The organism is Burkholderia sp. Bp8984, assembly GCF_003853755.1.
Classification (GTDB): domain Bacteria; phylum Pseudomonadota; class Gammaproteobacteria; order Burkholderiales; family Burkholderiaceae; genus Burkholderia.
The window spans coordinates 114524-158584 of sequence record NZ_QTQN01000016.1; the positions used below are offsets into that span (position 1 = coordinate 114524).

The 44061-nt window shown below is 69.4% G+C and carries 39 protein-coding genes and 1 pseudogene (1 of these 40 running past the window's edge); 17 read left to right on the forward strand and 23 right to left on the reverse strand.

Annotation, left to right across the window (positions count from 1 at the left end):
* Together DID98_RS18145 and DID98_RS18150 are read left to right on the forward strand one after the other, a co-directional pair.
* Positions 1-751, forward strand: the 3' portion of a protein-coding gene (locus tag DID98_RS18145; RefSeq protein ID WP_185640867.1) for a hypothetical protein. Its footprint begins 8 nt before the window's first position; only the last 751 of its 759 coding nucleotides appear in the window; the start codon falls outside the window, past its left edge; it ends in the stop codon at positions 749-751.
* 9 nt (positions 752-760) lie between these two features.
* Positions 761-997 carry a hypothetical protein gene (locus DID98_RS18150; protein ID WP_124487663.1) on the forward strand — a complete coding sequence of 79 codons (237 nt, stop codon included), beginning with the start codon at positions 761-763 and terminating at the stop codon, positions 995-997.
* 58 nt (positions 998-1055) lie between these two features.
* Here the strand turns inward: DID98_RS18150 and DID98_RS18155 are convergent, their stop codons facing one another.
* Entirely contained in the window at positions 1056-2036 is a 981-nt protein-coding gene (locus tag DID98_RS18155) for a PDR/VanB family oxidoreductase (protein ID WP_124571144.1), read from the reverse strand.
* A 288-nt stretch (positions 2037-2324) separates the two neighbouring features.
* Complete coding sequence (locus DID98_RS18160; protein WP_124520365.1) at positions 2325-3728, reverse strand: MFS transporter; 1404 nt, start codon at positions 3726-3728, stop codon at positions 2325-2327.
* Between the two features lie 410 nt (positions 3729-4138).
* Here DID98_RS18160 and DID98_RS18165 point away from each other — a divergent pair, with 410 nt between their 5' ends.
* Positions 4139-5269, forward strand: a complete 1131-nt coding sequence (locus DID98_RS18165) for a porin (RefSeq protein WP_124571145.1) — start codon at positions 4139-4141, stop codon at positions 5267-5269.
* 32 nt (positions 5270-5301) lie between these two features.
* On the opposite strand, the gene DID98_RS18170 is transcribed toward DID98_RS18165, so the two are convergent.
* On the reverse strand, positions 5302-6333 hold the full coding sequence (locus DID98_RS18170) for a LysR family transcriptional regulator (protein ID WP_044845355.1): 1032 nt from the start codon (positions 6331-6333) through the stop codon (positions 5302-5304).
* The gene (locus tag DID98_RS18175) at positions 6330-7304 is read right to left on the reverse strand and encodes an AraC family transcriptional regulator (RefSeq protein ID WP_124571146.1); all 975 of its coding nucleotides are present in this window, start codon (positions 7302-7304) and stop codon (positions 6330-6332) included. The genes DID98_RS18170 and DID98_RS18175 overlap by 4 nt, the downstream gene beginning before the upstream one ends.
* A gap of 149 nt (positions 7305-7453) precedes the next feature.
* Between DID98_RS18175 and DID98_RS18180 the strand changes: the two genes are divergently transcribed.
* Both DID98_RS18180 and DID98_RS18185 read left to right on the forward strand, forming a co-directional pair.
* The gene (locus DID98_RS18180) at positions 7454-8560 is read left to right on the forward strand and encodes an NAD/NADP-dependent octopine/nopaline dehydrogenase family protein (protein ID WP_124571147.1); all 1107 of its coding nucleotides are present in this window, start codon (positions 7454-7456) and stop codon (positions 8558-8560) included.
* Positions 8557-9567 (forward strand): 3-hydroxybutyryl-CoA dehydrogenase, encoded by a 1011-nt coding sequence (locus tag DID98_RS18185; protein ID WP_124571148.1) that lies wholly within the window; start codon positions 8557-8559, stop codon positions 9565-9567. Before DID98_RS18180 ends, DID98_RS18185 begins: the two co-directional genes overlap by 4 nt.
* 110 nt (positions 9568-9677) lie before the next feature.
* On the opposite strand, the gene DID98_RS18190 is transcribed toward DID98_RS18185, so the two are convergent.
* The 8 genes from DID98_RS18190 to DID98_RS18225 form a co-directional block, all read right to left on the reverse strand.
* Positions 9678-11015 carry an MFS transporter gene (locus DID98_RS18190; protein ID WP_124571149.1) on the reverse strand — a complete coding sequence of 446 codons (1338 nt, stop codon included), beginning with the start codon at positions 11013-11015 and terminating at the stop codon, positions 9678-9680.
* A gap of 172 nt (positions 11016-11187) precedes the next feature.
* Positions 11188-12234: an ABC transporter substrate-binding protein gene (locus DID98_RS18195; protein WP_124522034.1), complete on the reverse strand. Its 1047-nt coding sequence runs from the start codon at positions 12232-12234 to the stop codon at positions 11188-11190.
* Positions 12231-13382 (reverse strand): FAD-binding oxidoreductase, encoded by a 1152-nt coding sequence (locus tag DID98_RS18200; protein WP_044845349.1) that lies wholly within the window; start codon positions 13380-13382, stop codon positions 12231-12233. Before DID98_RS18200 ends, DID98_RS18195 begins: the two co-directional genes overlap by 4 nt.
* On the reverse strand, positions 13375-14820 hold the full coding sequence (locus DID98_RS18205; RefSeq protein ID WP_124571150.1) for an NAD(P)/FAD-dependent oxidoreductase: 1446 nt from the start codon (positions 14818-14820) through the stop codon (positions 13375-13377). The genes DID98_RS18200 and DID98_RS18205 overlap by 8 nt, the downstream gene beginning before the upstream one ends.
* Complete coding sequence (locus DID98_RS18210; RefSeq protein ID WP_124522041.1) at positions 14817-15164, reverse strand: (2Fe-2S)-binding protein; 348 nt, start codon at positions 15162-15164, stop codon at positions 14817-14819. Before DID98_RS18210 ends, DID98_RS18205 begins: the two co-directional genes overlap by 4 nt.
* The gene (locus DID98_RS18215) at positions 15164-15958 is read right to left on the reverse strand and encodes an ABC transporter permease (protein ID WP_124571151.1); all 795 of its coding nucleotides are present in this window, start codon (positions 15956-15958) and stop codon (positions 15164-15166) included. Before DID98_RS18215 ends, DID98_RS18210 begins: the two co-directional genes overlap by 1 nt.
* Complete coding sequence (locus DID98_RS18220; protein WP_124522045.1) at positions 15955-16953, reverse strand: ABC transporter permease; 999 nt, start codon at positions 16951-16953, stop codon at positions 15955-15957. The genes DID98_RS18215 and DID98_RS18220 overlap by 4 nt, the downstream gene beginning before the upstream one ends.
* Positions 16954-18036 (reverse strand): ABC transporter ATP-binding protein, encoded by a 1083-nt coding sequence (locus tag DID98_RS18225; RefSeq protein ID WP_044845344.1) that lies wholly within the window; start codon positions 18034-18036, stop codon positions 16954-16956.
* Positions 18037-18330: 294 nt separating this feature from the next.
* Here DID98_RS18225 and DID98_RS18235 point away from each other — a divergent pair, with 294 nt between their 5' ends.
* The 6 genes from DID98_RS18235 to DID98_RS18260 all read left to right on the forward strand — a co-directional run bounded on the left by DID98_RS18235 (position 18331) and on the right by DID98_RS18260 (position 24482).
* On the forward strand, positions 18331-19221 hold the full coding sequence (locus DID98_RS18235; protein ID WP_044845343.1) for an IclR family transcriptional regulator: 891 nt from the start codon (positions 18331-18333) through the stop codon (positions 19219-19221).
* A gap of 315 nt (positions 19222-19536) precedes the next feature.
* A complete protein-coding gene (locus DID98_RS18240; RefSeq protein WP_409333447.1) occupies positions 19537-20652 on the forward strand; it encodes a porin in 1116 nt (371 codons plus the stop codon).
* 39 nt (positions 20653-20691) lie between these two features.
* The gene (locus tag DID98_RS18245; protein WP_124528938.1) at positions 20692-20904 is read left to right on the forward strand and encodes a DUF3311 domain-containing protein; all 213 of its coding nucleotides are present in this window, start codon (positions 20692-20694) and stop codon (positions 20902-20904) included.
* Entirely contained in the window at positions 20901-22379 is a 1479-nt protein-coding gene (locus DID98_RS18250; RefSeq protein WP_044845341.1) for a sodium:solute symporter, read from the forward strand. The genes DID98_RS18245 and DID98_RS18250 overlap by 4 nt, the downstream gene beginning before the upstream one ends.
* Before the next feature lie 103 nt (positions 22380-22482).
* On the forward strand, positions 22483-23967 hold the full coding sequence (locus DID98_RS18255; RefSeq protein ID WP_124571152.1) for an amidohydrolase family protein: 1485 nt from the start codon (positions 22483-22485) through the stop codon (positions 23965-23967).
* 131 nt (positions 23968-24098) lie between these two features.
* Positions 24099-24482 carry a hypothetical protein gene (locus DID98_RS18260; protein ID WP_124522053.1) on the forward strand — a complete coding sequence of 128 codons (384 nt, stop codon included), beginning with the start codon at positions 24099-24101 and terminating at the stop codon, positions 24480-24482.
* 112 nt (positions 24483-24594) lie between these two features.
* Here the strand turns inward: DID98_RS18260 and DID98_RS18265 are convergent, their stop codons facing one another.
* The 6 genes from DID98_RS18265 to DID98_RS18290 form a co-directional block, all read right to left on the reverse strand.
* Positions 24595-26157, reverse strand: coding sequence for a methyl-accepting chemotaxis protein (locus DID98_RS18265; protein ID WP_124522055.1), 1563 nt, complete (start codon positions 26155-26157; stop codon positions 24595-24597).
* 289 nt (positions 26158-26446) lie between these two features.
* Positions 26447-27217 (reverse strand): ABC transporter substrate-binding protein, encoded by a 771-nt coding sequence (locus tag DID98_RS18270; RefSeq protein WP_124571153.1) that lies wholly within the window; start codon positions 27215-27217, stop codon positions 26447-26449.
* 150 nt (positions 27218-27367) lie between these two features.
* Entirely contained in the window at positions 27368-28597 is a 1230-nt protein-coding gene (locus DID98_RS18275) for a cyanate transporter (protein ID WP_124571154.1), read from the reverse strand.
* Positions 28598-28799: 202 nt separating this feature from the next.
* A complete protein-coding gene (locus DID98_RS18280) occupies positions 28800-30176 on the reverse strand; it encodes an FAD-containing oxidoreductase (protein WP_124571155.1) in 1377 nt (458 codons plus the stop codon).
* A gap of 226 nt (positions 30177-30402) precedes the next feature.
* A complete protein-coding gene (locus DID98_RS18285) occupies positions 30403-30978 on the reverse strand; it encodes a hypothetical protein (RefSeq protein WP_124487641.1) in 576 nt (191 codons plus the stop codon).
* Positions 30978-31442: a GNAT family N-acetyltransferase gene (locus tag DID98_RS18290; RefSeq protein ID WP_044845332.1), complete on the reverse strand. Its 465-nt coding sequence runs from the start codon at positions 31440-31442 to the stop codon at positions 30978-30980. Before DID98_RS18290 ends, DID98_RS18285 begins: the two co-directional genes overlap by 1 nt.
* Before the next feature lie 178 nt (positions 31443-31620).
* On the opposite strand from DID98_RS18290, the gene DID98_RS18295 reads away from it, so the two are divergent.
* Positions 31621-32259: a LysE family translocator gene (locus DID98_RS18295; RefSeq protein ID WP_044845331.1), complete on the forward strand. Its 639-nt coding sequence runs from the start codon at positions 31621-31623 to the stop codon at positions 32257-32259.
* A gap of 174 nt (positions 32260-32433) precedes the next feature.
* Here DID98_RS18295 and DID98_RS18300 read toward each other — a convergent pair whose 3' ends face one another.
* Complete coding sequence (locus DID98_RS18300) at positions 32434-33645, reverse strand: hypothetical protein (RefSeq protein ID WP_124522063.1); 1212 nt, start codon at positions 33643-33645, stop codon at positions 32434-32436.
* A 488-nt stretch (positions 33646-34133) separates the two neighbouring features.
* On the opposite strand from DID98_RS18300, the gene DID98_RS18305 reads away from it, so the two are divergent.
* The 4 genes from DID98_RS18305 to DID98_RS18320 are packed head-to-tail and all read left to right on the forward strand — an operon-like array spanning position 34134 to position 39221.
* Entirely contained in the window at positions 34134-34883 is a 750-nt protein-coding gene (locus DID98_RS18305; protein ID WP_044845329.1) for a DUF3348 domain-containing protein, read from the forward strand.
* Between the two features lie 10 nt (positions 34884-34893).
* A complete protein-coding gene (locus DID98_RS18310) occupies positions 34894-37941 on the forward strand; it encodes a DUF802 domain-containing protein (RefSeq protein ID WP_124571156.1) in 3048 nt (1015 codons plus the stop codon).
* Between the two features lie 3 nt (positions 37942-37944).
* Positions 37945-38589, forward strand: coding sequence for an OmpA family protein (locus DID98_RS18315; protein WP_124487637.1), 645 nt, complete (start codon positions 37945-37947; stop codon positions 38587-38589).
* Positions 38586-39221, forward strand: coding sequence for a DUF2894 domain-containing protein (locus DID98_RS18320; RefSeq protein WP_124520351.1), 636 nt, complete (start codon positions 38586-38588; stop codon positions 39219-39221). The genes DID98_RS18315 and DID98_RS18320 overlap by 4 nt, the downstream gene beginning before the upstream one ends.
* Before the next feature lie 30 nt (positions 39222-39251).
* On the opposite strand, the gene DID98_RS18325 is transcribed toward DID98_RS18320, so the two are convergent.
* The 4 genes from DID98_RS18325 to DID98_RS18340 all read right to left on the reverse strand — a co-directional run bounded on the left by DID98_RS18325 (position 39252) and on the right by DID98_RS18340 (position 43829).
* Positions 39252-39824 carry an NADPH-dependent FMN reductase gene (locus tag DID98_RS18325; protein WP_124571157.1) on the reverse strand — a complete coding sequence of 191 codons (573 nt, stop codon included), beginning with the start codon at positions 39822-39824 and terminating at the stop codon, positions 39252-39254.
* A gap of 54 nt (positions 39825-39878) precedes the next feature.
* Positions 39879-40556 carry a histone acetyltransferase gene (locus DID98_RS18330; RefSeq protein ID WP_185640868.1) on the reverse strand — a complete coding sequence of 226 codons (678 nt, stop codon included), beginning with the start codon at positions 40554-40556 and terminating at the stop codon, positions 39879-39881.
* Positions 40557-41142: 586 nt separating this feature from the next.
* Positions 41143-42426, reverse strand: a complete 1284-nt coding sequence (locus tag DID98_RS18335; RefSeq protein ID WP_124571159.1) for an isoprenylcysteine carboxylmethyltransferase family protein — start codon at positions 42424-42426, stop codon at positions 41143-41145.
* A gap of 119 nt (positions 42427-42545) precedes the next feature.
* Complete coding sequence (locus DID98_RS18340) at positions 42546-43829, reverse strand: collagen-like triple helix repeat-containing protein (protein WP_124571163.1); 1284 nt, start codon at positions 43827-43829, stop codon at positions 42546-42548.
* Between DID98_RS18340 and DID98_RS36075 the strand changes: the two are divergent.
* Positions 43732-44061, forward strand: a pseudogene (locus DID98_RS36075) (highly repetitive protein); the annotation flags it as partial. The gene DID98_RS18340 and the pseudogene DID98_RS36075 sit on opposite strands and share 98 nt — an antisense overlap.

Consider the following 44061-nt stretch of genomic DNA (forward strand, 5'->3'; position numbering starts at 1 on the left):
AGTGACGATTGATCTGGGTGCCGGAAAGCGCGCTACGCTCACGCGTGCGTCACGTTCAAGCGGTACCAGCTTGTCCGCCAGTCAACGCAGCGACGTGTCCGAATTAATGTTGCACTGGCCGAAATACAGTGGTCTGACCACGAACGTGCTGACATACCTTCGCCAACTTGGCCTAGACGCACTCCAAGGCACTCCGCTTGATGCGCTCAAGGCTGCCATCGAAAATGGACGCGTGGCGGTACAGATCGAACGACAAGCGGTTGGTGGTGGGGGTTCGGCTGGAGGTTCTCCCACAACTCCGCCATTCCCAAAAGCCAATAGGTTCGCCAGTGTGCCGAGAATGGCCCCGCTACCGGTAGACAAGCCCTTGCCTGGTTGGGCGACACCCAGCGATGTGTCTGCGGGCGAGCTCATGAGCTATCTGCAGAGTGTTGTCTCGGGCGGTGCAGGTGGTGCGGCCGCGATGGCGGGCGGCGCGGGCTTCGCTGATTCGACTTCGCTCAGTGAGGCATCGCCATTCGATTTTTCGCCAGATGCGTTGGGAGACGCGGTTCAAGTCGCGGGTGTCGACCGAGGCGATATGATGGCCTGCGACATCATCAAGGCTGAGTGCAAAGGCTCAGTGTTGCGCGAGTTCCCAGGGCAATATCTGAATTCGACGCTCAACGAGATTCAAGGTGATGCGAGCGATGGCATCAAAGAGGCGCGTAAGGCGCTCAAGTTGCTCAACGATAACCGTTTCAAGAAATAGGTGCCCGACATGACCCCCAACACACTGTTCGATCTGCTCGATCAGCTCGAATCTGCGAAGATCCACTACACCCTGAGCCGCAACCGACCGGATACGGTGCTGGTTTCGATCACGGTGGTCGGGATGCGGGTAGAGGTTGACGTGTTCCGAGACGGGCACACCGAGGTTTGCATCTTTCGCGGCACGGAGGAACCCACGGACGATGCGAATGAGCTCGAACGTATCATCGAAGCAAATCGGGATTGATTGCTGAGCGCCGCGCGCCCGCATCTTCCGACGCATTGCACCGATGATACGGGGCGCATCACAGATCGAGAACGAGCACCGCCGAGCGAGCCCGCGACACGCAGCAGCAGATCACCGTGTTGCTCGCGCGCTCGGCCTTGCTGAGGCAGTGGTCGCGATGATCCGGCTCGCCGTCGAGCACCGGCACCATGCAGGTGCCGCACACGCCTTCGCCGCATGACGTATCGACCTCGACGCCGATGCGCGCGAGCGCGTCGACGATCGACGTGCCGGGCGCGACGCGCACCGCTTGGCCGCTGCGCTGCAGGCGCACTTCGAAGCCTTCCGCCGGGGCGGCGTCGACAGCGGCGTCGGCCGCGACGGGTTCCGCCGCGAAGCGTTCGAGGTGAATCGCGTCTTCCGGAAGCCGCGTGGCTGCCGCCGCGACGACGGCATCCATGAACGGCCTGGGCCCGCACGTATAGACGTGCGCTTTCGCGTCGATCGACTCGACGCAGCGGCTCAGTTCGGCCGCGAGCGCATCGGGTGCGATCCCGTAATGGAAGGTCACGCGCGACGCGAACGGTTCGGCCGACAGTTCGTCGACGAAGGCCGCGTGTTCACGGCTGCGCGCGAAGTAGTGCAACCGGTAACGCGCGCCGCGCTGCGCGAGCGCGTACGCCATCGACAGCAGCGGCGTGATGCCGATCCCGGCCGCGACCAGCACATGCTCGCTCGCGTCGTCGGCCAGACGAAACAGGTTGCGCGGCGCGCCGATCGACAGCTCGGCACCGACGCGCACGTCGTCGTGCAGCGAGCGCGAGCCGCCGCGCGACTGCGCTTCCCTCTTCACCGCGAACAGGTAGCTGCCGCGCTCGTCGGGGCGGCCGCACAGCGAGTATTGCCGTGTGACGCCGGACGGCGCGGTGACGTCGATATGGGCACCCGGCTCGTACGCGTCGAACGGCTGGCCGTCGACGCGCGAGACCCGGAAACAGCGGATGTCCTGCGCCGCGTCGATCAGCGCGTCGATCCGGACCTGGTGGCGGTTCGCTTGCATGGGGTGTTCCGTGGGGTAGAAGAAACCGGCGCGGCGGATACCGCGCCGTCATGCAACCGAGAATAAGGACGGGCATCGCATAAATCAAATCGATAAAAAAGCGATGCCAGAATCAGTGGGGTGGATGATGGTCGGCGACCAGCATGACGGCCGCGGCGTCGACGATCGCGCAGGCGGTGCGCCGAACACGCGATCGCTGAACAGCGCGACTTCAGCGTGCGGCCGCGGCGCGGCCACCGTCGACGGCCGCCTCAGCCGAAGCCGAAGCCGACGCTGACCACCGCGACTTCAGCGTGCGGCAACGGCGCTGCCGCCGTCGACAGTCGCATCGGCCGAAGCCGAAGCCGACGCATGGCCGCGTTCGCGCTCGAGGCTGCGTCGATACTGCCGGCAGCCGACGGCCAGCAACATCGCGGCGAGCGTGGCCGCCGCGATGTTCACGATCGACATCGAATGGCCGACCGCCGCCGGCGCGCCGAACACGCGATCGGTGAACAGTGCGACGACGGTCGTGCCGATCCCGAGCGCGATCAGGTTCGACACGAGCAGGAACAGCGCGGAGATCTGCGCGCGCATCTGGTTCGGCGCGAGCGTCTGCATCGCGGCGGTCGACGTCGGCATCGGGAACGACGCGAAGAACATCGCGACGACGAGCATCGCGAGCGATGCCGGCAGGCTGTCGAGCTGCGTGAACAGCGTCGCGGGGATCACCATGCACGCGGCGCCGATCGCACCGGCGCGCATCGGCGCATCGGTGCGGCCGCGGCGCAGCAGCCAGTCGTTGAGCCAGCCGCCGCAGAACACGCCGGCGGTATTCGCGACGAGCAGCACGATGCCGAGCGTGTAGCCGGCTTCGACGGCCGTCATCCCGAAGCGGCGGATATAGAACGCGGGCGTCCAGCTCAGCAGGCAGTACAGTGTCATCGCGTAGAACGAGAAGCCGAGATAGTGGCACGCGAAGGTCGCGCGATGCGTGCCGACGAAGCGCAGCGAATCGCGCATCGACACGCGCCGCACGGCGCCCGAGCGGTCCTGCGCGAGCCCCTTGCGCTGCGGGTCGCGCACGGTCGCGGCGAACAGCAGCGCGACGAGGATCCCCGGCAGCCCGACGATCAGGAACGTGACCTGCCACGCATGCACCTGCCCGACGACCGGCAGCGTGAACGCGCTCGCATGCTTGAGCAGCGCGATTACGTAGCCCCCGATCAGGAACGCGACGCCGCCGCCGATGAACGAGCCGAGCGAATACACGGCGATCGCGCGGCCGAGCTTCTCCTTCGGGAAGTAGTCGGCGAGCATCGAATACGCGCCGGGCGACAGCGCGGCCTCGCCGATGCCGACTCCCATCCGCGCGACGAACATCTGCACGAATTGCTGGCTGAGCCCGCATGCGGCGGTCGCGACGCTCCACAGCGCGATGCCGAGCGCGATGATGCGCGGGCGCGCGTAGCGATCGGCGAGATACGCGACGGGCAGGCCCATCACCGCGTAGAACAGCGAGAACGCGAAGCCGTTGAGCAGGCTGAACTGCGTGTCGGTCAGGTGCAGGTCGCGCTTGATCGGTTCGATCATCAGGACGAGCACCTGGCGATCGACGAACGAAAAGACATACGCGAGCATGCAGATGACGACGACATACCATTCGTACGTATAGCGCTTGCCGTCGGCAGCGCGGGCCGTGGGTGCGGACATGCGGATTCTCCAGGAGCGGGCGATGGAAAAGCGCGGCGCGGGCCTCGCGGGCCGGGTGCCGTCGCGGTGCGAAAGCGTGCGGGTGACACGATCGGAGACGCAGCGTAGTCGGCCAAATTCGGCCGCCATAGCCGGAGTGACAGCCGCGCCACACGGACATTTACCGACGCGGATAAAGAAAACACCGAGGCCGTGCGCGCGGGCCGCCGCGCGGCGCACGTGCGGCGGCGCGTGCGCGCATCATGCGGCGCGTCTATAAGCGTTATAGAGCGCATTGCGTCGACGTCCGAAATTGTCGTTCCTAGACTCGGCCCGTTTTTGATCGGCAGCGTTCGCATCCGAATGCGAACGCGCTTCATGTCAAACGGCGCGATGCCGACAAGCGCCGGCATTTCCACGGGACGACCAAGATGAACCATTCGAACGGGCGGGCCGACCGGCTTGCCGTACCGCTTGCCACGCTGGCGGCCGCGCTCCTTGCGTGCGCATCGCTGCCGGCTGTCGCGCAATCGAGCGTGACGCTCTACGGCCGCATCGACACCGCGATCGAATATGCGAACGCCGGGCCGAGCCACGTGATGCGCGTGGGCAGCGGCAACCTGTGGGCGTCGCAGTGGGGGCTGAAGGGTGTCGAGGATCTCGGCGGCGGCTACGCGACGATCTTCAAGCTCGAGGACGGCTTCAACGCGGCGAGCGGCGCGCTGTCGAACGGCAGCGCGCTGTTCGGCCGCGAGGCGTGGGTCGGCATCACCGGGCCGTTCGGCGGCGTGCAGTTCGGCGAGCTCTACACGATCGTGCACACGACGCTCGTCACGTACAGCCTGCCCGGGCTCGGCGCGGGCCTCGCATGGGGCAACGCGACGAACAACTTCGTCGGCCCCGCGTTCCTGCGCGTGCGCAACTCGCTGCGCTACACGTCGCCGCGTTACGCGGGCTTCATGCTGCGCGCGATGGCCGCGCGCGGCACCAACGGCGCGGCCGGCCAGCCGGCGACGCTCGGCGACACGTACGGCGCGGGCCTCAACTACGTGCGCGGCGGGTTGTCGGTCGACGTCGACTACATGCAGCAGAAGTTCAGCCCGGTGGCGGCATCCGCGCTCGGCGTCACCAGTTCGGCCGCGAACGGCAACTACACGGTCGGCGCGATCTCGTACGACTTCAACGTCGTGAAGGTCGCCGCGCTGTACATGCGGCATCGCGGCGGCCCCGACGTCGCGGCCGCGATCGACAGCCAGAGCGCGTATCCGCACAGCGACACGATGGAACTCAGCGCGACGGTGCCGATCGGGCGCGCGTCGCTGCTGCTGAGCATCGGCCACTACCGGAAGGTCGCCGACAGCGACGGCAACGCCGATTCGTACGGCATCCGCTTCGACTATCCGCTGTCGAAGCGCACGGTGCTGTACACGGGGGCCGCGATGGTGCGCAACGGCGCGCACGCGCGCTTCGTCGTCAATGGCGCGGCGGGCGGCGGCGTCGCGGTCGCGAAACCCGGCGCGACCGCCAGCTCGATCGTCGCGGGCATCCTCACGGCGTTCTGACCGCCGAGGCCGGCCTGCGCCCGCCCGCGCCGCTATGCGCAGGCGGGCGGTTGCGGCGCGAGCCATGCGTCGAACGGTGCCTGCCGGCCGATGTCGAACAGCTCCAGCAGCAGCGCGCGCAGCCACCGATGGCCCGGGTCCGCATCGAAGCGCCGGTGCCAGTACGCGTTGACGGCCCATTCGCCCGCGCCCGCGATCTCGTAGAGCGTGCACGGCTGGCGCGCCGCGAACGTGAGCGCGACGGTCTCCGGCAGGATCAGCGCGTAATCGCCGTGTTCGAGCAGCGCCGGCACCACCAGGAAGTCCGGCAGCGCCGCCCGCACTCGCGGCATCAGGCCGTGTCGTTCCAGCAGCTGCATCGATTGCGGATGCGCGGTCACCGCGACGAAGCGCAGCGCGTCCGGCGCGTCGCCATCGAGCACGAAACCGCCGGGCAGCGCGAGGCGCTGCGCGGTGCGGCGCGGCATCAGCAGCACGCAGCGTTCGTGCAGCAGCGCGGTCCGCTGGAAATGGCTCGAGGCATCCGCGAAATGACCGAGCGCGAAGTCGATGCGGCCCGATTCGAGCGCGACGTTGAGCTGGCATTCGTCGACGTGCAGCGTCTCGATCACCGCGCCCGGCGCGCGCCGGTCGAATGCCGCGAGCAGCGTCGGCAGGAACGCGCTCGCCGCGAAGTCGCTCATGTGCAGCCGGAACACGCGCTGGGTGCTGTCCGGCGCGAAGCGCGAGCCTTCGTCGAGCACGTCCTGCAGGATCGCGAGCGCCTTGTCGACCGATAGTGCGAGCCGTTGCGCGCGCGGCGTCGGCTCGACGCCGGTGCCGGTGCGCACGAACAGCGCGTCGCGAAACATCAGGCGCAGCCGGCCGAGCGCGTAGCTCACCGACGGCTGCGTGACGCCGAGCCGCAACCCTGCGCGGCCGACGTGCCGTTCTTCGTACACCGCGCGAAACGTCTTCAACAGGTTCAGGTCGAGGTCCTGCACGCGCAGGCCGTCGGGCGCGTCCGCGTCGTGCGCCGCGGGTTCGGGGCGGGCCGGCGGCCGGCCGGTGGCGGAGTGCGTCATGGTGCTTGCCTCGCGGTGACGGAAGGCAGGTGGCCGTAACGCCGCGCATACGCCTTCGCGAAATGGCCGAAGCCGTGAATGCCGTGCGCGATCAGCACGTCCGTCACGCTGCGCGCGTCGCCGCGCTGCAGCGCGGCGTGCACCGCGGCCAGCCGGCGCTCGCGCACGTAGGTGGCCGGCGTGGTGTTCAGGAACGCGCGGAACGCATGCTGGAGCGTGCGCGGCGCGACGCCCGCGACGGCCGCCAGCGCGGCGAGCGCGAGCGGGTCGCCCAGGTGCGCGTCGACGTGGTCGCACGCGCGGCGCACGTGCGCCGGCAGCGGTGGCGTGCCGCGTGCGAGCGCGGCGCTGTACGAATGCGGCAGGTGCGTGAGCAGCAGCGCCATCAGCCACGCGGTGAGATCGGCGCCGAACGTCGTGATCGACGTGCCGATTCCCGGCTGCGCGCCGAGCCGGCACAGGTATTCGAAGGTCGGCAGCACGAGCGCCGCGCCCGCGCCGTTGCCGCCGGCCGCGAGATCGAACTGCAGCGGCCGCGTGAGCGTCGTGTGCAGCATGTCCTGCAGCTTGCGCTCGAGTGCGCCGCGTTCGAGCCGCAGCACCAGGTTGCGGCAATCGGGGCTCGTGCTCAGGCGGCTCGCGAGCGCCGGCGACGACACCGTCAGCTGGCCCGGCCCGGCGCGTGCGACCACGTCGCCGGCCTGCAGCTCACATGCGCCCGACAGCGTCAGCCGGAACAGGAAATGCCCGGCATCGTCGCCGAACTCGATGCGCGTCTCGCGGCCGTAGCAGAGCTCGAGCAGTGCGCCGTGATGCAGCGGCACCTCGTACAGCTCCGCATGAAACGGATCGCGGCCGTGCGCGGCCATCCGGTGCGGCCCGAGCCGGTGCGCGACCGCGCGTTCGACTTCGTCGGGCGCATGCAGCGTGCCGAGCCGGTTCGGCGCATGTCGGGAAAGGGCGATATCCATGCGGTGGCCTCGTGTCGGATGGATGGATGCGACGTCGTGCGCATCGCCGCGATTGCGTTGCGCGAACGGGCGCGCCGTTGCGCGTTTTGAAGCGACGCGACGTGCGCCGCCGCGTAGTCTCGGCAACACTCACTCACCGGGAGACGACGATGAAGGTATGTGTACTGGGCGGCGGCCACGGCTGCCATGCGGCCGCGATCGACCTGTTCGAGAAGGGCCACGACGTGACGTGGTGGCGGCGCGACCGCGAACCGCATGCGCGGCTGCGCGAGCTCGGCGCGTTGCAGGTGACCGACTATCGCGGCAGGCGTGCCGTGCCGCTCGGCGACGCACCCGGCGCGATCCGCCTGAGCGACGATCTCGCGGCCGCGCTGCGCGGCGCGCGGCTCGTCGTGGTGCCGCTGCCGGCCGTCTCGCACGATGCGCTCGCCGCGCAGGTCGCGCCCCTGCTCGAGGACGACCAGGTCGTGTTCCTGCCGCCCGGCACGTTCGGCAGCGTCGTGTTCGCGCGTGCGGCGGCCGATGCCGGCAACCGCGCGCGCGTCGCTTTTGCCGAGACCGGCACGCTGCCGTACCTGGTACGCAAGCATGGCGACAACGCGGTCGTGATCAGCGCGTATGCGACGCGCCTGCCGACCGGCGTGTTTCCCGCGAACGCGGCGGCCTGGGCGTTCGACGTGCTGCGCGCGGGCTACCCGTCGGTCGAGCCGGTCGAGGATGCGCTGTCCGGCGCGCTGATGAACGCGGGCCCGGTGATTCATCCGCCGCTGATCCTGATGAACGCCGGGCCGCTCGAACACTTCGACGCGTGGGACATCCACAACGAAGGCACGCAGCCGTCGATCCGCCGCGTGACGAATGCGCTCGATGCCGAACGCATCGCGGTGCGCGAGGCACTGGGCTACCGCGCGCCGCATTTCCCGCTGGCGGACCACTACGCGACCGACGGCGACGAATGGATGTACGGGCGCGGCGCGCACGGCAAGCTGACCGACAGCGGCGACTGGCGCGAGAAGATCGATTTGCGCACGCATCGCTACATGCTCGAGGACACCCGGCTCGGGCTGTCCTTCATCGCGTCGTGCGGGCGCTGGGCCAACGTGGCGACGCCCGTTGCGCAGGGGCTGCTGAGCGTCGCGTCGGCGGTGACCGGCCGCGACCTGTATGCGCAAGGGCGCACGCTGGAGGCGCTCGGCCTCGCCGCGCTGTCGCGCGACGCGATGCGCGCGCTGCTCGATGCGGGGTACGCCGCATGACGCCCGCCGCCGACGTGACGCGCGTGCACGTGCTCGGCGCGGGACGCATGGGGCAGGGGATTGCGCTCGTCTTTGCGTTCGCGGGCCTCGACGTGACGCTGATCGACTTCAAGCCGCGCGATGCGCAAGGCCGGCGCGTATTCGAGGATCGCACGCGCGGCGAGATCGCGCGGCCGCTGCATGCGCAGGTGGCACTCGGCCGGATCGATGCCGACCAGGCCGCGGCCGTCGTCGCCCGCATCGCGCTGGTCGCGCGTGAGGGCGCGGCGCCCGCCCTGCGCGACGCCGGCATCGTGTTCGAAGCGCTGCCCGAAGTGCTCGATGCGAAGGCCGACGCGCTGCGCTGGCTCGGCGCACATGTCGATGCGCATGCAACGATCGCGTCGACGACGTCGACGTTCGTCGTCACCGAGTTGCAGCGCTATGTCGCGCATCCGGAACGGATGCTGAATGCGCACTGGCTGAACCCGGCGCTGCTGATGCCGCTCGTCGAGATCAGCCGCAGCGACGCGACCGATCAGCGGGTCGTCGACGCACTGGCCGCGCTGCTCGAACGCGTCGGCAAGAAGCCGGTGATCTGCGGGCCGGCGCCCGGCTACATCGTGCCGCGCATCCAGGCGCTCGCGATGAACGAGGCGGCACGCATGGTGGAAGAGGGCGTCGCGAGCGCCGAGGACATCGACATGGCGATCCGCACCGGCTTCGGCCCGCGTTTCGCGGTGCTCGGGCTGCTCGAGTTCATCGACTGGGGCGGCTGCGACATCCTGTACTACGCGTCGACGTATCTCGCCGGCGAGCTCGGCCCGCGGTTCGCGCCGGCCGACAGCGTCGTGCGCAACATGGCGGCCGGGCGCGACGGCGTGCGTAGCGGTGCCGGGTTCCACGACTATGCGCAGGTCGACGTGCCGGCCTACATGCGGCAGCGGCTCGGCGAATTCGCGCGGCTGCTCGACCACCTGGGACTGGCGCCCGAGTTCGACGGCGCGCGGCGCAGCACCGACGCATAGCGCGGTCGTCGCGGCCGGGTGCGATCGTCGCGCCGCGCACGCGTGCACGCGGTACCGCAAAACGGTGTGCCGTTCGCCGGCCGGAAGCGTCGCGTGCGCGGCGGCTACGCTCATGCCGCGTCGCCGCGCGTGTCGGCTGCAGGCGTGCCGCGCGTCTCGCGCATCACGCACAGCGTCGCGACGGTCACGAGGCCGAGCGCCACGAGGAACAGCGACACGGGCCACGACGCGTGATAGCGCGCGAGCAGTGCGGTCGCGATCAGCGGCGACATGCCACCCGCGAAGATCGACGCGACTTCATGGCCGAGCGCGACGCCCGAATAGCGCACCTCGGTGCTGAACAGCTCGCCGACCAGCGCGGGCAGCGTGCCGATCATCGCGCCGTGGCTCACCGCGGTACCGACCGTCAGCGCGAGCCACACGAGCGGCGTCGCACGCGTGTCGAGCAGCCAGAAGAACGGAAACGCGCACGCGACGAGGCTCAGCGCGCCGATCAGGTACACGGGCTTGCGGCCGATCCGGTCGGACAGCCGGCCCCACGCGAGCATCGCGCCCATTTCGACGATCATCGCGATCATCACGCCGGTCAGCATCACGCCGTTCGGGATGCCGACGTATTTGCCGTAGACGAGCGAGAACGCGAGGAAGATGTACGCACCGCCGTTTTCGGCGACGCGCAGCCCCATCGCGAGCAGGATTTCCTTCGGATGGCGGCGGATGCATTCGACGATCGGCAAGTGCGTGTGCGCGCCGCGCTTGCCGGCCTGCTCGTAGTCGCGGCTTTCCGGCAGGTGGCGGCGGATGTAGATGCCGATCGCGAAGATCGCGATGCTCGCGAGGAACGGCAGCCGCCAGCCCCACGTGCGGAACGCGTCGTCGGGCAGCGCCTGGGCGGCGAGAAACGCGGCCGACGACAGCACGAAGCCGCCGCCGACGCCGAGCTGGCTCCACGCCGCGTAGTAGCCGCGCTGCTCGGGCGGCGCGTTCTCGCTGATCATCAGCACGCCGCCGCCCCATTCGCCGCCGGACGCGATGCCTTGCAGCAGCCGCAGCACGACGAGCGCCGCCGGCGCCCACAGGCCGACCTGCGCGTAGGTCGGCAGCAGGCCGATCGCGAACGTCGACGCGCCCATGATCAGCAGCGTCCACACGAGCGACGCCTTGCGGCCGTAGCGGTCGCCGACATGCCCGAACACGATCCCGCCGAGCGGCCGCGCGACGAAGCCGAGCGCGAACGCGGCGAACGCTGCGAGGCTGCCCGCGAGCGGCGACGCGCCGGGCGGAAAGAACACGTGGCCGAACACGAGCGCGGCGGCCGTGCCGTAGACGAAGAAGTCGTACCACTCCATCGCGTTGCCGGCGACGGAGGCGATGACGATGCGGCGAAGCTGCCGGTCGGCGAGCGGCCGGGCGGCGCTCGGGGATTGCATGGTGTCGGTCGGGTACATGGCGGACTCTGAAGGGGGCGGGTGCGTGCCGTCTCTGCGACGCATGCGGCACTGCGGGCTAGTGTTGTCGGCACCGCCGCCCCGGTCAAATCCGCAGAAAAAGGGGAGTGTCATCACTCCCGCAAATGATGGTCGCGGCGCGCACGGCCGTACCCGCGCACGCCGGTGCCCGTCACCGCTCGATCTGCCGGTTCCAGCGCGTGTCCCACTGCGCGCGGCGGGCGTTGATCGCCGTCCAGTCGACCACCGTCAACTTGCGCACCAGATCGTCGACGTTGCCAAGGCTTTGCTGCATCGCAGCGGGCATCTTCGCGAGGCGATTGGTCGGGATCTGCTTGCCGGCTTCGGCCGCCTTCGTCTGCGCGGGTGCGGACAGCAGGAACTGCGCGAGCTTCTGGGCCAGTTGCGGATCCGGGTTGTTCGCGACCACGCACAGATCGACGAGCAGCAGCACCGGGCCTTCCTTCGGGTTCGCATACGCGACCGGAATGCCCTTGTCCTGCAGGTCGCCGACGCCGGTCGGCGTCAGCGGGAACAGGCCGGCCTCGCCGGTCTGCACCATCTCGGAGATCTTCGCCGAGTTCGGGATGTACTCGACGACGTTCGGCCCGACCGTGCTCGCCCACTTGCTGAAGCCGGGCTCGACGTTCTGTTCGCTGCCGCCGAGCAGCCGGTTGATCGCGAGAAATCCGTGCAGCCCGAACGTGCTGCTCGACGCGGACTGGAACACGACCTTGCCCTTGTATTTCGGGTCGGCGAAATCCATCCACGACGTCGGCGGCGCCCAGCCTTTCTCCGCGAACAGTTTCTTGTTGTACGCGATGCCGGTCATGCCGAGCTGCACGCCCGCGCCGACATCGTCCTTCATTCGCGCGAACGGATAAAGCTCCTTCAGTACCGGCGAGTCGTCGAGCTTCTGGCATACACCGAGGCTGACCGCGCGCGCCATCACGCCGTCGTCGAGGAACGCGACGTGGATTTGCGGTTTGTTGCGGTTCGCGAGCAGCTTCGCGAGCACGTCGGACGAGGTGCCGGGCACGACGATGACCTTCACGTTGTTCGCCTTCTCGAAGTCGGGCAGCACCTGGCTCGTATAGGCCTTTTCCATCGGGCCGCCGTTCATGCCGACGTAGATCGTCTTGGTTTGCGCGAACGCCGGCGCGCCGGCGCCTGCGAGGCAGAGGGCGGCAGCCGCCGCGATCGTTCCGAGCAGTTTCATCGTTGGGTCTCCTCTTGACGGAAAGGGGCGGTCGGCGCGGCTTGGGGGAAGAAGCGGCCGATCGAGAATGCATCGAGTGGCGTGGCGGTTTCGCCGATTGTGACGAGCTCGGCGAGCACTTCGCCGACGCCCGGCGCGAGCAGGAAGCCACCGCCGGAAAAGCCGAACGCATGCAGCAGGTTCGGCGTGGTACGGCTCGCGCCGATGATCGGGTTGTGGTCGGGCGTGCAGCCTTCAACGCCGCTCCACGTGCGGATCAGCAGCGCGTCGCGCAATGCGGGCAGCAGCGCGCACGCATCGCGCATCACCGCGCGCGTCGTGTCGACCGACGGCTGGCCGAACTCGCCGTCGCCGCGGCCGCGCCCGCCGCCGATCACGCAGTTGCCGCGCGCGACCTGTCGGGCGTACACGCCGCCGCCGTACACGCCGAGGTTGTGCGTGATGAACGGCGGCAGCGGTTCGGTCACCCACATGTTCGGGTAGATCGGCTCCATCGGCACGGCTTCGCCGAAGCGCTCGGCGATCGTGTTCGCCCATGCGCCGGCCGAGTTGATCAGCCACGTCGAACTGAACGCACGGCCGCCCGCAACGACATGAAAACGCGTGCCGTCGTGCCGGGCGTCGTCGACCGGCGTGTGCTCGAACACGTCGGCGCCCGCTGCGCGGGCCGCGCGCGCGAACGCGGGCGACACGACACGCGGGTTCGCGTGCCCGTCGGTCGCGCACAGCGAGCCGCCGACCGCGGCGCGGCCGAGCCACGGGTAGCGGCGGCGGAACGCGTCGCCGCGCATCACCTGCAACGGCAAGCCGTGCTCGCCGGCAAGCGTCGCGTAGGCATCGAGCGCATCGAGATCGGCGTCGCTGCGCGCGAGCCGCAAATGACCCGACACGACGAATTCGCCGTCGATGCCGATCAGCTCGGGCAGGCGATCCCAGATGCGCCGCGCGCGCAGCGCGAGCGGCAGTTGTTCGGCGGGGCGGCCCTGGCAGCGCACGCCGCCGTAGTTCACGCCGCTTGCCTGCGCGCCGCAGTCGCGGCGCTCGAACAGCGCGACGCGCAAGCCGTGCCGCGTGAGCGCCAGTGCAGCCGAAGCGCCGACGAGCCCGCCGCCGACGATCGCGACGTCGTAGTGACGGCGTTCACTCATCGCGTGCCTCGTCGGGAATCGCCGCGACATCGTCGCCCACGAGTGCGGCGGAGATCGGGAACGGCTTCACCGGCGGTTGCGCGCGCAACCGGCCGACGTCCGCGAGCGCGCGGCCGGTTTCCGCGGCGAGCACGAGTGCGGTCGCGTCGCCGCACATGCGGCCCTGGCAGCGGCCCATCCCGGCGCGTGTCAGCGCCTTCAGCCGGTTCAGCTCGGTCGCTTCGCCACCGCGGATGCAGCGTCGCAGCGTACCCGCGTCGATTTCCTCGCAGCGGCACACGATCGTGTCGTCCGGGCAGCGCGCGGCGAGTGCGGCGGGCGGCGCGAACGCCGCTTCGAGGCCGGCACGGAACGCGCCGAGCCGGGCGAGCGTGCGATCGAGCGTCGCTACATCGGGCTTGCCGGCCAGCGACGGCGACGACGACGGCATCGCGATACCCGCATCCCCGAGCAGCGCGAGCGCCGCGCGTCGCCCGGACGCCTCGGCCGCGTCGGCGCCTGCGATGCCGGCACCGTCGCCCGCCACGTAGATGCCGCGCACCGATGTGCGGCCGGCCGCATCGCGTTCGGGCAGCCATGCGCGGTTGAGCGGATCGAAACGGAACCGGCAGCCGGCGAGATCCGCGAGCTGGGTCTCGGAACGCAGCCCGAAGCCGAGGCCGAGCGCATCGCAGTCGAGCATCCGCGGCGGCGCGTCGCCGCCGGCCGCGCGCCATGCGAGGCCCGTTACGTGCCGCTCGCCGAGCACGCGCTCAAGCGTGACGCCGGTTTCGATCGCGACGCCGTGCGCGCGCAGCCAGCCGATGTAGTACAGCCCCTTCGCGAATGTGGACGGCATGCGCAGCAGGGCGGGCGTCGCGGCAGCCTGCCGGCGCAGCGGGCTCGTGTCGAGCACGGCCGCGACCTGCGCGCCGGCCTTCGCGTACTGATAGGCGACGAGATACAGCAACGGCCCCGTGCCCGCGAACACGATGCGGCTGCCGATCGCGCAGCCCTGCGCCTTCAGCGCGACTTGCGCGCCGCCGAGCGTATAGACGCCCGGGAGCGTCCACCCGGGTACCGGCAGCATGCGATCGGTCGCGCCGCTCGCGACGATCAGGTGCGAGAACGGCACGGTCGTTTCGCGGCCGTCCTGCAGCGTGTCGACGCGGCCCGCGCCGCACGCCCAGGCGAGCGTGTTCGGCCGATAGTCGACGTGCGGCAGCAACGCGGCCATGGTGCGGTGCACGGCATCGGCCTTCGCGGCCTCGAAGCCGTACAGCGCGCGCTTGCCGCGCGCGAACGCGCCGTCGGCCGGCGGCTGGCGATAGATCTGCCCGCCCCAGCACGCGTTCTCGTCGATCACGACGGGGCGCAGCCCCCCGTCGACCAACGCCTCGGCCGCGCGCACGCCGGCCGGCCCCGCGCCGACGATCACCGGCCGCAGTGCGTCGCTCATGATGCGTCTCCGGCCGTGTCGGGCTGCGCGCCGGTGAGAATCCGCATGCCATCGGCGATCGGCGTCGAGCAGGCGCGCACGCGGGCACCGGCCTCGGTGCGGACCCAGCAGTCCTGGCACGCGCCGATCAGGCAGAAGCCCGCGCGCGGCTTGCCGCTGAATTCGCTCACGCGCACGCGGCGCTGCGCGACGAGGATCGCGGTGAGCACGGTGTCGCCGGCGAGCGCCTGCGCGGGGCGGCCGTCGAGCGTGAACGCGACGGCGGCGCGCTCGCGTTCGGCGACGCGCACGAATTGCGCGCCGTCGTCCGCGTTGTCGGTGGAGCGGGAAACGAAGGTCGTCATCAGTGTTGGCCGATCAGGATGCGGTTCAGGCCGTACACGCGATCGAGCAGCAGCATCGCGCCGGCGGTGATGAAGATGACCAGCGCCGATACCGACGCCATCATCGGATCGATCGATTCGGTCGCATACATGTACATGCGCACCGGCAGCGTGACCGTCTGCGGCGACGTGACGAAGATCGACATCGTCAGCTCGTCGAAGCTGTTGATGAACGCGAGCAGCCAGCCGCCGGTGATGCCAGGCAGGATCATCGGCAGCGTGATGCGGCGGAACGTCGTCCACGGGTCGGCGCCGAGCGAGCACGCGGCCTGCTCGATGCTGCGGTCGAGGCCCGCGACGGACGCGAGCACGAGCCGCATCACGAACGGCGTGATGACGATCATGTGCGCGAGCAGCAGCCATGCGAACGAGCCGGTCGCGCCGATCAGCGCGAAGAAGCGCAGCAGCGCGATGCCGAGCACGAGGCCGGGAATCACGAGCGGCGACAGCAACAGGCTGTTCAGGAACGCGCGGCCGGGAAAGGTCGCGCGGCCGATCGCGAGCCCGGCGGGCAACGCGATCACGAGCGACAGCGTCGCCGACGCGAATGCGAGCTTCACGCTGTTGGCGAACGCGGTGACGAAGTCCGGATAGTCGAGGATCGCGCGGAACCAGCGCAGCGACAACTCGTGCGTCGGCAGCGTCAGCGTTTCGTCGGGCGTGAACGCGACCAGCACGACGATCGCGAGCGGCGCGAGCACGAACAGGATCACGAGCGTATGGAACGCCAGGGCGAACGGGCCGTTCTTTCTCATCGGGAAGCGCCTCCGAGGCTGCGCGCATAGCGGCGTTCGAGCACGCGGTAGTAGGTGAGCATCACCACGAGGTTCGCGACCAGCAACAGCACCGCGATCGTCGCGCCGAGCGGCCAGTTCAGCGAGCCGAGGAATTCGTCGTAGACGGCGGTCGCCGCGACCTTCAGGCGGCGTCCGCCGAGCAGGCCGGGAATCGCGAACGCGCTCGCCGACAGCCCGAACACCATCAGGCTGCCCGACAGCACGCCCGGCATCAGCTGCGGCACGACGATGCGGCGCAGCGTCGTGAACGGCGACGCGCCGAGCGACAGCGCCGCGTGCTCGGTCTGCGGATCGAGCCGCTGCAGTGCCGTCCAGACGGGAATCACCATGAACGGCAGCATCACGTGGACGAGCGCGATCACGATCGCGAACGTGGTGTATTCCAGCTTGTACGGCCCGAGGCCGACGAGACCGAGTGCCTGGTTCACGAGCCCGCTCGTGTTCAGCAGCATGCTCCAGCCGAACGCGCGCACGACGACCGACACGAGCAGCGGAGCAAGGATGACGAGCAGGAACAGCGAGCGCCACGGATCGCGCATCTTCGACAGCACGTACGCTTCGGGTGTGCCGATCGCGACGCAGATCGCGGTGGTCAGCGCGGCGATGCCGAACGTGCGCGCGAAGATCGTGTGGAAGTACGACGAGCCGAGCACCTCCGCGTAGTTGCCGAGCTGGAAGGCGGCGATCGGACCTGTGGCCGGGTCGTAACGGTAGAACGTGAGCGCGAAGGTCATCGCGAGCGGCACGAGCACGAGCGCCGCGAACAGTGCGAACGCGGGCGCGCACATCAGCCACAGCGGCGCGTGCGCACGCCACGTCGCGCGCAGCGCAACGCTGCCGGTGCGAAGCGGAACGGCGTCGGCCGCGTTGGCCGCCGCGGTCGCGGCCGCGCCCGATGGCGCGAGCCCGGCCGGCGCGCCGTCGGTCGAAAGCGGACGGGTAGGCTGTCGCATTCAGGCCTCCCGGCGCATCACGCGCACCGCGTCGCTGTGCCAGTCGACGCCGACCGGCGCGCCTTCCGCGAGCGGCTCCGCGCCTTCGTTCTGGCAGCACACGAGCACTTCGCCGAGCGCGCTGTCGACGCGGTACAGCCACTGGCTGCCGAGGAAGAAGCGGCTCGTGACGGTCGCGGCGAAGCGGCCCGCGCCGGGTGCGCACAGTCGTAGCTTCTCGGGACGGATGCACACCGACACGGCATCGCCGATGCGCACGTCGCGCTCGCGCGCCGGCAGGTGCACGGTGCGGCCGGTCTCCGCGAGATCGTGGCCGAGATCGATGCGGATCGCGTCGCCGTCGTGCGCGACGATCGTGCCGGGCAGCAGGTTCGCCTTGCCGATGAACTGCGACACGAAGTGGTTCTCCGGGCGTTCGTACGCGCGGTACGGCGTGTCCGTCTGCGTGATGCGGCCGGCTTCCATCACGACCACGCGATCGCTGATCGACAGCGCTTCCGATTGATCGTGCGTGACCATGATCGTCGTCGTGCCGATCTTGCGCTGGATCGCGCGCAGTTCGAACTGCATCTCCTCGCGCAGCTTCGCGTCGAGGTTCGACATCGGCTCGTCGAGCAGCAGCACCGGCGGCTCGATCACCACGGCGCGCGCGATCGCGACGCGCTGCCGCTGCCCGCCGGACAATTCACGCGGAAAGCGGTGCGCGAGCGCATCGAGGCGCACGAGCGCGAGCGCCGCGCGGATGCGCTCGGCGCGCTCCGCCTTGTCGACGCCGCGCATGTCGAGCCCGAAGCCGACGTTCTCCGCGACGCTCATGTGCGGAAACAGCGCATAGCTCTGGAACACGATGCCGAGCCCGCGGCGGTTCGGCTTCATGTGCGTGATGTCCTGCCCGTCGAGCGCGATGCGGCCGCGGGTGACGTCGACGAAGCCGGCGATCATCTGCAGCGTCGTGGTCTTGCCGCAGCCCGACGGCCCGAGCAGCGACACGAATTCGCCTTGTTCGACCGACAGGTTGACGTCGGCGACGGCGGTGAGCGCGCCGAACGATTTCGTCAGATCCGTAAGCGTGAGAAACGACATGGAGCACTCCGGGTTCGCACACCGCATGGCCGGTGCGTCATTGACGCGGACTCTAGCCAGCCATATTTCGGAGCGTCAATTTGGAATTCTGCTCAACGAGATGAATTTCAGAAAAATTCCAGTGAACGGAATGCTTTGCCGAGTCGCCGGCAAATCGTTCCGTTGAATGAAGGGCGGGCAGGTGGTGAAAGACGCGCGTCAATCCCGTGCACACCCGGATGCCGCGCGCATTTTGGCGACACGACAATGGCAGCTGATGTATTCCGTTCAATGAAATCATCGAGGAGAATCCGCATGCAGGAACCGCATTCGCCCGGAACGTCGCGTGCCGTACGCATGCCGGCCGCGGACGAGGACGCCGCCGTCGATGCGGCCGGCGCGCCGGGCACCGGCATGCTGCAGCGTGCGTTCGCGATCCTGCGCGCGCTGGCCGGCATGCAGCAGGACGGCGTGCGCGTCACGCACCTCGCGAAGGCCGTCGGCCTCACGCAGGGCACCGCGCACCGGATCCTGCAATCGCTGATCGCCGAAGGGATGGTCGAGCAGGACGAACAGTCGAAGCTGTACCGGCTGAGCGTCGACTTCTTCGCGCTCGCCGCGCTGGCCGGCAACCCGAGCAGCATGCGCACGCTGTGCCGGCCTGCGCTGCTGCGGCTGTGCGCAAGCCTCGGCGAGACGATCTTCCTGCTCGTGAAGAGCGGCTTCGACGCAGTGTGTCTCGATCTGTGCGAAGGCCCGTTCCCGATCCGTTCGTTCACCGGGGACATCGGCGGGCGCATTGCGCTCGGCGTCGGGCAGGGCAGCCTCGCGATCCTCGCGTTCCTGCCGGAAGCCGAGCGCGAGGAAGTGATCCGCTTCAACGTGCCGCGCATTCGCGGTTACGGCGTGCTCGACGAGGTCTACCTGCGCACCGAGATCGAGCGCGTGCGCGAGCTCGGCTACGCGGGCCGCAACAGCGGCGTGCTCGACGGGATGGCCGGCGTCGCGGTGCCGATCCTCGATCGCACCGGCTACCCGGTCGGCGCGCTGAGCGTTGGCACGCTGGCGTCGCGGCTCGGCGACGACCGGATGCCGATGGTCGTCGAGCTGCTCCGGCGCCAGGCCGATGCGATCGGCCCGCGCACGAATCCGTTCGACGCCGCGTTGCGGCGCCCGATGCACGGTCTATCCGGGAAAACCGCATAGGCGCGTCGCGCGTTACCGTTTCGTCAGCTTGCTTACGCGAGCCATTCATGTCTGAGCAGAATGCGTCGCGTCCGGCGGGCTTCCATGCTTTCTATCGGCTTGCAGGCGCGTGCATTCGCCGCCCGTTTCCCCTTCATCCGTCTCCATTCGATTTTCAACTGCCGCCCAGTTGAACATTTCATTTCTTGATGCGACTGCGGCTGGATACCATCCAGCCACTGTCTATACAAGCCGACCGGCGCGTATGGCCAGCATCAACAAAACACAACATCGACAAGACGGTTTGGAGAGGAGATGACGGAGATGGTGCGAACGATGGGCAGGAAGACGGGCGTCGCGTGCATGAGCGCGGCCATGGCGATGAGTTTCGCCGGCGCCGCGCACGCGCAGTCGACGGTGACGCTGTACGGGATCGTCGACGCCGGCGTGACCTACACGAACAATTCGAAGGGCCATGCGCTGTGGCAGTTCACGGGCGGCAACGAATCGGGCCCGCGCTGGGGCTTGATCGGCAGCGAGGATCTCGGCGGCGGCCTGAAGGCGAACTTCCGGCTCGAGAACGGCTTCAACGTCGCGAACGGCGCGCTCGGGCAGGGCGGCCGGATGTTCGGCCGCTCCGCGTGGGTCGGCCTGAGCGGCGCGAACTGGGGCGCGGTGACGCTCGGCCGCCAGTACAACTCGACGCAGGACATCCTCGGCTCGCTGCAGATGAGCAGCTTCCTCGCGCAGTACTCGACGCACCCGTTCGACAACGACGACATCAACAATAGTTTCCGCACCAACAACGCGGTCAAGTACGTGTCGCCGACGATCGCGGGCCTGCAGGCGAACCTGATGTACGGGTTCTCGAACTCGACGGGCTTCTCGAACGACAACTCATGGAGCGCCGGCGTCACCTATACGCACGGGCCGCTCAATGCAGGCGCCGCCTATGCGCGCGTGAACCATCCGGCGGCCAGCGCGACGGGCGCCGTTGCGTCCGACAACTACTACCCGGGCTCGGCGTCGGTGTTCGGCGCCGGTCTGTCGAGCGCGGTGCGCCAGCAGATCTGGGGCGCGGGCGGCAATTACACGATCGGCGCGGCGACGCTCGGGCTGCTGTACACGGGCTCGAACTTCGGCCAGGCGACGGGCGGCGCGCTGCGCTTCAACAACTACGAAGGCAGCGTGCGCTACCTGATCACGCCCGCGCTGATGGCCGCGGCCGGCTACACCTATACGAAGGTCGCGCGCGGCGCCGACGACGGTCACTACCAGCAGGTGTCGGCCGGCCTGCAGTACCTGCTGTCGAAGCGCACCGACGTGTACGTGAACGGCTTCTACCAGAAGGCGTCGTCGGGCGTGGGCCACGCGTGGATCGACGGGACCGACGGGCCGTCGTCGACGACGTCGCAGGTGGCGGTGGTGGTCGGCATCCGCCAGAAGTTCTGATGCGCTGACGCGTTCGCGCGTCTTCCGGAGGAGACATAGATGAAATTCAGACTGTTGCTGGCGGCGCTGCCGTTCGTCGGGATGTACACCGGCGGCTCGATCGCCGAGGTGCGGCCGCTGCTGTTCGGCCTGCCGTTCCTGCTCGTGTGGAACCTGATCTGGATGGCGGCGACCGCCGCGATCCTCGCGATCCTGTTCCACCTCGACGAGCGCGACGCGGCCCGCGACGGCCGCACGGGAGACGCGCGATGAACGCCTCGATCATCATCATCGCGGCGTTCGCCGTGTTCGCGCTCGCGATCGGCGTGATGGCGCGGCGCGGCCGCAAGCTCACGCTCGAGCAGTGGGCGGTCGGCGGCCGCGGCTTCGGTTCGCTGCTCACGTTCCTGCTGATGGCCGGCGAGGCGTTCTCGACGTTCTCGTTCCTCGGCGCGAGCGGCTGGACCTACAGCAAGGGCGTGCCCGCGTTCTACATCCTGTCGTACGGCTGCCTCGCGTTCGTGATCGGCTACTGGATGCTGCCCGCGGTGTGGCGCTACGCGAAGGCGCGCGGGCTCGTGTCGTTCGCCGACTACTTCGCGTCGAAGTACGACAGCCGCGCAATCGGCGTGCTGGTGTCGGTCGTGGCCGTGTTCGCGATGGTGTCGCTGCTGATGATCCAGCTGCGCGGCCTCGGCGTGATCGTGTCCGAGATGTCGTACGGGCTGATTCCGCAAGCGGCCGCGATCTGGATCGCCGCGACGCTGATGGCCGTGTACATGGTCGTGTCAGGCATCCACGGCTCGGCGAGCATCGCGATCTTCAAGGACGTGTTGATCCTCGCGATCGCGATCTTCCTCGGCCTGTACCTGCCGATGCACTACTACGGCGGCCTCGGCGAGATGTTCGCGAAGATCGACGCCGCGCATCCCGAACTGCTGCGCATGCCCGAGCACGGCTTCAACCTGAGCTGGTACAACTCGACGATCCTGCTCACGTCGCTCGGCTATTACCTGTACCCGCACGGCTTCACCGCGATCTACGTCGCGAAGGACGAACGCGCGCTGCGCCGCAACGTGATCCTGATGCCGCTGTACCAGGTGCTGATCGCGTTCCTGTTCCTCGTCGGCTTCGCGGCCGTGATGACGGTGCACGGGCTCGAAGGCGCGCAGACCGATCTCGCGCTGCTGCGTCTCGTGAAGCAGACGTTCCCCGCGTGGTTCGTCGGCATCGTCGGCGGCACGGGCCTGCTGACCGCGCTGGTGCCGGGCTCGCTGATCATGCTGAACGCCTCGACGACGATCGCGCGCAACATCTACCGCGAAGGCTTCGCGCCGAACGCGACCGACCGCGAGGTGACGCGCGTCGCGCGGATCGCGCTGCCGATCTTCACGCTGGTGGTCGTCTACTTCGTGCTGCGCGGCGGCGCCACCTTCGTCACGCTCGCGATCTTCTCGTCGAGCCTGCTCACGCAGCTCGTGCCGATGCTCGCGTCGAGCTTCCTGAAGCGGCCGTTCGGCACGCGGGAAGGCGCGTTCGCGGGGATCGTCGCCGGTGCGATCGTGATCGCGCTGACGAACTACTACGGCGTGACGCTCGCGTCGCTGTTCCCCGGCGCATCCAGCACGCTGACGTCGATCAACCCCGGGCTCGTCGCACTCGCGGTGAACGCGGTGGTGTTCATCGCGATCAGCGCGGCACAGCGCAAGCTGAAGGCGCGCGTGGCTGCGCCGGCCCGCTCCGCGTGACGACCCGATCGGCGTGCCGCCGCCGAACCGCCGGGCGACTGCCCGGCGGTTTTTCCGTGCGACGGCGCCCGGCCCCTTCTAACTACAACAGGACACCGAAACGATGACGACCGAGGACAAGGCCGACGACCAGGCCGACGACCGGCGCGAAGCGATCGACACCCTGATCGCGAATGGCTGCGTGATCACGATGGACCCGCAGCGGCGCGTGATCGAGAACGGCGCGGTTGCCGTGAGGGGCGACCGCATCGTCGCCGTCGGCGACACCGCCGAATTGCAGGCGCGCTTCCGTGCCGCGCGCACGATCGACGCACGCCGCAAGGCCGTGCTGCCGGGCCTGATCGATGCGCATGCGCACGCGGGCCACGCGATGCTGCGCACGATCGGCGGCGCGGACGGCGATGCGTGGTCGGCCGCGGCCGAGACGATCTATACGCGCGCGTCGGACGAGGCGTTCTGGGAAACCGAATCGCATCTCGCGGCGCTCGAACGGCTGAAGGCCGGCGTGACGACGGGCGTGTCGCTGCTCGGCGGCGGCAACTCGATCATGCGCGTCGACGATCCCGTCTACGCGCGGCGTCATTGCGATGCCGTGGTGCGCACCGGCACGCGCTCGATCGTCGCCGTCGGCCCGTCGCGCCCGCCCGCGCCGCGTGCATACACGCGCCACGCGCCGGACGGCGGCGAGACGCGCGACATCGATTTCGATACGATGTACGACGTGTGCGAACGCATCGTCGACGAATGCCACGGCGACGCCGACGGTCGAATCAGGATCGCGATCACGCTGCCGGTGTACGGGCCCGAGCACGACCCGGAACTCGCGCAGTACGAGCGGGATTTCCGCGACCAGGCCGCACGCTACGGCGCGCTTGCGCGCGAGCGCGGCCTGACGTTCACGCAGGACGGGCACCGCGCCGGCACGCTCGCGTTCGCGCATCGCGAGCTCGGGCTGCTCGGCCCGACGTCGTTCATGTCGCACAGCATCGACCTGACCGACGCCGATATCGCCGCGTGCGTGGAAACCGGCACCGCGATCGTCCACAACCCGAGCGCGATCATGTCGATCATCGGCCGCTGCCCGGTGCCCGAGCTGATCGATGCGGGCGTGACGGTCGCGATCGCGTCGGACGGCGCGGCGCCCGATCGCGGCTACGACATGTTCCGTCACATGTGGCAGTGCATGCACTACCATCGCCGCCATTTCCGCGACCCCGACGTGCTGCCGCACGGGAAGGTGCTGGAGATGGTGACGATCGACGCGGCGAAGGCGCTGTCGCTCGATCACGAGATCGGCTCGCTCGAAGCCGGCAAGCTCGCCGACCTCATCCTCGTCGACCTGTTTCGCCCGCACATGATGCCGATGAACATGCCGGTGTATCGCGTCACGTGTTTCGCGAACGCGGCCGACGTGTGCATGACGATGGTCGGCGGCCGCGTGCTGATGGAGGATCGGCGCGTGCTGTCGGTCGACGAGAACGCGATTCTCGAGCGCGTGATGGAGGTCGCGGAGACGATGATCGAGCGCAGCGGGTTGCGTCGCCTGCTCGACGAACCGAAGACGCTGTGGGGGCGCAGTCACTACTGAGCGAGGCCGCGCGGGCAGGCATTTGCGCGGTGCGATGTCGGCGAGGCCGGTCCTTTCGGGGCCGGCTTTTTTTCTGGTTTCGCCGCCGACGGACATGCTAGGATTTCTCTCAAACAACTTCGGAGACAGCTATGCCGTTCATCTGCGAAAACGTTGAATGTCGTGCCGTGCTGGCGCGCGGGCAGGTCAAGTCTCGCCAGGATGATGCGGGATGGTGCTTCTACTGCCCGGACTGCAAGGCCAGGAACGAGTTGATGGCGATCGGCACGGCCGGTGGCTCCGTCGAGCTGGTTCAGCCGGAGCGAGCGAGCCCGCCGCACAAGGTCGTCGCGACGGCCCGGCCACTGGACGACGGCAAATACGCGGCGCAATTGCGCGTTCAGCGGGCGCTGGCGGTGAGGGGAACCTACGCGGCCGAAGAGCACTGGGAGCAGCTCGGTGTATTCCCCGATGCGCAGGAGGCTGTCGAGCATGCGAAGTCGTTCGCAACCGACCTGCTGGAGCGGGCGGTCTAGTCACACACGGCACACCGCACACCGGCGATCCACCTGTTTCCCGTCACGACACCGGGCTGCGGCCCGGGTGTCGTGACGGGCCGGCCAGCCCGCCACGGGCCGGGTCGTTACATCACGCCGCCGCCGCTTCTCGCAGACGGAATTGCGCGACGGCATCGCTGAGCCGCGCGCCCTGATCCTCGAGCGACAACGCCGCGGCGGCCGCTTCCTCGACCAGCGCGGCATTGCGCTGCATCGTCTGCTCCATCTGGATGACCGCGGCATTCACCTGCTCGATGCCGGCGGACTGCTCGTCGAAGGCGATGCTCGTTTCGCCCATGATCGCGTTCACGCGCTCGACCGCGACGACGAGCTCGGTCATCGCCGAACCGGCGAGCGCGACGAGACCGCTGCCGTCTTCGACGCGCTGCGCGGAATTGCCGATGAGTTCGCGAATCTCCTTCGCCGCCGATGCGCAGCGCTGCGCGAGCCCCCGTACTTCGGTCGCGACGACGGCGAAGCCGCGCCCCTGTTCGCCCGCGCGCGCCGCTTCGACGGCGGCGTTCAACGCGAGGATGTTGGTCTGGAATGCGATGCTTTCGATCACGCCGACGATGCCGGAAATCCGCGCGGAGCTGTGCGAGATCGCCGACATCGTCTCGACGACGCGCTGCATCGCGTCTCCGCCCTTTGCCGCGATGCCGGCCGCACCCTCGGCGTAAGTGCGCGCATCGCGTGCGTTGTCCGCGTTCTGGCGCACGGTTGCCGTCAGTTGCTCCACGCTCGCCGCGGCTTGCTGCAGCGAGACGGACTGCTGCTCGGTGCGCGCGGACAGGTCGACGTTGCCGCTCGCGATCGTGCGCACGTCGCCGACGATCGTCTCGGTGCTCGCGCGCACCTGGCTCACGGTTTCGACGAGGCCGTCCTGCATGCGCTTCAACGCATTCAACAGATACGCCATTTCGTTTTCGCCCGGAATGACGACCGCGCCGGTCAGGTCGCCTTTCGAGATCCTGTCGAAATGCGCGACGGCGAGATGGATCGGCGCGATGATCGCCTTCGCGAGCACGCGCTGCGCCAGGAAGCCGACGACCAGCGCGAAGGCGGCGACCGCCGCCATGGCCCACACGATCCGGTGGAAGCGTTCGCCGGCCGCGTCGTAGCGCGCCTTCTGGCGCGCGACCTGGAACGATTCGAGCGCATCGATCGCTTCCTGGTAGGCGGTGAAGAGTGCCGGCGGCGCGGTGCGGTGCGTGTCGAGGAAGTCGAAGGCGTTGTCGTGGTCGAGTTGCGACATCGCTTTCAGGAAAGCCCGATCGAGCAAGGTGCGACGGCGCTGCTGCAGCGTATCGAACAAGGCCTGCTCGTCGGCGTCGCGCGCATGCAACCGCGAGTACGCGTCCAGTTCGTCGTCGCTCTGCTTGAGGAGCGTGTGGAGCTGCGCGATTTCCGCCTTCGCGGGCTGGCCGGCGCTGATGATCTGCGCGACGTCGCTGACGCGTTCGCGCAGCACGAGCATGCGCTCCGAGCTGGTTTTCAGGTGCAGCAGCGACGCGGTGTCGTCGCGGTACATTGCTTCGAGCGAGCCGTTGCCGGCGTAGAGCGCGGCGATGCACGCGCCGACGACCAGGACGAGCAGCGCCGTATAGCCGGCGACGGTCGCGACGAGGCCGCCGCGGATGGTGAGTTTTCGCATGACGTTCCCTTGCCGGCGGCCCGACGGGCGGCCGACGGCGGATGTGGATTCCGGATCACGAACGACGACGGGCGCCGCGTTGCAAGGCGGGGCGCCGGGACTGCGAACGGGTTAACGGCGGGCCGGGCGAGGAGGTTTTATCTGCACGCGACGCGAATCTGGATGATTGCGACAGCGGGCGACGGAGGGTGGATGCGCGCGCGTGAAGCGCGCCGCGCCGATCATCGAGGCCACGTCGCATGCGCCGCTCGGGATGCACGCGAATCGTCCGTGGCCCCGGCCGAGTCCGTCAGTTGTAGATATCGAACGAGAAATACTTCTTCGCGATCCGCTGATACGTGCCGTCCTGGATCAGGCTGGCGAGCGCCTGGTTGATCTGCGTGCGCAGCGCGTCGTCGTCCTTGCGCACGCCGATCGCGGAACCGACGCCGAGCGTCTTCGGATCATGCAGCGGCGGCCCCGCGAACGCGAAGTTCGCGCCCTTCGCGGTCTTCAGGAAGCCGAGATCGGCCTGTACCGACGACTGCAGCGACGCGTCGAGACGACCGGCAATCAAATCCTGATAGACGAGGTCCTGCGTCTGGTACGTGCGCACGATCACGCCCTTCGGTTCCCAGTACGTGCGCGCATAGGTCTCCTGCGTCGACCCCTGTTCGACGCCGACGCTCTTGCCGGCCAGCGACTCGGCCGTCGGCTGCAGGTTCGCGCCGCGTCGCGCGACGAGGCGCGGCGGCACGTTGTTGATCTTGTCGGTGAACGCGATCTGCGCGAGGCGCTTCTCGGTCACGCTCATCGACGACAGCACGCCGTCGAACTTGCGCGCCTTCAGCGCCGGGATCATCCCGTCGAAGGCGTTCTCGACCCACACGCAGCGCACCTTCATGCGTTCGCAGATCGCGTTGCCGAGGTCGATGTCGAAGCCGACGAGCGTGCCGTCGGGTGCGAGCGATTCGAACGGCGCGTAGCTGGGATCGACGCCGAGGCGCAGGACGGCCGGGTCTTTCGCGGCGGCGGCGCCGGCCGTCAGCGCGAGCGCGACGGCGATGACGAGCTTTTTCATGATTGTCTCCTTACCGATTGATGTCGTTCTGGGGTGAAGCGAATGGTGGCCGATGGGCGTGACGGCCCGCGCCCGGCCATGCGCGGGCGGCTGGACGAGCGCCGCAAGCGGCCGGCGATCGTCCGGATCAGGGAATCCGGTGCTGCGGTGTCAGCGCGCGGCGCCGGTGACGCGCGCCATGCTGCGCCGGTAACCGGCGGGCGAGAACGTGGCGTTCAGCGCGGCCATCGACGCGATCACGCCGAGATGCATCCACCACGCGATCGCGAAGCCGCCGCCGGCGTCGCGCAGCCAGCCGATCAACCACGGGCTCGCGGCGACGGTCAGGAAGCCGACGCCTTGCACGAACGCGGCGAGCGCACCCGCGAGCCGCGCATCGGGCAGGTGATCGAGCGTGACGATCAGGCTCATCGAGAAGAAGCCGCCGAGCCCGATGCCGACGCTCGCGACCCACATCCACGGCGCGAGCGCGGGCATCGTCGCGAAGCCGGCGAAGCCGGCCGTCTGCAGCGCGAGCGTGAGCCACAGCACCGGGCGGCGATCGTGCGAACGTTTCGCGAACATCGGCATCGCGAGCGCGCCGGCCGCCTGGAACAGCGCCATCCACGCGAGCAGGTTGCCGCTCGCCTGCGGGTTCATGCCGACGCTGCGATAAAACGCGGGCAGCCACGCGACGAGGCTCGCATAGCCGCTGTTGCTGAGGCCGAAGAACAGCGCGAGTTGCCATGCGCGCGGAATGCGTACGAACGCGGCGACGGGCGCCGATGCCGCTGCCGCATGCAGCGCGTCGCGCGGCGCCTTCGCGCGCCACAGCGCGAGCGTGACGAGCGCGGGCACGGCCCACACGGCGAGCGACAGATGCCAGCCGCCGCGCGCGGCGAGCCACGGACTCGCGACCGCGCCGAACGCACCGCCGCCGACCAGCGCGGCCGAATAGAGGCCCATCGCGAGCGGCAGCCGGTCGACGAACCAGCGCTTGGCGAGGCCCGGCGCGAGCGACTGCACCACGGCGACGCCCGCACCCGCGACGATTGCCGTGACGGCCAGTCCGGTGCTGCCGTCGCTCCACAGGCGCGCGGTACAACCCGCGGCGATCAACGCCAGCGCGGCGAGCAGCGCGCGCTGCTCGCCGACGCGCCGCGCGAGCCCGACGCCGAGGCCGGCGACGACACCCATCAGCACGAACGGCAGCGTGGTCAGCAGCGCCGCCGCGCGGAAACCGAGGCCCGTGTCGGCACGCACGAGGTCGAGCACGGGGCCGAACGCGGTCAGGAACGGACGCAGGTTGAGCCCGGCCAGCACCAGCAGCGCGAGCGCGCCATAGGACACGGAAGCCGCGTGCGGGCGGGAAACGGCTTGCGCGGTGCCGGGGTCGGTCATCGGAATGCTCCAGAGGGGGCCGGTGGCCCTGTGATGCGATGCCGAAAGGGTAAAGGCGCGCTCGTCCAGGTGAAAATTAAATATTCGACTGGCAATCAGTGCGGTTTGCGATGGCACGGCGCCGCGTGACGGGGCCGGATGGGCAATGTGCAGCGCGCGTGCATGACGGGCGCGCAGGATGCACGCCCGTTTCCGCGATCCTTCATTCGACCGGATGCAGATCCTGCAGCAAGGTCGGCACGAGCTCCGACACGGTCGGGTGGATGTGCATCGTGCGGCTGATCGTCGTGTACGGCGCGCCGGCGGCCACCACGTCGAGCATGCCGTGCACGACCTCGTCGCCGGTCACGCCGAGGATCGACGCGCCGAGAATCGCATGGCTGTCCGCGTCGACGATCACCTTCATGTAACCCAGGCTCTCGCCTTTTTCCACCGCGCGGCCGACGCGCGTCATCGGCCGCGTGCCGACCAGCAGCCGGCGGCCGGTCTGCTTTGCTTCCGCGAGCGTCATGCCGATGCGGGCGAGCGGCGGATCGATGTACATCGCGTACGCGTTGATGCGGTCCGACACCTTGCGCGGATCGTTGTCGAGCAGGTTGGCCGCGACGATCTCGTAGTCGTTGTACGCGGTATGCGTGAACGCGCCGCGCCCGTTGCAGTCGCCGAGCGCCCAGATGCCGGGCACGCTGGTGCGCAGCTGGTCGTCGACCGTGATGTAGCCGCGCGCGTCGGTCGCGACGGCGGCCCGCTCGAGCCCGAGATCGTCGGTGTTCGGCACGCGGCCGACCGCGAGCAGCAGGTGCGAGCCCGCGACCTCGCGGCGGCCGCCGGTGCAGTCGAGGCCGACCGCGACGCCGTCGCCGTCGCGCCGTGCGCTCAGGCAGTTCGCGTCGAGCTGCACGTCGATGCCTTCGTTCTCGAGAATCTCGCGCACGGCCTGCGACACGTCCTCGTCTTCGCGATGGATCAGGCGCGCGCCTTTCTCGACGATCGTGACCTTCGAGCCGAAGCGGCGATACATCTGGCCGAATTCGAGCCCGACGTAGCTGCCGCCGATGATCACGAGATGCTCCGGCAGGAAGTCGACGTCCATCATCGTCGAGTTGGTCAGATAGGGCACCGAGTCGAGGCCCGGCATCGGCGGGATCTGCGCGCGTCCGCCGACGTTGATGAAGATGCGTTCGGCCTCGAGCACGTCGTCGCCCACGCGCACCGCATCGGGCCGCTCGAATCGGGCATGACCCTGAAACACCGTCGTGTGGTCGAGCCCGCGCACCCATTGCTCGACGTTGTGGTTCGAGTGGCCGGAGATCCGGTCCTTGCGCGCCTTCACGGCCTTCATGTCGACGCTGACGGGCCCGACCGACACGCCGTACTCCTGCGCGCGCCGCGCGAGTTGCGCGGCATACGCGCTTGCGATCAGCGTCTTGGTCGGGATGCAGCCGGTGTTCACGCAGGTGCCGCCGAAGCGGCCGCGTTCGACGATCGCGACTTTCATGCCGGCGCCGGCGAGCCGTGCGGCGAGCGGCGGCCCGGCCTGGCCCGTGCCGATGACGATCGCATCGAAGTGTTGCGTCATGACGTCCTCCTGCGCTGGTTCAACGTGGGAAGGGACCACGCGCAAGCCGCATGCCGCGCCGGCGCGCGCCCGAACGGCGACGAGCGCCTATGGTAGACCGGTTGGCGGGGGGAGGCGAGTCGTACGGATGCGGGCGACGCAACCCGGTTCGGGATGGCCGACGGGCGGCCTCACGCCCGGCAGCGGTGCGGCCCCGCGCCCGTGCAGGCTTGCCCTGCACGAGAGTTCAATCCTTGCGCCGCCATTGGCCGAACGATACCGGCCGGTGCGCATCGGCGCGCGTGACGGTGACTTGGTCGGGCTGCTCGTCGAGCGGAAACGATTCGGTATAGATCTCGCTGGAGAACAGCCAGCCGCGGGTGCGCGGGTCGTAGCGGAACGTCACGAAGTCGCTCCAGTGTTGCCCGCAGGCGACGAAGTTCTGCACGGTGAAATAGCGGCCTTTCACCGCGAGGCCGCTGTCGGCGGCGTCTTCGGGATCGAACGGATCGCACTGGCCGCCTTCGTTCGCGCGCAGGACGACGTGGTCGTTGCGCGCGGCGAGCCGGTACGCGCGATCGGGCTGCTCCTCGAAGATCAGCAGCGGGCGCGGCGACGGCTGCGCGCGCGTATCGGCTTCGCGATGCACGACGACGAGCAAGCTGCGCCGTCCGTTGCCGAGGTCCGGCCCTTCCTGTACAACGAGCGGCCGGTAGCCGGACGGCAGTTGCGTCGCGACCGACGGCGGCAGGTCGCCGGCGCGTGCGCCGGACGACAGTGCGGCGAGCAGCGCAACCAGGGCGCAGCGTGCGGTGGCGATCATCACAGATCCCGCCCGAGGAACTCGGTGCCTGGCACCGGATTGAACGCGACCGGCGGCGCGGGCGTGAAGCCGAGCGAACCATACAGTTGCCGTGCGGCGACGAACTCGGGCAGCACGTCGAGGCACATCCGCGCATAGCCGGCCGCCTTCGCGTCGCGCAGCAGCCGTTCGACGAGCTGGCGGCCGACGTTCAGCCCGCGCGCGTCTGGGCGCACGTACACGCGCTTCATCTCGCACGTCGTCGCGTCGATTTCCCGAAACGCCGCGCAGCCGACCGCGCGCTCGCCGTGCCATGCGAGCAGCAGTTGCCCGCGCGGGGCCGCGTATTTGCCCGGCAGTGCGGCGAGCTCCGGCTCGTAGTCCTGGAACGCGAGGCTGACGGTGGGGCTTGCGATGTATTCGCGGAAGATCGCTTCGACGACGGCGGCATCGTCGGGATAGCGGGCGGCGCGGATCTCGATCATGGGGCGGGGCGCGAGGGCGGGAACGGCAGCCAGCATAGCAGCGCGCGGGCGCTTTCGGCGGGCGGCGAAGCGTGCCAGAATCGTCGGCTTCAGCGTCGGCGATCGATGCAATGCGACTCGATTCTCGACGCGACACGCAGGCGCCGGCATGTCGGCGCCGTCGACCAAGGAGACTTCGATGACTGCATCGGCTGCCGTACTCGCCATTCTGGCCGCGCTGTGGCTTGGCGCAATGATTCCGGGACCGAGTTTCGTGCTGGTCGCCCGCAATTCGATCGGGCTGTCGCGCCGCGACGGGCTCGCGACCGCGCTCGGCATGGGTGTCGGCGGGATCGCGTTCGGCGGCGTCGCGCTGGCCGGGCTCTATACGCTGCTGCAGGCGGTCGAATGGCTGTACGTCGGGCTCAAGGTGGCCGGCGGCGCATACCTGATCTACATGGCGTCGAAGATCTGGCGCGGCGCCGACCGGCCGATCGCGATGGACGACCCGCAGGCCGTCGTCGCCGGCAGCGCGCGCAAGTCGTTCTGGACCGGCCTCACGACCCAGCTGAGCAATCCGAAGACGGCGATCTGGTACGGCAGCATCTTCGCGGCGCTGTTGCCGCAGCATCCGCCGCTGTGGTGCTACCTGGCGCTGCCGCCGCTCGTGTTCGGCGTCGAATTCGGCTGGTACACGATCGTTGCGCTGTGCTTTTCGACCCGCCGGCCGCGCGAACTCTACCTGCGCGCGAAGAAGTGGGTCGACCGCGTCGCGGCCGGCGCGATCACGCTGCTCGGCCTGCGGCTGATCCTGAACGCGCCGAAAGCGGGGATCTGACGGCAGGCGGTGCCGCTCGCGCGCACCGTCGTTTCATTCCCGACGGGCATGCCGGCGCGGCCGGTCATTCCGGCCGATGGCGGGACGGTCCGAGCCGGGCGATTCTTTTGGGTCCATCCGCCCCGTCCGTCTGTCCATCAGCCCATCCGCCCAATCCGCCCGCGCGAGCGCGCGTCACACTGCCGGAAACCGCTCCAGCAGCGCCGCGAACCGCGCCTCGTCCGGAAACGCCTTCACTTCATACCGCACCGGCCGGTGCGCGGTGGCCGTCATCAGGTCGCCGCACGCGTCCCGCAGCGCGGCCATCGGCACGTGCGCCGACTGCCGCGTCGCTTCCCGGTACAGCACGACGATGTCCGTCTCGGGCAGCAGCGTCGGCACGCCGTCGCTCCACACGCTGACACTGAACAGTTCGCCGTTCTGCCGTCGATACACGGTGTAGGTCGCCACGAAGATGTCGGTGCCGTCCCGCTTGTGCAGGTCGTCCAGCTGCGTGCGCTGATCCTGGTAGTCGCCGGCGAGTTCGTCCACGCGCAGCGCGTGCAGCTTCGCCTCCAGTCCTGCCGGGATGAAGTTCCGCCACGCGGCGCCGTCCCAGCGCAGCATCAGCGGCGGCAGCGGACGCGGCTGCGCGCGCGCGTGTTCGGCAAGTTCGACCATCGTCGCGAGACCGGCCGTGTTGCGGTCGCCGGTGAGCAGCAGCACGGCCCGGTTCGGCGCCATCACGACCGGCGCGCCGGAGATCGGCTGGCGATGCAGCAGGTCGGTCAGCAGCAGCCGCGACGCGTCGTAGTAGTCGCCGAACTGCGACAGGAACACGCCGTCGCGCAACGCGACCCACGGTGCCGACGACGCGCCGCGCAGGTTGTCGATCGCGATGTCGCAGGCGGCGTCGAAGCTGACGCCCCATTCGGCGAGCCGCGCGCTCGTCAGCCGCGCGACGCTGAATTCGCCGTCGTACGCGATGCCGATCTCGAGGTTCTCGCACAGTGGCCGGAACGCCACCTCCGACGCTTCGGGCTGTCCGGCGAGCTGCAGCGCGACCGTGCCGCGCTCGGTCGCGCTGCGGATCACGGGGCGCAGCCGCGCGCGCACGTCGGCGAAGTTCGCCGGAATCTCGTGCTGCATCATCGCGTTCGCCTGGCGCAGCAGCGTCGCTTCGCGCTCGGTGGGCTTCGCGTCCGCGTAATCGCGGAACAGGTTGTGGAGGTTGATGATGTTCGACGGGGCATCGGCTTGCACGAGTCGGCCCTTGTCGTGCTCGTGAAGCCACTCGCGCGTGTCGCCGGTCGCGCGCAGCGCGGCGATCAGGCGTTCGGCGAAGTCCTGCCGGCTGGGCGGTTTGCTGAAGCGCTCGCGCAGGCGCGCGACGAAGTCGGAAATCATCGTATGCGGTCGGGCGGGCCCGTCTGTTATTGATCTCTCGTTGTCATGGGCGGCGCCACCCGTCTCCCTTGGGGGCGCGCGCTGCGACCCGCCGATATCGGCCGGATACCCGGAATGCGGCCGGTGGCGGCCCGCGCGCCGGCTGCATGGCGGCGCGGGCCCGCGTCGGACGCGATTCGCGTGGCGGGTGTCGCGATGGTACCGCACGTCCGTGATGGAAACGCGTGTGGGTGAATGTTTGTTGATGCACAGGTGAGAGCCCGAACCCCGAACCGGCCCGCGCCCGCCCGCGCCGGCTCTGGAACGCGGCCCGACTCGTCGCCTGACCCGCGCCGGCGCTGGCGAAAACCCCGACGACCGCCCCGCGAGCCTTGTACGGCGGGCGTTCGCGCCGGTTGCGCGGCGTGCCGTGCCGGGCCGCTTCCCCGATTCTGGCGGCCGACCTCCCGACGACGTGTAAACTGCTGCCTTTTTTGACGGTTTGCAGCATGGTGCAAGCACCCCCGCGCCCGGCACTGAGCGGCCCGACGCTCGTCCGGCTGCTCGCGCGCCTGACCGATGCCGACGTCGCGGAATCCCGGCAGACGCTGTCGGACCGCCTGAGCCAGTGGCTCGGCTGGACCGACGCGATCACGCTGTCGTCCGCGCTGAATGCGAGCCCGCCCGGCGTCGCGGCCGGCGTGCGCGGTTACGACGCCGAGCGCGACTGCGCGCGCGTGCGTCACGACCTCGCGCAGGCGATCACGGCCGCCCACCGTCCGCGTACGCGGCGGCGCCCCGGCGAAATGCCGCCGCCGCCCGCCGACACGGCGGACTTCGCGGATTTCCGCCAGAGCTGTCTGTCCCTGCAGCAGGAAATGGAAACGGCGATCGGCCAGTTGCGCGGCCGCCTGCGGGTCGCGCTGGCCGCGCGCGCGTCCGGGATGGCGCGGCTCGCGGCGCTCGACGCGATCATGGAGCGCGTGCTCGGCGCGCGCGAGCGCAGCCTGCTGTCCGCCGTGCCCGCGCTGCTCGGCACGCGCTTCGAGCGGCTGCGCGACGCGGAACGGCAGGCGCTGGCCGACGCGCAAGCGGCGGCCGCTGCCGATCCCGACGGCGACGCACCGCCCGCCGCGGCGATCGTGCCCGGCACGTGGCTCGACACGTTCCGCAACGAGATGCAAAGCATCCTGCTCGCCGAACTCGAAGTCCGGTTTCAAACGGTAGACGGGCTGCTCGCGGCCCTTCGTACCTGCTAATCCCTACGCTATGTCCAGAATTCGTCTTGATCTCGTTGTCTTCATCGCCGGCCTGCTCGCAGTGTGCTGGATCGGCGTCGGCTATGTCGCGTCGAACCCGCTCGCGACGGCCGTCACGCTGCTGATCGGCGCGTGCTACGTCGCCGGTGCGTGGGAGCTGCGGCGCTACCGGCAGGCGACCGCCACGTTGTCGCGCGCGGTGGCCGGGCTGACCGAACCGCCGGCGCAGCTCGACACCTGGCTCGACACGCTGCCCGCGGGCCTGCGCGGCGCCGTGCGGGCGCGCGTCGAAGGCGCGCGCGTCGCGCTGCCGGGCCCGTCGCTGACGCCGTATCTCGTCGGCCTGCTCGTGCTGCTCGGCATGCTCGGCACGCTGCTCGGGATGGTCGTCACGCTGAAGGGCACGGGCGCCGCGCTCGAAAGCGCGACCGACCTCGACGCGATCCGCGCGTCGCTGATCGCGCCGGTGAAGGGCCTCGGCTTCGCGTTCGGCACGTCGATCGCGGGCGTCGCGACGTCGGCGATGCTTGGCCTCCTGTCCGCGCTCGTGCGCCGCGAACGGCTCGACGCGGGCCAGCAACTCGACGCGAAGATCGCGACGACGCTGCGCGTGCATTCGTCCGCACACCAGCGCGACGAATCCTTCCGGCTGCTGCAGCGCCAGGCCGACGTGATGCCGGCCCTGGTCGACCGGCTGCAGACGATGATGACGACGCTCGAGGCGCGCAGCGTCGCGCTGCACGATCGCCAGATCGAAAGCCAGCAGGCGTTCTTCGATCGGACCGAGCGCGCGTATGCGGGCCTGGCGTCGAACGTCGGCGATGCGCTGAAGGAAAGCGCCGCCGAAAGCGCACGGGTGGCCGGTGCTGCGCTGCAGCCGGTCGTCGCGGCGACGATGACGGGGCTCGCGCAGGAGATGGCCGCGTTGCGCGACACCGTGACGGGCGCCGTGCAGCGTCAGCTCGACGGGCTGACCGACGGTTTCGAGAAGACCACCGGGAACGTGACGGCCGTCTGGAACCGCGCGCTCGACGAGCAGCGCCGCGCGGGCGACGCCGTCGCGCAGCAATTGCAGACGACGCTCGGCCAGTTCACCGACACCTTCGCGCAGCGGTCGACGGACCTGCTCGACGGCGTCGCGACGCGCCTCGAATCGACCGAAAGCCGGCTGTCCGACGCGTGGCGCGATGCGCTCGCGCGCCAGGAGCAGGTCGGCGCGACGCTGGCCGGCCAGCATGCGCAGGCGCTCGGCGAAGCCGCCGCGACCTTCGAGCGGCATTCGGGCGCGGCGCTCGCCGCGATGCGCGAGTCGCATGCGGGGCTGCAGACGCAACTGGCCGCGCGCGACGAGGAACGCCTGGCGGCGTGGAATGCGTCGCTCACGGCGATGGCCGCGAAGCTCGGCGACGAATGGCAGCGCGCGGGCGCGCAAAGCGCGGGCCGCCAGCAGGAAATCTGCGATGCGCTGGCGCAAACGACGCGCGATCTCGCGGCACAGGCGTCTACGTTCGAACAACGTTCGAGCGACCTGCTGTCGACGATCCGCGAGTCGCATACGGGCTTGCAGACGCAACTCGCGGCACGCGACGAGGAACGTCTGTCCGCATGGAACGACTCGCTCGCCGCGATGGCGACGAAGCTCGGCGACGAATGGCAGCGCGCGGGCGTGCACAGCGCGGGCCGTCAGCAGGAAATCTGCGATGCGCTCGCACAGACGACGCGCGATCTCGCGGCACAGGCGTCTACGTTCGAACAACGTTCGAACGATCTGCTGTCGACGATTCGCGATTCGCACACGGGGCTGCAAACGCAACTGGCCGCGCGCGATGAGGAGCGCCTGTCCGCATGGAACGACTCGCTCGCCGCGATGGCGACGAAGCTCGGCGACGAGTGGCAGCGCGCGGGCGTGCACAGCGCGGGCCGTCAGCAGGAAATCTGCGACGCACTCGCACAAACCACGCGCGATCTGACCGCACAAGCAGCGACGTTCGAGCAACGTTCGAACGACCTGTTGTCGACGATCCGCGATTCGCACACGGGGCTGCAAACGCAACTGGCCGCACGCGACGAAGAACGCCTGTCGGCATGGAACGATTCGCTGGCCGCGATGGCTGCAAAGCTCGGCGAAGAGTGGCAGCGCGCGGGCGTACACAGCGCGGGCCGTCAGCAGGAAATCTGCGACGCACTCGCACAAACGACGCGCGATCTGACCGCACAAGCTTCCACGTTCGAACAACGCTCGAACGACCTGCTGTCGACGATCCGCGATTCGCATGCCGGCCTGCAAACGCAACTGGCCGCGCGCGACGAAGAACGCCTGTCCGCATGGAACGACTCGCTCGCCGCGATGGCCGCCGCGCTGCGCGACGAATGGGCGCAGACGAGCGCGCAGGCCGCGACGCGCCAGCAGGACATCTGCGACACGCTGACCCGCACCGCGAACGACATCACCGCGCAGGCGCAGGTGCATGCAAGCGACACGATCAACGAGATCTCGCGCCTCGTGCAGGCCGCATCGGAAGCGCCGAAGGCCGCGGCCGACGTCGTCGCCGAATTGCGCCAGCGCCTGTCCGACAGCATGGTGCGCGACACCGCGATGCTCGAGGAGCGCAGCCGCCTGCTCGCGACGCTCGAGACGCTGCTCGGCGCGGTCAATCACGCGTCGACCGAACAGCGCACCGCGATCGACGCGCTCGTCAGCACGTCGGCCGACCTGCTCGAGCGTGTCGGCGCGCGCTTCAACGACACCGTCGATGCCGAAACGCGCAAGCTCGATTCGGTCGCCGCACAGGTCACGGCCGGTGCGGTCGAGGTCGCGAGCCTCGGCGATGCGTTCGGCGCGGCCGTGCAGGTGTTCGGCGAGTCGAACGACAAGCTGCTGAACCACCTGCAGCGCATCGAGGCCGCGCTCGAGAAATCGCTCGCGCGCAGCGACGAGCAGCTCGAGTACTACGTCGCGCAGGCGCGCGAGGTGATCGACCTGAGCATGATGTCGCAGAAGCAGATCGTCGAGGACCTGCAGCAGATCGCCGGTCGGCGGGCATCGGTCGGAGCGTAACGCATGCACGACGAAATCGACGACGGCGCGCCTTCCGCGCCGGTGTGGCCCGCGTTCGCCGACCTGATGTCGGTGCTGCTCGGCGCGTTCGTGCTGGTCCTCGTCGGCGTGATCGGCATGCAGTTGCAGCTCACGTCGAAGCTCGAGGAAGCCGTGCGCGCGCGCCAGCAGGAAGCGCAGCAGCGCAAGTCGCTCGAGGAGGCGCTGGCCGGGCCGCTCGCGGCCGGCCGCGTGACACTCGTGAACGGCCGCATCGGCATCAGCGGCAACGTGCTGTTCGCGCTGAACTCCGACCAGTTGCAGCCCGAGGGCCGCGATCTGTTGAAGACGCTGGCTGCGCCGCTGGCCGCCTACCTGACGACGCGCGACGAGATCCTGATGATCAGCGGCTTCGCCGACGACCAGCAGGTGCGTGCCGGCAACCGCCAGTTTGCGGACAACTGGGAGCTGTCGGCCAAGCGCGCGCTGACGGTCACGCGTGCGCTGATCGACGCCGGCGTGCCGGCGAAGTCGGTGTTCGCGGCCGCGTTCGGCTCCGAGCAGCCGGTCAGCTCGAATGCGGACGATGAAGGCCGCGCGAAGAACCGTCGCGTGGAGATCGCGCCGGTGCCGCGCAAGACCGCGTCGAGCGGAGGGAAGGCGAAGTGACGGACGACGCGACGCACGTGCGCGCGACGCTCGACGCGTGGCGCGAGCAGGGCGCCGACCGGCTCGATCCGGTGCGCTTCCATCGGCTCGACGCGCTCGAGAAGCGCGCGGCCGCGCTCGACGGCGATGCGCGCGCGTTGCTCGATGCGCGGCTCGCGATGCTGCTGGAAGGGTTTGCGCAGATCGTCGCGCGAGCCGGTGAAGCGGCAGCCGCCAGCTCGGCGGCGCAAGCGAACGCGCAGGCGCCTGTGCGTGGTGCGATCGGCGGGCTCGTCGAGCGCCTCGCGCGCGATGCAGAGGCTGACCGGCGCGGGATCGATCCCGCGCTGATCGACTACTTCCGCGCGATGTGGTCGAAGGTCCGCACCGAACAGCAGTACCGCCAGTCGCTCGACCAAGTGCCGCGCAACGCGGGACCGCTCAATTCGAACAGCCTCGTGCACCGGTCGCTCGCGACGATGCGCGAGCTGTCGCCGGAATACCTGCAGCAGTTCCTGTCGTACATCGATGCGCTGGCGTGGCTCGAGGATCTGGCCGGCGGCGGCGCGCAGCCGGAGAAGGAGGCGCCGCGCGCGAAAGCCGCGAAGACGCTGAAACCGGCGAAGAAGACCACGCGCACCAAGGTGCGATAACGCACGCGATTGCGTCGCGCCGATCGCTGTCTAGCGAGCGGTCGCCTGCTCGTCGATCGCCGCGCGCAGCGCGTGCAACGCGTCGGTCAGCGCCGACGCGAACGGCGGATGCGCGGCGATGCCCGCCGCGTCGAGCCGGCTGCCGAGGATCGGCAGCGTGATCGACGCGCGCTCGACGATGCACGCCGACATCACCGACAGCGTTTCCCGCAGCGCCGCGTCCGCATGCGTCGCGCGCGGCGACGCGTTCAATACCGCGACCGGCTTGTACACGACGGCCTCGCATCCCACGATCCAGTCCAGCGCGTTCTTCATCACGCCCGTCACGCCGTGCGCGTATTCCGGGCTCGCGATCAGAACGCCGTCCGCAGCGTTCATCCGCTCGACCAGGTCGCGCACCGCGGCCGGCGACGGAGATTCGATATCGGGGTTGAACAGCGGAAACTCGCCGAGACGATCGAAACGCGTGATGCGCATCCCGCGCGGCGCAACGCGGGCGGCTGCGTCCAGCAGCGCCGCGTTGTACGACTGTGCACGCAGGCTGCCGCACAGCGCGACGATGTCGATGCGGCGCTCGGAATCGGTTCGGGGTTCGGTAGCCATCAAGGAGCGTAGGGGGCGGTGTCTTGCGCGGCGACGGCGCGCGGATCCGCCGGATTATCGCATCGGCGCGTGAGCGACGTGCCGCGCGTCGGCGGCGCGGCGCAGGTGATGCGATTCGCGTCCGTCCCGCGGCAACTGCGTGTCCCGACCCCGGGTGGCAACCGTGTCGCGCATCCCGGTTGCCCGTGCCAGGTCACCCAGTGACCATCCGTTGCCGAGCAACAGGCGGCGCGTATGCAGCGCACCGTACACGTCGTCCGCGACGGTTTCGCCGAGATAGCGCAGCGCGCGGCCTTCGACGTCGACGAAGCCGTGCCGGTAGTCGTGCGCGAGCGCGGTCCACAGCTGCGCCGCGCCGACCGATTGGCGTGCGCCGCTGATCAGGCAGAGACCCGCGTCGAGTCCCCATCGATACAGCGTCGTCGCAAGCCCCTTGCGTTGCGCGGACCCGCGCAGCCGCGTATGCGGCGCGCGCAGGTAGCGGTCCGCGCGGCGCGGCAGTTCGGGAAGCCGGTTGAAGATCGTGTAGCCGGCGAGCTGCCGCGCCGACGGATCCTCGACGTAAAGGAAATATTCGCCGTCGGCCTCGCGGTGGCGGACGATCAGGCCCGAGTCGCCGAGCGCGACGGCCGGCAGGCCGTGCAGGCGATGGCCCGGCTGGTTCAGACGCGCATGGAGCATGTCGAGTTCATCGTCGATGTCGTGCTGGGAATGCTGTACGTCGATACGCATGGCAAAAGGCGCCCGTCCCGGGCGCATCGAGAAAGGGGTTCATCGCAAATGGGAAAGGAAATGGCAGCGGCCCCCGGGCTCGACGTGCGAGCCGGGGCCGCGAATCAGCTGGGGATGTGCTGGAAACCGGCGGCGATCGCGGCGAGGCCCGCGATGCAGAGTGCGAACAGGATCAGGACTTTGTGGATCACGCCTCTCTCCTCATGAACGCGCGGCGCCGAACGGCGGTGCCGCGGAGACGGTGATGGCGGGCACGGCCCGCGCGGCCGTCGTGCGGGACGACGGTCGAAGGTCCGGGCGGCAGGCGCGCGGACGGTCAGCACCATACGCGACGGGCACGGGGCGGGCAACCGGACGGCGGGAGAAAAGCGACGAAACGCGGGGAATCGAGGGTGTTTCGCGACAATCGGTCGCAAGGGGCGGGCGTGTCGATGTCGCGTGCCGGCGTTTGTCTCGAAATCACATCCGCTTCATGGCAAACGGATTTCACCAGGATCGGACCATGGGAGCGGGCCCGTCCACGGATCGCCGAGCCGCAACGACCTTCTTCACCCGGTTGTTGCGGCGATCTCCTAGTGTTGCCACCTCACCCCGCCTTCCGCACCCCGAACGCCTGCCTGATCCGCGCGAACAACCCATGCTGCGCGATCCATTCCGCATACGCGCGATAGTCAGGATCACGCATCAAATGACGTTCCTCCGTCTTCGCCCGCGTGTAGTAGATCAGATTGACCGCGACGAGCCCCGCGCAGTGCATCAGCCCGACCTGCCAGCCGAGCGGCTCGACGAACGGCACCGACACCATCCAGTACGACAGGTTCTTCGTGATGTACGCCGGATGCTTCGTGAAACGATACGGGCCCGACGTGATGATCCCGCGGTTCGTGAGGTTCGAGAAACGCAGCCCGAACGAGATCGTCGACAGCGCATAGGTCATCAGCAGCAGGATGATCGCCGCGCCCCAGATCACGCGCAGCGTCGGCGCGGACAGCAGCCAGTTGTCCCAGAACAGCGAGCCTTCGTAGCGGATGTAGTTGTTCGAGATCAGCGACCAGAACGGCTGGTAGCACATCAGCGCGGCGACCCAGCCGAGCGTGGTCGGCTCGACGGTGCGCACGTGGCTGTCGAGGATGCGGAACGTGCACAGGTAGCCGACGGTGCCGAACATCAGGTCCATCGTGAACGACAGGTCGTACAGGAACACGAAGGTCGCGATCGTCATCGGCGCGTTCACTGCGTGCGCAAGCGATGCGCTCAGGTGATCGGCGTCCTTCGACAGGTAGACCGTCATCAGCGGCAGGAAGAACGCCTTCACGCCCCAGCCGGCGAGCATCTCGCGCACGGGCTGCCAGCTCGCGGGCTGCTCGCGGCGGAACAGGTAGCGGCCCCACAGCAGGTACGCGTCGTCGGTCTCGCGCTGGTGGCGATCCATCCACGCGAAGTAGAACGGCGCGGCGACGATCACGTACGGCGCGAGCGAGCGCAGCAGCGACCAGAACGGCAGGTAGAACGCGCCGTGATATTCGGGCAGCAGCCAGTAGATCGCGGCGATGCCGGCGTAGATCGACGTCAGCGCGCCGAGCCGCGTCGCGACGCGGGCGAGCCCGAGCGGGCGCACGGCCTGGCGCGACAGTCCCGCGCTCGGGCGCAGGTAGACGCGCGAGATGAAGATTTCGTGCAGCGCGATCGTGCCGATGATCGCGAGGCTGGCGACGACCGCGCGCGTGGCCGCGTCGAGGCTCGGCTGGTCGCGCGTGATCCACAGCGCGAAGAGACCGGCCGCGATGCCGAGCAGGCCGGCGCGGAACGGCGTGGCGGAACGGGGCGGGCGGTCCTGGACCGCGGCGATGCCGTCGAGCGTGGAATTCATGATCGGATCCTCGTCGGGATGACGGCCGGCGCCCCGCTTGGCGGGTGGCGCCGGCCATCGGCCGGGCTTTGGATTGGTATGTGCCCGGCCATTGGCCTGTGGTTCTGATACGTGACGCGTTACTTCTTCGGGGCGGTGCCGAGCAGGCCGCCGAGCAGGTTCGTCACCGGTGCCAGCAGGTTGGTCGCGCCAGCCGCGGTGCCGCCGTTCGAACTGCCGGTCAGGCCGGCCGTGACGGTGCCGCTGCCGGACGGCGTCGTCACCGCGCCGGCCGCGCCGCCCGGGCTGGCCGTGCCGACTGCGCCGAGCGTGCCGGCCGCCGACGTCAGCGAGCCCGTCAGCGTGCCGACCGGGCCGCTCGTCAGCGCACCGCCGAGGTTGCCGGTCAGGTTGCCGCCCGGCGTCGTGACCGTGCCGGTGAGGCTCGCGCCAAGCGGCGTCAGCGAATTGACGAGGCCGGTGACCGGTGCCAGCAGGCTGCCGGCGCCCGAGCTGCTGGTACCGCTCGTACCGCTGGTGCCGCCCGTACCGCTCGAACCGAGGCCGCCGAGGGCGCCCGTCACCGTGCCGAGCAGGCCCGTGATCGGCGCGAGCGGGCCGCCGCTGGTGCCGCTCGTCCCGCTCGTCCCGCTGGTGCCGCCGGAGCCGCTCGAACTGCTGCCGCCGCCGAGGGCGCCCGTCAGCGAACCGAGCACGCCCGTGATCGGGGCGAGCGGGTTGGTGCCGCTGCTGGAACTGCCGCTGGACAGCAGGCCGCCTGTCGACGACACCGTGTTGCCGAGCTGGGACACGCTGTTGCCGGCGCTCGTGCCGACCGGGTTGCCGGTCGCGCTGCCGACCTGCGTACCGGCGAGGCCGAGGCCGCTGCCGAGCGTGTTCAGCAGGCCGCTGAGCGGGGCGCCGAGCAGGGTCGCGTTGCCGAGCGTCTGCGTGGCGCCAGGCGTCGTGACGCCGCCGGTCAGCGTGTTGGTGATCGGGTTGATCACGCTGCCGAGTTGCGTCTCGAGTTGCTGGACCGGCGCGCTGTTCAGCGCCGTGTTGAGCGCCGATGCGGTGGAGTTGACCGCGGTGCCGACCGTGTTGACGAGACTGCCGACCAGGGTCGTCGCCGGCGCGAGCGGCGCCAGCGGACCGGTGCCGAGGCTCGTCACCGCGTTGCCGAGGTTGTTGACGGCGCCGCCGGCGCCGGTCAGCAGGCCGGTGGTCGACGTGAGCGTCGGGCCGAGCGGGTTCGGCGACACGCCGATCGAGCCAAGGCCGGCCGCGACGCCGTTGCCGAGCGACTGCACGCCGCTGCCGAGGCTGGTGACCGCATTGCCGATGCTGGTGGCCGTCGTCGGGTTCGTGCCGGGGACCTGTACGCCGCCGATCTGCGACCCGCCGTTCGCGACCGTCGTGCCCAGTGCCGTGACGAGCGTGCCGGTTTGCTGGAGGACGTTGCCGAGCGGGGTGGCGCTGGTGCCGGAGGTGCCTGAAGTACCGGAAGTGCCTGAAGTACCGGAAGTGCCGGAAGTGCCGGAAGTACCGGAAGTACCGGAAGTACCGGAAGTACCGGAAGTACCGGAAGTACCGGAAGTACCGGAAGTACCGGAAGTGCCCGACGTGCCGGACGTGCCGGACGTGCCCGAGGTCCCC

Excerpts from the sequence above, each read along its gene's own strand:
- DID98_RS18325 (WP_124571157.1), bottom strand. The coding sequence starts at position 39,824 with ATGGCTACCGAACCCCGAACCGATTCCGAGCGCCGCATCGACATCGTC.
- DID98_RS18275 (WP_124571154.1), bottom strand. The coding sequence starts at position 28,597 with ATGACCGACCCCGGCACCGCGCAAGCCGTTTCCCGCCCGCACGCGGCT.
- DID98_RS18155 (WP_124571144.1), bottom strand. The coding sequence starts at position 2,036 with ATGCAAGCGAACCGCCACCAGGTCCGGATCGACGCGCTGATCGACGCG.
- DID98_RS18185 (WP_124571148.1), top strand. The coding sequence starts at position 8,557 with ATGACGCCCGCCGCCGACGTGACGCGCGTGCACGTGCTCGGCGCGGGA.
- DID98_RS18255 (WP_124571152.1), top strand. The coding sequence starts at position 22,483 with ATGACGACCGAGGACAAGGCCGACGACCAGGCCGACGACCGGCGCGAA.
- DID98_RS18235 (WP_044845343.1), top strand. The coding sequence starts at position 18,331 with ATGCAGGAACCGCATTCGCCCGGAACGTCGCGTGCCGTACGCATGCCG.
- DID98_RS18250 (WP_044845341.1), top strand. The coding sequence starts at position 20,901 with ATGAACGCCTCGATCATCATCATCGCGGCGTTCGCCGTGTTCGCGCTC.
- DID98_RS18160 (WP_124520365.1), bottom strand. The coding sequence starts at position 3,728 with ATGTCCGCACCCACGGCCCGCGCTGCCGACGGCAAGCGCTATACGTAC.
- DID98_RS18285 (WP_124487641.1), bottom strand. The coding sequence starts at position 30,978 with ATGATCGCCACCGCACGCTGCGCCCTGGTTGCGCTGCTCGCCGCACTG.
- DID98_RS18300 (WP_124522063.1), bottom strand. The coding sequence starts at position 33,645 with ATGATTTCCGACTTCGTCGCGCGCCTGCGCGAGCGCTTCAGCAAACCG.
- DID98_RS18305 (WP_044845329.1), top strand. The coding sequence starts at position 34,134 with ATGGTGCAAGCACCCCCGCGCCCGGCACTGAGCGGCCCGACGCTCGTC.
- DID98_RS18245 (WP_124528938.1), top strand. The coding sequence starts at position 20,692 with ATGAAATTCAGACTGTTGCTGGCGGCGCTGCCGTTCGTCGGGATGTAC.
- DID98_RS18315 (WP_124487637.1), top strand. The coding sequence starts at position 37,945 with ATGCACGACGAAATCGACGACGGCGCGCCTTCCGCGCCGGTGTGGCCC.
- DID98_RS18215 (WP_124571151.1), bottom strand. The coding sequence starts at position 15,958 with ATGAGAAAGAACGGCCCGTTCGCCCTGGCGTTCCATACGCTCGTGATC.
- DID98_RS18195 (WP_124522034.1), bottom strand. The coding sequence starts at position 12,234 with ATGAAACTGCTCGGAACGATCGCGGCGGCTGCCGCCCTCTGCCTCGCA.
- DID98_RS18270 (WP_124571153.1), bottom strand. The coding sequence starts at position 27,217 with ATGAAAAAGCTCGTCATCGCCGTCGCGCTCGCGCTGACGGCCGGCGCC.
- DID98_RS18210 (WP_124522041.1), bottom strand. The coding sequence starts at position 15,164 with ATGACGACCTTCGTTTCCCGCTCCACCGACAACGCGGACGACGGCGCG.
- DID98_RS18335 (WP_124571159.1), bottom strand. The coding sequence starts at position 42,426 with ATGAATTCCACGCTCGACGGCATCGCCGCGGTCCAGGACCGCCCGCCC.
- DID98_RS18220 (WP_124522045.1), bottom strand. The coding sequence starts at position 16,953 with ATGCGACAGCCTACCCGTCCGCTTTCGACCGACGGCGCGCCGGCCGGG.
- DID98_RS18225 (WP_044845344.1), bottom strand. The coding sequence starts at position 18,036 with ATGTCGTTTCTCACGCTTACGGATCTGACGAAATCGTTCGGCGCGCTC.
- DID98_RS18205 (WP_124571150.1), bottom strand. The coding sequence starts at position 14,820 with ATGAGCGACGCACTGCGGCCGGTGATCGTCGGCGCGGGGCCGGCCGGC.
- DID98_RS18310 (WP_124571156.1), top strand. The coding sequence starts at position 34,894 with ATGTCCAGAATTCGTCTTGATCTCGTTGTCTTCATCGCCGGCCTGCTC.
- DID98_RS18330 (WP_185640868.1), bottom strand. The coding sequence starts at position 40,556 with ATGCGTATCGACGTACAGCATTCCCAGCACGACATCGACGATGAACTC.
- DID98_RS18290 (WP_044845332.1), bottom strand. The coding sequence starts at position 31,442 with ATGATCGAGATCCGCGCCGCCCGCTATCCCGACGATGCCGCCGTCGTC.
- DID98_RS18180 (WP_124571147.1), top strand. The coding sequence starts at position 7,454 with ATGAAGGTATGTGTACTGGGCGGCGGCCACGGCTGCCATGCGGCCGCG.
- DID98_RS18240 (WP_409333447.1), top strand. The coding sequence starts at position 19,537 with ATGGGCAGGAAGACGGGCGTCGCGTGCATGAGCGCGGCCATGGCGATG.
- DID98_RS18200 (WP_044845349.1), bottom strand. The coding sequence starts at position 13,382 with ATGAGTGAACGCCGTCACTACGACGTCGCGATCGTCGGCGGCGGGCTC.
- DID98_RS18265 (WP_124522055.1), bottom strand. The coding sequence starts at position 26,157 with ATGCGAAAACTCACCATCCGCGGCGGCCTCGTCGCGACCGTCGCCGGC.
- DID98_RS18295 (WP_044845331.1), top strand. The coding sequence starts at position 31,621 with ATGACTGCATCGGCTGCCGTACTCGCCATTCTGGCCGCGCTGTGGCTT.
- DID98_RS18165 (WP_124571145.1), top strand. The coding sequence starts at position 4,139 with ATGAACCATTCGAACGGGCGGGCCGACCGGCTTGCCGTACCGCTTGCC.
- DID98_RS18280 (WP_124571155.1), bottom strand. The coding sequence starts at position 30,176 with ATGACGCAACACTTCGATGCGATCGTCATCGGCACGGGCCAGGCCGGG.
- DID98_RS18190 (WP_124571149.1), bottom strand. The coding sequence starts at position 11,015 with ATGTACCCGACCGACACCATGCAATCCCCGAGCGCCGCCCGGCCGCTC.
- DID98_RS18175 (WP_124571146.1), bottom strand. The coding sequence starts at position 7,304 with ATGGATATCGCCCTTTCCCGACATGCGCCGAACCGGCTCGGCACGCTG.
- DID98_RS18150 (WP_124487663.1), top strand. The coding sequence starts at position 761 with ATGACCCCCAACACACTGTTCGATCTGCTCGATCAGCTCGAATCTGCG.
- DID98_RS18170 (WP_044845355.1), bottom strand. The coding sequence starts at position 6,333 with ATGACGCACTCCGCCACCGGCCGGCCGCCGGCCCGCCCCGAACCCGCG.
- DID98_RS18260 (WP_124522053.1), top strand. The coding sequence starts at position 24,099 with ATGCCGTTCATCTGCGAAAACGTTGAATGTCGTGCCGTGCTGGCGCGC.